Raw genomic sequence first — 57671 nt, forward strand, 5'->3', positions numbered from 1 at the left:
TAACGGAGATGGCTTTGACCCAAATGATTCTAAATTGAATCATTATGGGGTAAGCATTATGCAAGAACGCGCGGCAAGGCTTAATGGTGACCTAACTATCGATGCGGCTAAAGGTAAGGGCTGTAAGGTAATTCTAGAATATAAAAGTTTTAAGGAAGTCTAAAGTTGACGATTTGTAAAGTAATGCTGGTGGACGATCACCCATTAATGCGCCGAGGCATTAGCCAATTATTGAGTTTTGAAGATGAATTTGATGTGATTGCTGAAGCTAGCAATGGCACTGAAGCCGTCGCGATTGCGCATGAAGAAGATCCTGATTTGATCTTGCTTGATCTGAATATGAAAGGGATGTCTGGTCTTGATACGTTGAAAGCATTACGTACGGATGGCTCACAAGCAAATATCGTTATTTTAACCGTATCAGATAGCCCTGCGGATATTGAAGCGATTGTGAAAGCTGGTGCTGATGGTTATCTATTAAAAGATACTGAACCAGATGAACTGATTGAGTTGTTAAAGAAAGCCCATAGTGGTGATAAGGCCTACAGTAGCGTTGTTTCTAATTACCTTGAAAATGCGGACAGTCGTGAAGATATTTTCGGTCAACTAACCGAGCGTGAAATGCAGATTCTTCAAGAAGTCGCAAAGGGTTACCGAAACAAGCAAATTGCTGATCATTTGTTTATCTCAGAATCGACGGTTAAAGTTCACATGAAGAGCTTATTGAAAAAATTACAAGTTCCGTCGCGTACAGCGGCAACCGTTTTATACCTTGAGCGCTATGGTGAAATGAAATAGCGTTTCTCTATTGAGCAAATATTTATTCATTACTTAAATGCCGTGTAATCTACCGATAACACGGCATTTTTTGTATTTATCCGTGCAAATAGTACGTGAATATACGTCTGATTATTATTAAGTTTTTATTTTATAAATCGTTTTATGCTGATCCTTGTGTCATGCTTACTTTACAAATTTTGTCAAAACTCAAGCAAATAATAAATTATTACTATGATGGACAATACCCGTTTTATTTTGATTTTGTCACTTAGTACACTGACAGGCTCGGATGCATTTACACAAGAAGAACCTAATCCAAAAACCCATAAGCCTAGTGCATCTATGGCAAAACCGGGGACACAGGAAAATAAGGTTATAAGGCTTGCGTCAGGTGATTGGTTTCCTTATACCTCCAGTAAAGAGGAAGGGGGTATTCTTGAGGATGTCATTGATCACGCATTCGAGACACAAGGATATAGCATTCAAATTGACTACTTTCCGTGGATACGAAGTGCCAAACTTGTCGAACATTCAAAATACGATGCTACTTTTCCTTGGTATCCGAATGCCGAAAGGGAAGAGTTGTTTACCATATCTTCTACACCACTTATCCATGTAGAAACAGTGATGTTTTATCACGAAAAAGTTGAGTTTGAATGGGACGAGATTGCGGATCTATCACAGTACGAAGTGGGTGGTGTACTAGGATATGCTTCAACTGAATTGCTTATTAAACATGGTATCGACATCATTAGTGCAACAAGTATGGAAGAGAATGTCTACAAATTGTACCGACACCGTATTGATGCATTACCTATGGAACGGCAAGTTGGCTTATCCATGATCAAAGAAATTACCCAAGATGATTCAGGCAGGATTCAAGTGAGTGATAAACCACTTATCAGTAAACCAATGTACATGTTTTTCCCCAAGACAGATAAAGGAGAGGAGCTATGCGAGATATTTGATAAAGGGTTGAATACTATTATTCAGAATGGCTGTTACGACTTATTACTTTCGAATAAGCCTTGTCACTAAGTCTGCTTTAGAACTGCGTAGCTATGTATCTATCTATGTAGCTACGTATCTATATAGTTAAGTTAGTAAAGCCCGTTTTCCGTTATCCCCCCTCCTCGACTCCTTGATTCCACAAGTATTCAAACGCGCAGTTAATGATAATTCTTGAGCTCCAGATCCTTAAAGGAACACCTGCCCATCAGTTAACGCTTAGTGACTCATGAGCGCTTATTCACTCTTTAAACAAGCTTCTTAAATTCTCAATGCTTCTTTTTGTTCTTTATTAATTGCAAATCAAGGTCACATATTCGGCAAGTTAGGTCTATTCTTATTTATAAAACACTCACTAAGTCACGTTTCTGGTGATGATAGTTACGAATTAACAAAAGTGTAATATTCATTTGAGAGCTTTAAGTTAATCTTTTATTCAATATATCAATGACTTTTATTTTTATATTGGTAAGTAATAGTAATTAAGTATGAGTGGTGGGGTATAAGTAAAAGCTAATATTTTGAGTAAAACAGCTTGAATAGCAAGGACAGCTTTGTTTAGTGCTGGTGAATGCAGCAGTATTCGAGTCATCAATAAGAATAATAGGTAGACACGATTATGAAACAGTTTGGGTTTAAAAATTTACTCCTTTTTTCAATCATCGCTTTGGTAGCGGTATCCGTTTCGGTTTCAAGTTATGTTTCATACATCAAGCAGGAGGAAACGTTAGTTGAAATTATTACTTCTGCCAATGAAGATTATGTAACTAAACAAGCTCAATTGATTGAAAATCAATTAGGTGAGAAAGTTTCTGGGCTAAGTAAATTAGCGGCAAAATTTCAAGTGGAAGAAGTGACAGGAACGCCAGAAGAGTTAATTGAACTGACCAAAATTATGGCAGGAGCGATGAACTTAAACAGTTCAGTCATTGGTTTTGAAAATGGTGATGGGTACTGGAATCAAACTGCAAAGAGTTGGCCAAACCATAAGCTTGACGGCGATATCACGGAGAGATCTTGGTATCAACTGGCGAGGAATAGCCAAGGTACAGCGATGACAGATCCGTACTTGGGAGCCGGCTCAGACATTTATTGGATCAGCATCGTTGAAAAAATTAAAAATGGAATGATATCTGTCGACATGCAGTTGGACTTCTTAAATGAATTAGTAAAAAGTGCAACCGAAATTCCAGGTGCTGTCGCTATCATAATTAGCCAAGACACCACCATTCTTGCATCTTCTACACCGTTGTTTAAAGCAAGCGAGAAAGCGTCTAAGTATCCATGGTTTAGGGATGTGGCAAATGAAGCCGTATCAAAAGTGAGTAGCGTAAAACACTATGATCTAGATGGAAGTGACAAGCTGCTATTTTCACATCAAATCAAGATAGCAGGTAAAAATTGGTACTTTGCTATTGGGGTGGATAATGATGTGGCGTACGCGAGCTTAGCTGAGGCTAAATACTCTGCCATTATTAGTGCCGTTACCGCCACGCTGATTAGCGTTATTGTTGCTTTCTTTGTATTACAGATCTTATATCGTCCTATTTTGGCATTAAGAACCACGATCGATGGCTTATCGCAAGGTAACGGGGATTTAACACAACGCCTTGAAGTGAATACAAAAGATGACTTGGGCGAAATTGCCAATGGCGTGAATAAGTTCATTGAAAGCCTACAACAGATGATGTTGGAAATTAAAGGTGTCACAGGAGACCTAAACGAAAATGTTGATAAGCTGAAAGATCAATCACAGCGCAATTCAATTATCCTCCAAAATCATGTTTCAGAAACTGAGCAAGTAGTTACAGCAATAGAAGAGATGAATGCAACGGCTGAATCGATGGCTGTTGATGCAGCAAATACAGCTCAATTAACAAATAAGGCGAATGAAGCTGGTAATAGTTCAAAGCAAACGGCAACACAAGCACAGTCGAATGTTTCAGAGTTGGTGTCAGATGTTGAAGTTGCTGCTGAAAATGTACAGAAGATGAGTAGTGAAACGGATGGTATTAATACAATTCTTGGAGTGATTGGAGCTATTGCAGAGCAAACGAATTTGTTAGCACTGAATGCGGCAATTGAGGCGGCACGAGCTGGTGAACAAGGTCGTGGTTTTGCTGTTGTGGCTGATGAAGTTCGTAACCTAGCCAGTCGAACTAAAACCAGTACTGAAGAAATTGAAGGCGCTTTGGGCAGTTTATTGAAAGGCAGCCAGTCTGTTGTTGAGTCTATGGATGTCACAAAAGATAGATGTGAACATACGGCAGAAGGCGCAGGAGAAGTGGTTGAAAGCCTTGAAACCATGACTCAATTTGTAATTGAAATTAATGACTTGAGTGCGCAAATTGCAACCGCTGCTGAAGAGCAGAGTAGCGTGACTCAAGAGTTAAGCCGAAATATGTCAGCGATTAATGACATTGTTGGAGAGCTCGATAGCAATGGTAAACAAGCATTAGATGGTGCTAGCAATATAGACAATGTGAATAGCCAATTGATAGAAATTGTAGGGCGATTCAAGTTGTAGAAGTTTATCATTGGTAATTAATTATCAATGGCTACTAAAAAAGGGACTCTCGATGAGTCCCTTTTTAGTCTAGCTTAGGTAAGCTTCGTTTAGATCAATTAGTTACTTTGCCAATGTAACGATTACGCGTACATTGGAACTAATACTAGAGTACCGAAAATCACAGTAATCAGACCACAAATAACAGGTACTGAAGTACGTTTTACAACTTCAAATGGGCTGATTTTACCCATACCAGAAGTGGCAACAATTACGCCCGATACTGGTGAAATAGTACGACCTAAGTTAGACGCTTGAAGCATTGGGATAATCAAGAATGCAGGGTTTAAACCCATTTTAGCTGCAAGTGAAGGTGCTAACTCTACGAATGCATAGAAAGGCGCATTACCAGAACCTGTTGCGATAGCAGCTGCAACCGTTAGCCCTGTTAGAATCAGCATCAATGCGATACCACCAGCGCCAGCCGCTTCCGCTAAGCCGATTAGGTTATCAATTGCACCGATAGACATAAGACCTTGAGCAAATACACCAGCCGCAACCAATAGCATTACCACGCCTTTGAATGCTTCAGCCATACCTTGGTAGCAAGAATCTAAATCTTCTAGCGTTTTCTCGCCGTCAAACTTTTTAACAACATAATCGATAACCGCACCCACGAAGATGGAGCCAACAACGATAGTGTAGATATCAAGTGAAAGCCCCGGGATCGTTCGGCCGTTGAATAGGAAAACACCGATAATAGGCAGGAATGGCAGTGCAGCATAAAAAGCGGGTGCTGTCGTTTCGATTTCTGAAACGTCTACTTTTTCCATTGGCGTATTTTCTTTCTTATCTAGATATTTGTTCCAGAAGAAAGCTGCGCCAGCCATCACGATGATTGCGCAGATAGAAACAGGTAATACCGTTTGAACGGCAAACACGTCAAGAGACATTCCTGATTTTTCTGCTGCGATAACCACGTCACCAGACGTTGGCGAAAGAATGATAGCCGCCGGTGAAGCACATACTGCAACAGCTGCTGGACGAGAAATACCCATCGCCGTCATCATTGGGAACAAAGTCGCCATTAATAGTACACCAAGACCTGTTGCAGAGCTTACTGCTAAGGACATTAGACACGCTACGATGTAGGCAGCAACAAGAAGTACATATGGAGATTTGATAGCAGCAAGCGGTTTAGAGAATTGTTTTACTACTACGTTGTTTGCGCCAATGTGAGTCATGTATGAAGCAAAACCACATAACAGCATGATTTGCATACCTAAGCCTCCACCACGGTATTGAAGCATGTATTTAACAAACTCTAAAGAGTCAGTAACCATGTTACCTGTAGAAGCTACTTTGGCAGGAAGAACAGTATGACCAATTAAGCCAGTGATAAGTAGTAACGCAATACCAGCAGTCAGTAAAACACCAGCAGCTTTATAGCCCTTCACAATGAAGTAACCTACCGCAATAGTAATAACTAATCCGATTAAGAGTTCTAACATAGAAATCTCCACTAAGTTTTAAAAAATATAAGAAACTGTTTCAAGATATGTCTATGAATGTACAGAAAAGTAGCCTGTGGCACGAGGGATAGTTGGGGTTGGTATGATCTAAAACAATGAATTTCTTCCATGTTAAAACTACTGATAAATCGTGTTTTCTCAGTGTTATATAGATGCTAATTCGAGTATTAGTTGTATTTTAAGAATATCGAACGGATCTCTTTTATGCAGTTTATAGGTGTGATAAACGTGAAAATGGGATTTATGAGGATGTGTCAGTTTGAGACCTGTATGTAGGGGTTAATACCATTAATGGATCTCGGCTCCTGAAATTGAGCTTGGTTTTTAACACTAACCTTAGCTCATAATGAAGTAGCTTGAATGGATGGACGAGAGGGCTCGTCAATTTGTACTTGGTTACGTCCATTATTTTTTGCCACATAGAGCGCTATATCGGCTCGCTTCATCCAAGTGTCAATTTCTTCGTTTGCAACGAGTTCTGCAATACCAATACTAAGGTTTATTTGAAATGGAGCAGATCTGCGACCTGCAGAAATCAGGCTAGAGAAGTGTTTTACGATATCATTTGCTTCATCCTTTGAAGTTTCAACCAATAAGAGCAAAAACTCATCCCCACCAAGACGGAATAAGATGTCAGTTTTTCGAGTATTTACCTGGATGGTATTAACGACCTCTTTGATTATTTGATCACCTACATCATGACCATACAAATCATTCACTTGCTTAAAATAATCTATATCTAGAATCGCGATAGAAGCGTTGATTGTTGATTGTTGATTTTGCATTTTTTCATCTGCTGCGTTTTGTAAAAATGTCTCGAGCTGATATCGGTTTAATGCACCGGTTAGAGAGTCCTTGGTAGAAAGGTTACGAAGTTCATGTTGTAACTTTCGAATAGATTGTATTGCGAAGTGTGAAATGAAAGCACAGCAAAGTAGAGCTAGAAAAAAGCGGAGGGTAATAGCGGGAATTTGATGCTGCATAGCTGCTACCGTAGTACCCAAAATAATAATACCATTAATCATAACGGCGAAGCGCTGAGGGATAATAAATACAACTGCTGTGATAATTGGGAATACCCAGTAGGTTGCCAGAGTACCAAATATATCCACACTTAAAATAATGGAAAATGAAATAAGAGCTAACGGGACTGAATAACCAAAGATCCTTTTATGGAGATATAGAACGCCATAAACTTCAATAAGTAAGCTAGCTAAAAAAGAAGATAGAACGAAAGCAAGGAATGTTTCACCAATAAAAAAGTTTTTGATGATCAATGGCAAAAATGTGAGAAGCACGACTAGCACGATGAACTTCAATACTCTTCTACGATTATGTAAGTCGAAAAGGGTATCAGTGTTGTTGTCAAACATGAACTTACGTCTATTCATACCAGAACACCTTGCATTATTATTCGTTGGTATAGAAAGAGCTTGTATGCATGTAAAAGTGAACATGAAATTACAACAATCATTGTTTGAGCATTGATTGAACTCGTTAGAGTAGCGTGCTTACTATGTCACTTTAGTTAAGCGTATTACGAGTCATATCACAATATTTAAGTTGTATTAGGTCGAAAGTTGAGAAGTTAAACAGAGTTGATTATGGGCTAACTTGTGAGAGGGGAATGGTACTTTTATTAGTGCAACAAAAAGCCCAACACGTTGCTGGGCTTTGATTGATAATTTATCTAGTTATCTAGTTATCTAGTTATCTAGTTATTTAGTAGCAGCTAAATTAGTTAGCGATATCTGCTTTGATCCAAACCATGCGGTGGTCTGAAGAAATATCTTTACCATTACCGTAGTTACCTACACGCTCATCATTCATAAGAAGACGACCAGATTCAAATGTAGCTGGCCAGTAAACACCAGTTTCAGTAAGAGTTAGGTTCGCAGAAGGAATAACATGGTCAAGACGCAAGCCACTTGTGCTTGTTACTTGATCTGGGTTTGGAGTATCCCAGTTAGCTGATTTACATTCGCCTAGTGCTAGGCACTCAGGTGCCCCAAGGCTTGCTGGAGCTAAAGGACCAAACGTTGCTAAACGGTTTACTTTATCGTGATCCATCAGTGCGTTGATCGCAGTCAGGTCGCCATCGCCTTTAAGTGGGTCAGCGTTCAGGTCACCCATAACAACGAATTTAGCGTCAGCTGCTAGTGCACCAGTTGTGCCTTGGTCATCAGTAAATACAGTACTTGAAGTGCCTTCGATGTATTGGATCCAGAAGTTAACTTCATCAGCATTTTGAGCTTTGTTTTTACCTGTATCAAAAATTGGTGGAGTAGGGTGAGACATCAATAAGTGAATAGTTTCAGTACTGCCATCTGATTGAGGTATCAGGATCGGTGCATCTACGTGGTTCTTAGAAGAAAGGCGCATATCAGCCCATTCAGCCGCTGTGTACCACTCGTCACCACAGCTCATGCCATCAGGAATTGGGTTCCAAGAATCATCACAGTTAGTAATGGTTGGAATTACCGCCCCTTCAAGATCTTTCCATTTGAATTCTTGGAAAGTACGCATGTTATCTTTATCAATTTCATACTGAGACATCAGTGCAAATGCGTATTGACCGTGGTAGTTACCAAAGCCCCACGCATCGCCTGGTAGTTGACCAGGAGTACCATCATTGTCAAGATCGTGTGGGCTAACTAAACCTGTATTAGTTGCGAAGTTTGCAAAATATTGAAATGCAATTGGCTCAAGCACGGTACCATCTTGGTCGATGCTGTTTGAGTTTTGAGGAACAGCAAGGTAGTTCAAACGAAAAGCAATTAGCGCATCGTTATTTGTGCCTGTGCCGTCATTGTTGAACTCAGACATCATGATAACAGCAGGTCTTTCAGTTTGAATGATAGCTGCAACGTTACGAATTTGAATTACTTTAAGAGCAGTTGCGGTATCTTCTTCAGACAAAGTACCTGCTTTCCAGCCATCAACAAGAGCGGTTTGCTCTACTGTTGTTAGTTTCATTTCAGCCACTAGATCTTCATAAGTATAGCGGTCAAATGAAAGGTTAAATGCAGCAATACGACCTTCACTATCAACAGGAGCCGGTGCTGGGACCTCAGGCACTTCTGGTAGATAGTTGTTCGTTGTTGTCTCGTCATTACAACCCATTAACATAGTTGCAGAGATAGCTAGAGCAAGAGTACTTTTTAATATTTTCATAGTGTTACACTCAATAAGATGATGAAGAACAGAAGTTCGCGCATCTTACGGTATAGGATACACCAGATAAAGTGACTTCAGTCACGATAATGCAATGTAGGATTAATCGATTGCATTAAATTTTGTGATTTGGTGACATCATGCGAATTACCACAAAATATCAAGTGTAACCTTATGCATATTGAGTGGTAAAAAATGCACTCATAAAAAGTGCATTTACTGTGTTACATAGCTGCTATTCGCTTCGCTGATTGCCTAGCCTTTAACATCTCTTGTGAGCTTTCGATTTCTAACATTTTATCTTCAGCATCTTCATCGCTCATTTTAATAAGTGTTTTAGCTGCATGGTAGGGAGTTGTTTGTTCAAGTTGAGTGATATCGTAACCTAATTCATCAAGCAGCCATGTTGCAGCCCCTCCGGTGGAATAAAAGATCCCCCATCGGAAGAACATCTTTGCAGTTTTAGCATCGAAGTTATCAACGTGTGGATCAATACCAGAAACAAAATTATCATCATTATTTTTATGGGCATATTTACCAATCATGGTCTCTACATACTGTGCTGTTCCTTCCCCCCTTTCTTGGCATAGCCCCATGTTTTTAGCCATTTTTTCAGGAGTATCATCAACACGCATTTCATCATATTTTAAAGCGACATAACGTTTTAGTAATTCAGTTGCTTCGGCTTTGGATAATTTTGTTGGTAAACCTTTAAAAAGATCTAATTGAGCAACTTGTCTAACCAATATATTTTCTTTGAAAGGGTATTTTGAGTTATATTCAGAATCTAGGTATTGAGCGCACCATGGTAAACTCTTGAATTTATTTACTTGATAAGAATGAAATACTTCATGTACGGCAAGTTTACTAAAACTTAGTTGAGAATTAGTTACCATAGTATCTTGAATGCTATAATTTTGAGCGTAATATTTGTCACCATTGATTATATAATCAAAATAATATCCGACAGTTCCTATTTTATCGTTTGCCGTATGCATTTGTGCCTCATATTTATAGATGTTCAAACCTAAGCTTTCGTTTAAACCTAACTTCTGAGCACTATCAATTTTAGATTTTGGATTAATAATAAAGGCTGTTTCAGGGTTACCTTGTGAATCTACTCTGACCATATAATGAGGCTCTGACTTATAGTCAAAGCCTTTCCATATTTGGCTTTTTTCCAGATAATCCATAGACTTTTTGATATCAAGAATCATTCTTTCATCGACTTGATTAGCAAGTTCAGTATCCCCTACGTTAGGAGTGGTAGGAGTGGTAGGAGTGGTAGGAGTGGTAGGAGTGGTAGGAGTTTTTGAGTTGTCAGAGTTGCAACCTAAAATAACGGAACAAGCTAAAGTGACGGTGGTTATATATTTCATAGTAAACTCATTTTGATAATATTTAATTGGTCATTAAGTTTGAGAAGATATTATCAACAAAGTTCGATTAGCTACGTAAGTGAATGTAAGCTGTGTTATTAGTGATGTAAATAATTAAATTAATATATTCATAATATTATAGCTGTTAATAAAAAAGCCTCTTAATAAGAGGCTTTGAATCAAAGTAATAATTATTTAGATAAATCCAAATCTACGCGTATTGCTCCACAGTCATTACCCAATTTTTCTTTTGCTGTTCGAAGTTCATTTTTATTTGTTGGTAACGAACTTTAAGTAATGAGTGTTCATATTTTTTCACGACATCTTCACGCTTACTTTCTAAAAGCTGTTTTTTAACGGCGTAATACTCATTCATATTGGATACTAGAGCATCAAACTCTAACTGAAGTTTTTCTGAAATTTGTTGTTTGTCTGCTCGGTGCATGATTTTTTCTTGAGTCACTTTGAGCAACATGGATGCTTCAGCTTTCTCGATTCTAGCTTGAGGAGTCACTCGCAATTTTGTCGCAAGCCCAAACCATGAAGATAGTTTGATGACCCATTTTGTTGGATCATATTGCCACCAATAAATACCATTTCGGTAATCGTTCTCGAAGATATGGTGAAAATTATGGTAGCCCTCACCAAAAGTTAAGAATGCAAGAATCCCGTTATCTCTAGCTGTATTTTTATCCGTAAAAGGTTGGCTACCCCAGATATGAGCTAAAGAGTTGATAAAGAAAGTTGTATGGTGGTTTAGTACTAAACGTACAGCGCCAACGATGAGAAGCATGCCAATCACGTCGCCATGAATAATGCCTAAACCAATAGGAACACCAAAGTTCATGATTAGTGCGAGCGGTACATAATATTTATGCTGCCACATTAGAACTTTGTCTTTCTTCAAGTCACGGCAGTTAGCGTAATCATCTGTTGCTGCTGTCTTGTAGTTACGTAACATCCAACCAATGTGTGAATACCAAAACCCACGCTTTGCTGAATAAGGGTCTTTATCATTGTTATCAACATGCTTGTGATGAACTCGGTGATCAGAAGACCAATGCAATGCACTGTTCTGCAGAGCAAATGCGCCTCCTAAGGCAAATAGGAATCGTAAGCTTGAATGTGCTTCAAATGCTTTATGAGACCACAAACGGTGGTAACCCGTGGTGATGGAAAGGTTACAGAAGCTAAAGCATATCGCGAGCCATATCCAGTGCTCCATGCCGTAGCCATTAAAGTAGCCGTAGATAGGCGCAGCAACCACAGCAAGCAACATGCTGAAAGAGAAAATAAAAATGTTAAGCCAAATTAGCGGCGGCCTTTCCGTTGGTTGTGTTTGAGTAGGTTTCATACTAAATTCCATTGAGCTTACAACTGTTCGCTAGAATATCAGCGTACACGTGTAAGTCAATATTGAAATTGTAAACTGTGATTAGTATGTTTTGCTTCAAATACCTGTATAGTTAGTATTAAATGTAGAATGAAGCAATAAATGGAAGTAGTAAGGGCTAATAAATGGAAATTAGAGTAGCTGAATATAAAGATTACGAGCGAATTGCACAGTTACACGCAGACAGTTGGAAAAAGTATTACCGCGGTATTTTGGCTGATGAATACCTAGATAATGATGTATTGGATGATCGATCAGTCATTTGGCAAACACGTTTAATAAACCCACCTTTTAATCAACATGTACTGTTGTTAGAAGAGGGAGGTTTACTGATTGGCTTTGTATGCGCATTTGGAAATCACAGCTTTGAGCGTGGAACGTTTATTGATGCGTTGCATGTTGATAGTAACTTCCGTGGCAGAGGGGCTGGGAAACGCCTTTTAGCTGAATTAACAGATTGGCTACAACATTACTTTAATGATTCAGGTTTGTATTTAGAAGTGATGTCTGCGAATACGCAAGCGGTTGATTTTTACCAATCTATTGGCGGAAAAGAAGAGTTAGAACAAGTTTGGAATGCACCTTGTGGAAGCCAAGTAAATGAGAAAGTGTATTCATGGGCTTCACCGAGTGACTTAGCGGTTAAAACCAAGCAGGTTGAGTTTTCAGAATAAATTAAGTTGCTGAGCTAATACCAACTTACGGAATGGTAATTCACTAAACAGCAACTCATTAAATCACAGTACACAATGATAAAAAGCCCCGCGAAACTGAATAAGTTTGCGGGGCTTTATTATTTGAATCCGGAAAGAACTTAAAAAATTAACTTATCGTTTGTTCTTTAAGTAACGCTTACGACGTTCTTCTTTCTTCTTGATTTGTTGTTCAGCTTTTAGCGCAGCAGCTTTTTCAACTTCAACCAATTCATGAGTAATCATCTCTGGCAGTTCAAGCGTGACTTTGCCTAAAGTACCGTTGCGAAGCTCATGAAGTAGAATTTCAGAACATTTGTGAATATCTATATGACCACCAGCACGAAGTGCGCCACGTTTACGGCCAATAGCTTCCATTAATTCAATGTCAGATTCTGGCAGATCTTCAATTTGGTAGCGTTCTTGAAGTAGGTGAGGGTATTGTTTTGCTAAATACTCGACTGTGTAAAATGCTACTTCATCGTACTCCATTGCCGTGTCTTTAACCGCGCCTGTTGCAGCTAAACGGAAGCCACTGTGCGGGTTTTCCACTTTAGGCCAAAGGATTCCTGGAGTATCGGAAAGGATTACGCCGTTCTGCAAATTGATACGTTGTTGGCGACGAGTTACCGCAGGTTGGTTACCAGTTACCGCAATCGTACGTCCAGCCAAACAGTTGATGATGGTCGATTTACCCACGTTAGGGATCCCCATAATCATTGTGCGAATGTTCTTGCCCATCTGTTCACGGTGTGGTGCTAGCTTACGAACTAGCTCCATAACGTGGTTGACTTCGTCTTTGTTGCTGGTGGTAATCGCAATCGCTTTAACGCCTTGCTCTTTCTCAAAGTGCTCAATCCACATTTGTGTTAATTCAGGATCAGCAAGATCGCGCTTATTCAGCACCTTAACAACAGGCTTATCGGCTTTGATATCCGCAATCATCGGGTTTTCAGAACTAAACGGAATACGCGCATCTAGTACTTCAATGATGACATCAATTTTTGGGATAACTTCTTCGATTTCTTTACGGGCTTTGTGCATGTGGCCCGGAAACCATTGAATAGACATAGAGATAAACCTTGATAAACATATTTGCTGCACATTGTAAGGCTTCAATAGAAGCTGTAAAGGCATATATCTTCGAGAGCTTCACTTTAGGGCAGAATGTTTAAAGCAGTGCAGGTGTTTGTTTATGCACCTGCACTTGTTGCTATGGGCAATTCTCAGCATTAGCTCAACGATTATAAGGATACACAATGATTATAAATATATAGAACTCAAATAAGCTGCAATATCGACCGCAGCAGCATTCATGGGTGCCAGTGATGGCGATATTCTTTATTGTGATTACTTCAGAGAGTGCAGGTTCATTGATGTCTTAAATCTATGATAATTTTCAGGCGTTCAAGACGGCATCATCGAGTTAATTGGGTATAAACTCCACTTGGTGGGGGAAACTTAAGAGATGGTATTGGGCTTATTATCCTAAAGTTTGTTGCTAGACAATGCCATTATTTCCTGTTGATCCGACTTACTGCTAGGCTAACTGACTTCGATAGTTAATGAATCTCGTAGTGAGCCTAATGACCATGTACAACAGGATAAATGCTGTCACTATACCAGTCAAAATTCAGGTCAATTGCTGTAACGTTTCTATATGAGACACCAATTTACCACATCTTTAGCACCTTAAAGCACAATGTGTGCCTGATGCCCAATAGCTCCCCCTATAGTATTAAATCAAAATACATACTTTCTAAGAGTACGTTTATCAATTTGTAATTCTTGTAGTGATTGAATTGTTCCGTCCAGTGATGTTTGTTGTATTTTAATGAGAATAATATTCATTTAATATTTCGCTAATTTTTATGAACTAAGCGATAGAGATTTATCTAATGAATAACTTCACAGTAGTAGTAGCCGCAATTGCTGGGCTCTTTGGTACTTTACCTGCTATTGCAATCGAAAATGTTGATGAGACGATGATTGTGCAGGCAGCCAGAGTAGATAAAGATATTAAAGATATTCCACAGAGTATGGATTTTCTGACGTCGGAAGATATGGAGACGCAGCGATATCGGACGGTTGCTGATGCTATAAAGTCGATTCCTAACATGTCGATGTCTGATATCGCCGGGGACTACAATTATGTTCAAGTACGCGGATTACCAAGAAATTTAGAGCAAGCCAATGTACCTATTTACGTTGATGGAGTGCCACAAACTAGCTTATATGGTCTGAACTTATCACTGGTCGATGTGGAGTCAATAGAGTTCCTAAGAGGACCTCAAGGAAACATATATGGTAGTAATGCCCGAGACGGTATTATCGTTATTACGACTAAAAAACCAGATAATGAATCCACTGCCCGAGTAAAGCTTAGCGTTGCTAATTATAATGAAAAGAGCGCTCAGGTTTTGGCATCGAGTGCACTCATTGAAGATCAACTTAGTGCGAAAATCGCAGTGAATCATCTAGAACGCGATGGCTTTGTCAAAAACACTCATTTAGGGAAGTCGGTGGATGACAAAAAACAAAATAATATCGCGATAAGTTTATATTGGACTCCAAGCGAAGATTGGTCCGCAACCTTGTATATGGACTACGGTGAAATTGACGGTGGCGCTTACCCATATGTGCCTGAGTCTTCAAAACCAAACCGCGGGGATGATCTTAAGACAGCGTTTGATGTAGAAGGTGTATTTGACCAAACATCAAAAGGGATGGCGTTAAACGTAGACTGGAATCTTACCCCTGAGTGGACACTAAGCTCTGTATCTGGGTATCGAAAGATTGATACGTTCGGTCGCTTTGACGCTGATTTAGCCGTTACAGCTGATGCCGCTTCAACCTTGGTTGACACTTGGATAAGAGAAAAAGATTACTTTCAAGAGGTGAGACTTGCCTCGACACCTAATGAACTGCCTATCGATTGGATTGTTGGCGCTGCATATTACAAAGTAACAGAAGACAACAACAATCAAGCGGCAATGAAAGAGTCTAATATGGCGTTGACAAAAACGGCCGGTGATTTTGAACGAGATACTTATACTGCTTACGTTGATGCGATTTGGCGTTTTACACCTACATGGTCATTAAACTTAGGTGCTCGTTATACAAAAGAGAATTATGAGATAGATTCCTCTTTCTACAATATGTTTCTAAATCCAGCTCAAACTCAAGATGATTACAAAACGGATTACTCAGAGTTCATGCCAAAAGTTGCGTTATCAAAAGATTTTGGACGGGATCACACGATCTATGCAAGCTACGGGGAAGGGCTTTTAAGTGGTGGTGGTAGTTGGATGGCTGAAGAAACCACTGCTGCTGGAGAGCGTTTGGGTTACGGAAAAACATACGCTCCGGAAACAAGCAAAGTCGTCGAAGTGGGTTATAAAAGTTATTGGCTTGATCGCACAGTAATGACCAATATAAACCTATTTGATGCCCGAGTGGAAAACTTCCAATACGCGTACCCTGATGCTGGTGGCAATACACGCATCGCAAGCATACAAGAAGTGCGTTCTCAAGGTATTGAAGGCTCTATTTCAGCCTTGTTAACGGATGCTTGGCAAGCGGCACTAAGATTTGGCTTTAATGACGCTAAGATTACCCAAGTGGATGGTTACACTGGCGCAAGTATGGCCGAAGGCAATCGAGTGCCGTATGCCCCTGAACATAATGTCCATTTTGAAACGACATATTTTGCTGATATTAACGATGATTGGAGTTTTACACCTTCTATGAGTATGGGGTACTTCGGAGAAGTGGCTCAAGATGGACGAGGTGAGAAGTTCCAGAAACCTTACTTGGTCGTGAATGCCAACCTTGATTTTTCATATCGAGATGATTATTCAATCCGACTGTGGGGGGCGAATTTAACCGATGAGCGCTATCAAACTTACTCTGTGAAATGGGGTAGCAGTAACTACAGTACCTATGGAGAGCCGTTAAGGTTTGGAGTGGATTTAGAAGCAAAATTCTAACCAAGTAAATTAATGAGTGTGCATACGCTTACTTGATTTCAGGCAGCATGTCATGTGCTGCCTTTCTCGTGTTAAAAAGGAATTATTATGCAGCAAGCCGATTCGCATCCCCTAAAATGGTTATTCAACCAATGTAAAGCTCAACAATGGATGCTTTGGTTGGCGATTCTATTTTCGTTGACCGCAGCTGTCCTTGCCCTCGGACCTTATTATGTTGTCTATTTAATTGTTGATAAATTGATAGCGGGCATAGGATGGGACCAGCTTTGGTCGTTATCGATTATTGCGCTTTCTATCATGGTTGCACGTTACTTATCTTTATTGATGTCAGTGTACTTGTCTCACCACTGTGCTTTTCAGATTCAATATAATATTAGGCGCTCGGCAATAAGTCGTCTTTCAAAAACAAGACTCGGTTTTTTTAGTCAAAAAAATAGCGGAGAGTTGAAAAAGAATCTGACGGAAGATATTGACCGTATCGAGGTATTCATTGCACATCAACTCCCTGATTTGGTGTCTTCTTTTATTATTCCGTTGGCGACGTTCATTTTGTTAATGGTGATTGACACCAGAATGGCGCTAATAGCATTAGTACCCATTCCCCTCGCTATCATATGTCAGGCTGTGTTGTTTAAAGACTATAAATCGAAGGCTGAGCAATATCATGAGTCCGTCGAAAAACTAAACAGTTCTGTGACAGAGTTTATTAGAGCCATGCCCGTTGTTCGTTTATTTGGTATTGGAGATCGTTCTTACAATCAGCTAGATAATGACATACAGAACCATAAGAAATACATCGAATCATGGACCAAAAGCGCGGGTTGGCCTTTCGCTTTATTCAAAATCGTTCTGAGTTCTGGACTTGTATTTCTTGTGCCTTCCGGCTTGTATTTTTGGTTTCAGGGTTCGCTGAGTGTTTCAAGCTTTTTGCTGTGCATTCTGCTCGGTGTAGGTATGTTAGAGCCGCTGTTTAATCTCACGTTATTGAGTACGTATCTTGGGCAAGTGTTTGAAGGTGTGGCGCGTTTAATCAAAATAGTAAATTTGCCTGAATTGGAGGGCATCGCGAGTCAACCCGAAATACGTCACCATGACATAGAATTTAACAGTGTCGACTTTTGTTATGAAGAGCAGCAACGAAAGGCGATCAGTAATGTGAGTTTCACGTTACCTTCAGGGAGTCTTACTGCCATCGTTGGTCCTTCTGGGGCGGGGAAAACCACCTTGGCTTCTCTGCTAGCGGGTTTCTGGCCTTTGACTGGTGGCGATATTTTGATTGGCGGACTTCTATTATCAAAGATGTCTGAAGCGAAGCGTATGGATACCATGGCTATGGTTTACCAAGACTCCTTTGTATTTACTCAGTCTGTATCTAGTAACCTTTCCATGGGTAAACATTATTCAATGGAGGCCATTGTTGCGGCGGCAAAAGCGGCGAATGCTCATGATTTTATCTGCCAGCTTCCAAATGGGTATGACACTGTGATTGGCCAAGATACACGACTCAGTGGTGGTCAAAAGCAAAGGTTATCGATTGCTCGTGCGATATTGAAAGATGCGCCAATCATCATTTTGGATGAGCCGACCTCTAATTCCGACGCCACCAATCAAAAGCTTATTCAAAACGCCTTGAACAAACTGATTGTAGGGAAAACAGTGATCATCATTGCTCACCGTCTTGTCACGATTCAGAGGGCGGATCAGATACTCGTTATGGATGATGGGAAGCTTATTGAGCAAGGGACACATGGTCAATTGATCGAACTTGATGGCTTGTATGGCTCAATGTGGCATAAGAGTCAAAATGCGCAAAAGTGGTCAATGACTAATAAAGCAAAGAATGAGGAGATGGATTGTGCTTAATCAAATAATGCGTTTATCTGGTTGCTCGATGGCAACGATTGGGAAAAATATAGCCGTCGCGATAGCAGATGCGGTCACTATGATTGTGCCAAATTTTTGTGTGTTCTTTATTCTTGCCGAAATGTTGGATCCAACGCCATCTAAAAATCACCTTATTTTTTACAGTTTTCTCATTGTGGGTTGCTTGTTTGTTCGATTGATTGCAGTGAAATTGACTTTCACTACACACAGTGAATTTAGTAGCCGTTCGGGTTATGAAATGCGGAAAGATATGATGAAAAAACTCACCCGCATTCCTTTAGGTTCATTACTCTCTATGGATTTAGGAACCCTTAATAATACCTTATTAAAAGACGTTGAATTTACAGAGCATACATTATCACACGTTATTAGCTATGTGCTTGGTATTGCCTGTGTGCTTGTTTTGTTAATGATGGGTCTATTCATGTTTGATTGGCGTTTGGCGTTGAGCATGCTTATTGGTTTTCCTGTCGCAATAGCCATGTTTGTGTTCTTGTCTCGTTTAAGTCAAGAGGGCAAAGGCAAACTGTTTCGAACCGCAGATAAATTGAGCAGTGCAATATTCGAGTACATTATGGGAATACGAGTACTTAGAGCGTACGGACAAGCTGATGGAGAGTTTCTAGAACTTGATGAAAAAATGAAAAGTGCGCGAGATGCTCACTTAAAATACGAAATGAGAGCCAGTTTGGCCCCAGCCACGTTCATTATTTTTTCTGAGGCAGGCTTTGCCAGTTTGATCATGTTTGGGCTTTATTCCATATGGACAGAAACGCTCTCTATTACTGTTTTTTTGTTGTTCTTACTTGTCTCAATGCAATTCTATCGTCCACTTACTCAACTCGCGATTTTACTGACTCAGTTTCAGTACTTTAAGGTGTCGATGTCTCGTATTGAAGGGGTATTGGAACAAGACGAACTGATCGAAGAGACTAAGACAGTACCGGAAAATGTAGGGCATGAAGTGAGTTTCAGTAATGTACATTTTCGTTATAAAGATACACTGCTTTTCAATCGTATGAACATTACTTTTCCTGAGCGCTCGGTAACAGCGATAGTGGGACCGTCGGGATCCGGAAAATCAACAATGATGAGTTTGATCGCTCGTTTTTGGGACACGGAGGAAGGCGCGATCACGATTGGAGGAAAGAACGTAAAAAGCATGAGTCAAACCGAGATTTCTGAACATATTAGTATGGTTTTTCAAGAGGTCTACCTATTCGACGATACTATCTATAACAACGTGGTGATGGGGCAGGAAGTTTCACCAACAAAATTAGAGCAGGTTTGTCGTCAAGCGCAATGCTGGGAGTTCATTCATCGTTTTTCTGATGGGTTACAAACGGTTGTCGGAGAGGGAGGAATGAGACTCTCCGGAGGTGAAAAACAACGAATCTCCATTGCAAGAGCACTGTTAAAAGATGCACCTATTGTGCTGCTTGATGAAGCGACTGCGGCGTTGGACGTAGAGAATGAGGCGCTTATACAACGCGCTATTTCCTCTTTGGTCAAAGACAAAACAGTTATACTGGTTGCGCATAATTTATTGAATGTGATCCATGCCGATCAGATTGTTGTCTTGGAGAATGGCGAGATAGGAACGGTTGGAAACCATGATCAGTTGATAAAATCATCAGATGCATATCAAACATTGTGGAATGACCAGTTGGAATCACAAGGATGGAAAGCTTAATGTTCTGTTTTTTTTGATTTATGTAGGTCTGTGTAAACTTCAATCTAATTGATAATAATTATCATTTATTGTATTTTAAAGGGCTACTCAATAGAGAATAAAAGCTAAGAGATGTAATCATGGGCTATGTAAAAAGTAACGTTCAGTCTGCTTTTAAAATGTGTGAAGGATTTGAAGGGGGCGGCGAAAATCGACTCGCGGATTACGCAACAACAAAAGTCGAGCTCGATGAAAGTGTATGTTTAGGTCACGGTTACATTGTTGAATTAGCTCCTGGCCTAAATATCACCTACAGCGATGTTACTTTTAATAGCCCTACTAGCTTTAAAGAGGTTGCGCAGGACTACTTTGGAGCATGCCTCGCAATTGAAGGAGAGGTTGAGGTATTAGTATCAGGTGAGAAAGAATCGATAATCATAGATAAAGATAAGGCGCTGTTTTTTGTTTGTCACGAAGGGGAATTGGAGTTTCGTTACGATACATCTCGAGTGAAGTTTATAAACTTCTGTGTTCCCAAGGCAATGATGGAGTCGTTATTTGAAGATGGTTCGGGTGCACATTTTGAAATTAATCGATTTGAGTCTGTTCAAGTGACTTCTGACATTGTAAAAAACGTAGAAGAAATCTTTCGTTCTAAATTAGGAAAAACCGCTAATATTCTTTATTTGCAAGGTAAAGTGCTGGAACTGCTTGCCCTTATCTATCACAACATGCACCGAGAGGTAAATATATGTTGTGGAATGACGCCGCGAGATATGGATTGCATTCAGCTAGCGGCTCGAATTATGGAAGAGCGTATGGAATTTCCTCCGTCATTAATCGAGTTGTCTCGCCAAGTTGGTATTAACGATAACAAACTTAAGAAAAACTTTAAGATGGTCTTTGGCGAAACAGTTTATGGATTTTTGTCTAATAAACGCATGGCTAAGGCTGGAGAGCTCCTAGCGGTTGGGGAGCTTTCAGTTCAGGAAGTGGCGAATAGTGTTGGGTTTAAACATGTCGGCCACTTTTCGAAAAAATTCAAAGAACAGTATATGTGCAGCCCGAAACATTACCGACGAAAATCGATTCACGTAGGTTCTTCCCTAAATTAATAACCAATAGATTGGTGAATTAAGTTATAACTTAGGGCTATTTTTATCGCATTAACTGTGAGGTGAATGTGTTTCTTAACTCTAGCCCTGAATAAATTCTTGAGCTTAGACCTCAAAATAAACTTAGTAAAATGAACGATAAACCCTCGCTTGTTTCATTCGAAACTTAGCTAAAATACTACCTTGAGTGACAAACCCTCTCCCCGCTATGAATAGTAATCATTATCAATTTAGGTGATGATTTTGATAGAAAGTTGATTATCAATAAACAATGAATATCAGCACAACAAACTTACTATCGGCAAAAATAGGCGAGGGCGCACATCTATGAGTTCGCAATGGAAATTGGATGATCCATTGAATCAATCCAAACTTAATCTCCACTTCCAAAAGTGGGTTCGTTTTATTATCCGTTTTCGCTATTGGGTTATTTTGGCGACCGTGTTACTTGTTGTCGGTCTCTTTACCCGGTTAGAGACACTAGAGTTTGACAATAGCAACGAGAGCTTTCTACCGGTCAGCTCATCACTCATTTCTGACATGGAACGCTTCAAAGCGACCTTCGGAAATGAAGACACCTTAGTTTTTGCTATGCCTATCTCTCAGGAAGACCCTGAGAAAACGATTTCGCAACTCAATCAACTGACACGTGATCTAGAAACCTCAGTCCCTTATGTTCGAGCTGCTACAGGTATTAATAACCTTGAGAAAATGCGCTCAGTGGGGGAAGGGGCGATCGTTATCGATGCGTACTTGTCAGGTACAGAATCTAAGGAACAACTGTTAGGAAAAATCATTCAGCTGTCAAAAGATGAACTCTATCAAGGGTTGTTTGTTTCAGATGATGCTCGGTACTTAGGGGTGCTTGTTGAGCTATATGCCTATCCAGAAGGCGAAGTGGATCCACGTAAGAAGATCGCGCCAGCAGTGAATGATCTGCTAGAAAAAGACCACTACAAAAATCTTGGTATTGTGCCCGTTGGTGACCCAATATTTGACGCCGAAATGGAGCAGATCAGTAATGATGAAACAGGGATATTATGGTTAATAGCCTTGGTGCTTCAAATGTTGGTCATTGCCTATTTTACTCGATCAGTAAGATTGACTTGGGTGCCTATTTTAGTCATGGCTTTGGCGAATGTGGCCGTATTTGGTCTGATTAGCTTTATCGGCTGGAAATTGACCTTTTTTGTCACCATCGTACCCAGCCTTATTATGTGCATCGGGATGGCCGATTGTATTCATATCGGTTGTGCTTACCAAGACGAGCTGGCTTCTGGAAAGTCGAAAAATGAAGCGCTCGTATCTGGTAGTGCGAAAGTTGCCTTGCCTTGTTTCCTGACGACACTCACGACCGCGATTGGCTTTTTATCGTTTCAGGGCACCGAGATCATCCCTATTGGTCAACTTGGGGTGTATTGCGCCATTGGTGTGTTCGTCGCGTTAATCTTCAGTTATTGCTTAGTGCCATCACTGCTCTCGTTTGGTACCAAACCTATCTCAGCCATGAATCGTCATAAAACAGACTGGATTGATGTGAGCTTAGATAAACTGGCTGAAAGTGTGATTAAGTCTCCAAAAGCATGGGCTGTTGGCTTTTTAGCTTCGTCATTGGCGATGTCTGCAGGCATCTTTTTCGTGAGTTTAGACACCAGTCCGATAGAAAACTTGTCGACCAGAACAGAATTGCGCCAAAAGGCGGACTTCTTTGATCAGAACATGGGTGGGGCGATGACACTAGATATCGTCTTGAGTAGCAATAACAACACGTCTATTTTGACGGTAGATACATTAAACCGCGTTGAGCAGCTAGTCGCGGAACTGAAAAAGAACCAACATGTAGTTACTGCACGTTCCATCGTCGACATAGTGAAAGAGTTGAATCAAGTTTTGCTACCCGAGCAAGGACCGGCGCTTCCTACTGAACAAGGCACTTTGTCTGATTTCCTTTTCCTCTATGAAATGGACGGGGGAGAGTTATTGGATCAATTTGTCAGCTTCGATTCCAAACAAATTCGTATTGCGGTGCGCACGCGAGCGGTGTCCACAGAGCAAAGTTACGACATTATTAAACAGGTAGAATTGCACGTTGAAAACACGTTCGATAGCCACATTGATGCCTCGGTAACAGGCCCTATCGTGCATATTAAAGAAACCTCTGATTACCTTTCTAAGGGTCAACTTCATAGTTTCGTTTGGGCATTCATCGCTATTTCTCTTGTTTTGGTGGTGGTGCTTAAATCGTGGTCATTAGGTGTGCTTTCTTTATTACCTAACGTATTGCCCATTCTGGTGTCTGTGGGGCTCATGGGGTGGTTAGATATACCACTTAGCCTGTCATTAATTATCTTTTCTCCATTAATTCTTGGAGTTGCGGTTGATGACACGATTCATTTTCTTAGCCGATTCAAAGTGGCGTTTAATCAAGAAGGTAACTACGAGGATGCCATTCGTTACGCTGTCATCAAATCCGGACGTCCATTGGTCTTTACCACGACAATACTCAGCACAGGATTTTCTGTTCTTACTCTATCGGTACTCAATGAAAGCGTGATATTTGGTTACATGTCGGGGATGGCCTTCTCATGGGCACTGCTGGCTGATCTCATTTTACTTCCGGCTCTGCTGCTTATCTTCAAGCCTTTGAAAGCGACACAAACGTTAAACACTGTCCAAGCGAATAGATAAAGGAAAAAAACATGCACTTAAAATTGATTACTTTACTGCTTACCATGTTTGCGCCTCTGGCCGTTGCTGCGCCAAGCGGAGAGGAAGTGATGACTTGGTTGGATACCGCAGAGTCAAGCCGTGATGTCACGCAAGATATGGTCATGTTGATCAAGCGAGACGACCAAATGTTAAAACGCGTACTTAAGAGTGAGTCCATTCGAACTGAAGAGGGACGAAAATCTTTTATGGAGTTTTCGTTGCCTGCTGAAGTTCAGGGAACGCGTTACTTAACGTGGTCCTACGACGATCCTAAATTGGTCGATGACATGTGGCTATATCTGCAAAATGCCAATTTAACGCGAAGAATCTCAGGTTCAGCGAATAAAGGGACCTTTATGAGAAGTGATTTGATTAATGAAGATCTTCAAAGTCGTTCTGTCCAAGATGATGAGCATAGCCTCTTAAGAAAGGAAGCGTGTGGCGAAGTACAGTGCTATGTCGTAGAAAGTGTGCCATATGACGCGAACAGTTCGTCTTATAAAAAGCGTATAACCTGGGTAAGAGAAGACATTCATTTGGTTCACAAGATGGAGCGCTATTCCAAGCAGGGTCAACTTCTGAAAACCACCTGGTATGGAGGGCACAAACAGTTTGGTGACTATTGGATGGCACAAAAAATGGTGACCAAGAGTGCCGTCAGTAACAGTGAAACCCTGATTCAATTCAATAATATTCAAGTGAATGTTGGACTGAGTGAAGCTGATTTTTCTCAAAGCAGGTTATAGTGAATAAGATTTTACTTTTATCGGCAATGAGTTCGTTTGTGTATGCGGAAGACCCTTTCGCTAGCTTTAATGACGTGCCTGTTGAGTCAAGCGCTTCAAGCATAGGTTTGACTGGATACGCCCAATCATCCATGCAGTACCTTTCACGTTCCAGTGAGTGGGGCAGCTTGAGGCAACGACTGTGGGTTGAACCTTATTACCGTCCTGAAAGTCAGAAGTTCGCGATTGAAAGTGCGTTCTCTATAGATTGGGACCCATCGGTGGGCGCAAGAGAGAAGGCGAAAGAGTGGGATGTTCAAATGCGCGAACTCTATGGTTCGATAATGCAGCAAAGTAGGACGATCACGATTGGCAAGCAAATGATGATTTGGGGCTCTGGGAGTGCGTTGTCTCAAGGCAACTATTTTAACCCAACTGACAGTTCTGATCCTCTGGCTTCGGGGCTCGCTATTAACTATCTTGCCACGTCCGCAATACGCTGGCGTGAATTTTCTGGTGATGATGTCTTTGATTTCATTGTCACGGCCGAGCCCAGTATTAAGCGGCTTGCCCAACAAGGTTCAATGTGGGATAGCTCACCACCAGCGTTAAGAAAGGCGTTTGAAAATGAACACCTAGATAACCCCATTGAATTAGGGTTTGGTTATCAAATCAATCGAGCTGGGTTTGATCTTTTTATGGGTGGAGCTTATGTCTATCAAGATGACCCTGCTATTGTTGAAAACGCTCAAGGAATAAGCCTTCAACGTAACAGAACCCCCAGTGCCTTTTTTCAATACAACGTGAATTATTGGGATGGTGTGGCACAATTTCAGGCTCGTTACGATCATAACCTACAGGTTGTGAATGACCGTAAAATAACTGAATCTGGTGAGCAATGGAGCCTATTAGGGGGCTGGATTGGTTATCTTAAAGAAATCAGTACTGAAATTGATTTCTTTCTGACCGAACCGACCAACGGAAAAGTTACCGCTCAGATCAGCCAGAATTACCATTATGAGTGGGGGCAAGGTATATGGGCTGGAGATGTTGGTGGCGTGTATAAATTCAGCGACGACTCTAGTCTGCTAGAAATCAAGCTTAGCTACAAGCCATCAGATACCTTGGAATACTCCCTAGGTTATAATGGCTTTTATGGCGATGAACAGAGTAACTACGGTGCGTTTAAAGCAAATACCATGGTTTCAGCGCATCTTAATGTCTACTTCTAGTATTAACCTTTAATTCGTGAACAAGGTTACCAATGTAAATTAATGCAGAATTAGAGCGCTTTAGATAACACGCTATTCGACTATAAATATGAATATCAATATCAACAAAAGGTCTATGTGGGTATTCAGTGGATAGTAGCAAGATAGAAGTTCTTGAAATCCCGTTGATGTGACATATGAAAAGCAATATTGATGGTCATAATTGCCGTAAATGAATAGCAGTTTTCATTCTATGAGGTTTCACCCATTCAAAGCGAATAACACGATAGTATGATCAATTAGCTCATATCCTCAAATATGCTCACTACCTGATACATAGCTTGGGTAAAGATGCATTTAAGACCGTTACAAGTAACAAAAAGCAATTCTCTTTATTTTCAATTTGGAGCGATAAAGAGACTGTCTGATAAGAAGTTCAATGTTTTAACGGCAGTGAAGAAGGTAGCTATTATTGCCACCTTCATAAGTTACTCACTCAAACATGCATTTTAAGTATTTTACTTGGAAGGGAGAGGCTGCTCTACATGATTTCAATGTCGAAAATTAAAGAGATACAGAACTTAAATAAGCGGCAATATCGACAATGTCTTCATCGCTTAGTGAAGCGACTACCGGTGCCATCATGACCGATTGGCTTGAAGCTCTAGTACCACCTTTAAAACCATGCAGTTGACGAACGGTGTAAATACCAAAATTGCCAGCGATTGCAGGTCCAATAGTAGAGCCTGATAAATCAGCACCATGGCAACTTGCACAAGGTATAGTTTTGCCATTACCTGTTTTCACTAACGCTTCACCGCGCTTAATACTGCCGATAGGTACGTAAATTATGAACTCTCCATAAGGTGCACGTTTGTGAATTTCGCCTTTATCTTGCGGAACTTCAATAATTCTATTTCTAATAGGTTCTTCCGCCTTATTAACCAAATCGATTTGACGCATTCTGGTTTCATCCACATACGTTTTTGGAACCTTAGCCACTTCTTTTACGGTAATGAAGGATGTTGGTGTGAGACTCGCAAACCATTTGGACACTTCTTGCATTTCTTCTTCTGTAAGTAGGGTAGCCATACGGTTCATGTGACCTGAATAATCCACGCGCTGACCAGAAGCAAATGCCTTAAGCTGTTGGACCATATAAGTTTCAGATAATCCTGCCAAAGTGGATGACTCTGGGTGGCCCTGGCCTGAAGCTAAGTGGCAAGAAGCACATGCCCAAACTTTAGGTTTTTTACCAAACTGTACAACGTTAGGCATTGGGTCATGTTTTTCAGGAAACCAATCTGGAGCACTGAATTTATTGTCAATTTCTACTTGTGAATATTGCAGGGAACTGCCCGCTACTGTTTGCTTTAGATTTGGGTCGAAGTTTGGGTTTTCGATTGCCACGCCTCGTGCTGGTGTCGACCATTCAGGCGCGCCTAAAATTGCATTGTCAGCAAGAGTTAACGTGCTGTAAGTCAGTGTCAAAGCGACTAAAATATGTATGAAAATCATGCTCATTCTTATCAGTATTATTATGTTTTATAAATTCTAAGTGAGCTAATGTAGATAAAATGTAAATTATGTTGGTGATCAACAAATGCTTCACTAAATGTAAACACCGTAGATTTTGAAGGTTTTTCGTATAAATTCAGGTAACTCAATCAACTCCCAACCTCTTATCTTACATGGATGATTTTTATCCTTTAATTAACAGTATTGCTGAGTAGCTATTACAATTATTTGCAAAGGAATAATAATAGCTAGAAGGTTAGGTAAAGTATGTTGAGTTGGTTCAGGGCTTTACTCGGAGGATTACTGTATGTGTCCTTAACAATAACAGCAGTCCATGCGCAATGGTTAGACGACCTTTACGGCGGTAATATTCTTAGTGCTGAGAAAGCAATTATCGCAGGCGCTGATGTCAATGCCTATGACCCCACTTTTGAAACCTTCCCCATTTTTGTCGCACTATATTCAGAACGAATTGACTCTATAGAAATGCTTCACTACCACGGGGCAAACTTAGAGCAAGAAGACGAATATGGTCGAACGGCGATGTTCGCAGCATTAGAAAAAGGAGACTTGTTAGCCGCTCAAGTGCTACAAAAATTGGGCGCATCCATTACCCCTAGAGAATCCAATGGAGTGACAGCATTTCATTATGGAGTGCTTTCAGGTCGAGCAGATATTGTTGAATGGGTAATGTCTGAAGGTGTTGATGTTAACCAAGCTGCCAATGACAATTGGAACGTAATTGATAGTATTTTCATGCTGGAAATGGAGGAGGTTGATCCGCAAATAGGGGAACTCATCCATAGGGCAGGGCTATCTTCTAAAACTCGTTCAGAAGAAGGGTATTCACTTTTAGATTGGGCAATTTCTTGTGAGCATGACGATCTCGCTTTAAAATTACTCGTGCAAGGCTATACACCTTATGAAGTGATTGAAGGTACCTCATTAGTTGATTGGGCCGTGGACAGTTCCCCTGCGGTTGCGAATGCAATCCTCCAACTCTTGATTGATGATGCATCAGGCAAACAGCCATATCATGATTTAAATTACACGCGTTATCAGCAATTAAGATACAGTGCGAGGCTCAATAATATTGACGTTTTCAACGATCAGTTTGACCCTCTACTTATTAATGAAGTTGACGCCTTTGGCAATTCGCTGCTTCAGATTGCAACGTCATATCAATCAAAAGAAATTCTCGGAATTTTAATCAACAGCGGAGCTAATCTAAATATTGAATCCGAGCAGTTAGACTCTAGCATCAACCTTGCATTTTACGGTTCTCAACCTTTTGCTGAATTCTTCACAGAGCAGTGTATTGCTAATGATCGTAGCGATGAATATATACATTTGGCGAGAAATGCCATCGCATTCAATTTCCCCAATATTTTTTATGAATTACTTCCCCTAATTAAGCCAGAAGAGCTACGTGAACTCGATCTCGACATGTTCTCATACGAAGAAGATATGCTAGCCATTTGGGTTGAAAGTGCATTGGTTCATAAAAATGCCCAGCAAGGTATTCGCTTACTTCGTCAATATTTACCAAACCTTGAACAAGACAATTTATTTATTGAAGCGTTTAAGAAAACGGACGTTTCAACATTAAATTCGCTAGAACACAATGAATACCTAGCCCGATTATTGGCAATGGATGTTGATTCACTATCAGAAAGTAATCAGGGTTCTTACCAACAAAATATCGCATTTCTGACTGAAAATATTGAACAGAAATTAAGTGTAGAAGAGATTAATAGGTTGGTAGAAAACCTGCTTTATGGTGGTCATTATTCAACGGTTATAGATTTACTTAAGGTGCACCAACCACAAGATCCAACTTATTGGTTGCTTAGTTTATTTGAGAATAAACCGGAAAAGGACAAACAACATTTATATGATGAAATAGCAAATCAGTTAGTGACCTCTGGGGCGAAATTAATAACAGATGTAACCGATGAATCCAGCCCATTGATATTAGGTTTTGGGCATGTTTCTGATGTTATTTGGGAAGGATGGCTTAGCCAGGCTGACCTCACCAAGTTGACAGAAAGTGACAGTGCTTCATTGATACGTACGGCAATAGAGAAAAGTAACACAGTAATCGCCAAGCTTATTGAACAAAAACAGTTGGTATATCAACCGAGTTGGAATGAGCTACTTTGGCGTGCGATTGATAAAAAACAATACCCGCTAGCATTCAGTCTTTGGAGCCAAGGTGCTTATAGTGAATCTTGGGACAGCTTTGGTACCCCGCTTATAAGCAAATTATATTTAAGCTCTAATGACTTTGCTTTCGAGCGTTGGGTGGCAGCAAGCCCTGTCGCTATCAAGGTACTTGCTTTTGTTCCAGATCATCAGGGAAAAACGCTGCTTAGCTATGTGCTGCAAAATAATGATAGTGAATTATATCAAGTACTTGTCGACAATGGATTGCAGATGTCTGTCGAGGTTGTTGGAGAAATTGCACAATATTCATCAGCTAAAATGGTGTTGGAACACCTGCCAAAATTGTCCACGAGTGAACAGCAATTCTTGCTACAGAAAACTATAACTGCCAATAATTTTGAATTGGTTAATGCGTTATTGGAGCACGGAGTCGACCCGCATCAAAAAAATGAAAGTCGTCGAAACTCGTTTGATTTAGCGATTGATCAAGCTAATCCACAGATCATGGCGTTGTTAGATGGTTACTACCAAGTACCAGACGCTAAGTCGACTTCAGGGGAGTTGTTTGATGACCCCCATGTCCGATACTGGTCATGGTTAAATAATTTGGGTGATTACCAAACGCTTATTTCAAGTGTTGAGCGAAATGTACTATCAGGGAATCCTCACCCCTTCGCTCGACATATTTGGTTAACTGTGCACGATAATCAGCGGGTTTTACCTAGCTCTTTCGATGATGTAGACGAGGGCTTAGTTAATGCTATGGGGGTGGGTTTTAAAGCTGAATTCTTTGCCACTGAAGGGAAGTGGACAGAGGCGATTGCCGAATATGAAAACGTTACTCTCACCGAACAAGACTTGTGGTTGGTGAACCGAATCTCAGGTCACTATATCGATCATGGTGTTTTAGAAAAAGCGTGGGATTCATTAGAACAGGGAATAAAAATTAGCCCGAACTTCTGGCAGCTGAATTGGCGTTATTTTGACGGCGATTGGGTGAATAATGAAGCATTCAGAACTCGTCTAAAAACACTGATTTCAGACATTAGATTGGAAGGTTCTATCGCTGTTGATATGGGTGAAAGAATCCTAGCAGACAGAGCTATCGACGACGTAAACTTACGAGAAATGAAGCATAAGTGGCTAGATAAAACTTATGACTCTCGCTTAGCTACCTCTTTAAGCTACTTCTATTCAGGGCGTGATTTTCAAGAGCGTTCATTGTCCTTACTTCAACAAGCGGTATCGAGTTACCCGTTTTATTCAAATGTATCGAAAATGCATAAGAACCTAGCCACACTCGGGCGTCATGAACAACTCGCCGCTAGCGCATTACTTCGTGCTCGATGGTATAGCCAATTATTGGATACTTGGGCGGATAAACAACAACGTTATACTGCTTCAGCTTATCGCCAGAGCGGAGATAAAGGCCGCGCATACGACATATTTTCCTCTATCGAAAACCCTGATTCTGTTTTACTGGCGCTCAATCGCGCGGCGCTTTATATGACAGACAAGCATTACGCTAAAGTTGTCCGTACGCTTGAGCCATTTTTGACGTCTGGTGAGTTAGGAGAATATGAATGGAGGATCTATATTCAGAGCTTGTCCTATATAGGTGAAACCGCTTTAGCGATAGATGCCTTCAAGAATGCAATGTCGTTTATTTCTTATCCAGAAGCTCGTTTATATCTGGAAGGAATCAAGCAATACCACAAAGCTAATATGCCCAAACAAGCCAGTGAATTGCTTGAATTGGCACTGAAATCTCACCCAACAAATGTATCACTTAATCAGGAATACGCTAAGCAACTGATTAAAGAGCACCAAGCTGACAAAGCCGTAGAGCTTCTCAATAAGATCAGTGATGTATACCCAGAAGATAAATCCCTCTTAAGTGCCTTGTTTAACGCCTTGGTGGCTCAAGATACTGAGTTGTCAGCGAAGCGACATTTCTTTGAGAGAGCAATGCAACAGGCTTGGAATGACACCTTGCTTGATTTGGTTGCTGATAAATCAAGTGATGCATCTAAAGTTTGGCTAGCTTTGCTTGAGTCCGATCCTACCAACTTTAATGCAACGTTACAGATGCTAGAAATTGAAGCGTTAAAAAATGATTTTTATGCTGCGTTGAACTGGCTAAATAAAGCCGCCCTCATTATTAATTCTTCCTCAGAGAAAAATGATTGGATATGGAATAAAACTTGGCTAGTGAACCGTCAAAATAAGCGTTTTAAATTGCCTAAAGAGGATTTGCAAAAACATCTGAAAGATTGGGAAAGCTATAAAGATAACTTTGGATATTTAGTGACTTACCATCGAAATGCGGCTGAGATTTATTTTGCGATGGATGATTTCGAAAATGCAGGTAAGCATATCAAGCTCTATAGTGAACTGTACCCTGACAGCACCAATGTATATACCATATTGGTTCAGAACTACCATAACCACTTACCTAACTCTTCTGTTTATGGGTATGGCTACCAAATGGTAAAACGAGATCCTTATAGCGGAGGGAAGATAAATACTTTTGCAAGGAATGCGCTTTATTGGGGGCAAGGGACGGATGCGATAGCACTTAAGTTTTTGAACGATGCAAGAAGTCGTGGCGTAAAAGTAAGCAAGAAGCTAGAACAAAAAGCGTTGAGTGATTTAGGTGACCATTTAGCTGGATTTCTAAGTTACCGATTCGATAGAGGTATCTCTTCTTCTTTGCGATATGTTGGCTGGTTTGATTCGATGCGCGAAGAAGCGTTATCTGGTGAAGGTAATATTGTCCGGCAACGAAATTATAACGGCTTAGCTGAAGTAGAAATCGTTTTGCCAAATGGTGAAGTTTACCTGCAACGCGATGATCCAAAAATTGGCAAACCAGTCTACATGAGCAAGGGCGCTTCTTACCTGGAAATTGCTTACGATGAGCGAGGAAACCTCACGCTAATTAAGAGTGCTAATGGCAATTCAGTTGAATTGATATACGACCTAAATGACAATATCTCCCTAATGATCACTCCAGAAGTTGAGATGTCATTTCAATACAATGCGAATAATAAACCGATTGAAATCACGACGAAGGGACTCGGTTCTTTAATTGTTGAATACGACAGTGCTGGTGACATTATACGCACCTACAGCGAAGAAGGGCACAAACTTGCACTGCGTATTACACAAAGCTTTCAAGCGATGATGTCACTTGTTCAAAGTACTCAAACAGCGCAAAGAGAATACCGATTACCTGAGATCAATAGACAAGATGATCGAATTGAAAAACTCGAATTTGATTATCGTAATGCATTCTATTCTGACGCACCCGAATCAACGCAAGCTATTTTCAATAGTGGGCTAGCCTTGGCGACTCATTTGTCAGAAAACCTGACCCACAACAGTTCGTATGCTTCAGAACTTCTGGAGGTAAGTTACGAGACTTTTGAAAATTACCAAGCGGATGATAAATGGAGTGAATCCGTTGCTCAATTCGTTAGGTTTTGGTTTGAAACTCAAAGTAAAACTCGCCCTTTAGGTTTATTTGAAGAAGAGCTAGCCACTGTGCAGAGTATGCGTGTGTGGTTAAACCGTCATAGTAATAACAGTGCAATTAAAGCGATAAGTGATTCAATTAACCATATTGCCTTTAGAGAAATCCAAGAGCAGAGCTGGCGACAAAATAGCATTCTTTCAAATACTGGTTATTGGTACAGAACCTCATTGCCTGACATTGAAGGATTAGATCTAGATTCTTCTGAAATTACGTCCATGTTAGTGCTTAAAAATGGTGATGTATTAGTAGGTACGCAAGATGGGCTCATTCTCAAACGCGACAACTTTTGGAGTTGGTTTAACTATGATGGCGTAAGTCGGCAGCTTATTAGAAGTGGTGACAAGCCAGATTCTGCAATGCGTATGAATGTAGAGAATATCGTGCAGTCGAATAGTGGGTATATTTACATTGCAACTCAAGGCGGGTTATTTGTTAGCGACAGTGAAGATAAGGTCGTTCGCTGGAATGGTATTGAAGATGACCTAACTTCTGAATTCATTGCTCATGTTGAAAATGATGACAATCAAATATGGGTAGCAATTGATAATAAAATACTTCAGTTGCATGAATCAAAACGCTCGGCATCTATCGTATTAGAACTCGACTTTACTATCGATGAATTCAAACGTCTTGATGATGAGCATTGGCTCGTGCTTTCAGGGGAGAATCTACACTTAGTAGCAGAAAGTGACCAACCAATACTGATAACGGCGGGCGTAGAATTTTATTTGTGGCGAACCGATGAAAGTACATTGTGGTGGTGGGATGGAAAAGTTCTCCAATCTCGTGAGTATTATGCAGGTGAGCTTGATAACGTAAACATAATTGCAGACACAAGCACTTTACCCATGAGCCAGCGTGTTATTGGATTTACCGAATTAAATGTTCCTGAATTAGGGCGTTCACCGGTCGTATTAACGGATAAAGGGCTTGGGGTTTGGCATAAGCAACGTTTTCATTTGATTGAACTGCCATATGAGGAATTACGTGGTGGGCTGAGTGTCGGACCTATTGCGGCTGCCAGTAATTCAGCTGGAGACTGGACTTTGCTTACTCAAGAAGGGGTTTATGATTTTGCACTAAGCCGCAGTAGCCGCTTTGATAGCTTAGGTAAAACAACCGACTTGAGATACATCGAAGAATTTGGGATGACATTTGCCGCCACAGGCAGAGAGATCTATGCCTTCTTCGAAGAGGAAGAAAGTATTGAGCCTATAAGATTCAGTGGTGTCAACGCGAGAGTACTTCGTCAAACGTCATCAGGTGATTTGATTACTCACGATGGTCGAACGGTGGTTAAGATTGAAGTAGGTTCTTCAGATACTATTGAATTATTTGATGCAACCAGTGAACATGAAAACCGAAAAATTGAAGACATATTTGTAGATACGGATGATTCAATTTGGGTCGTTGCAGGCGCCGACTTATTCCATTGGAATGAAGGAGAGCTTGAACATTTCAATTACTACATTGACCCTAAACGTTTCCCTTCTCGCAGTAACATGCTGGTTAAAGTCTTTAGAGATTTACAAGGAGACTTGTATGTAGTGGCTTCAGATGAAGGGCATTTGGATCACCAAGGCGTTTACTTAGACGGCGGGCTATTAAAGCTAGGTGAATTTGGCTTTGAACGAGTAAAAACAAGTGAGAAGCCTAATTGGTTTACGCTGGGTTACACACCAATATCTAATGATAAAGCGATTGTTTCAACGGGAAGAAGTTTCTTACTTGATAACAAAGGCAAATGGCGTTCATTCGAGACGGCAGGAGATGTCAGTTACAAAGAACTTCATGATCGTACACAGATGCTATTTCTTGGTCGACAAGGCGTAAAAATGGGTAGTGATGATGCATGGCTATTCCCTTCGGCTGCAGGGGTAGTTATGTACCAAAAATCAGGATGGCTTTACCCAGATAGGCTCAATCAGCTCTTGATCGAAGATCAATCATTTGGTCAATATGGTGCTCGTGTTGTTCATGCGGTGAGTGTGGACGGGCAAGGTCGAGTCTTTGTGGCCACCGACCTCGGTGTAACCTTGTATAACGCTGGTGGATTAGCTTCATTGCTCAGTGACCATGATATGGGAACACAGGTTTTCTTAGCTTCTAATACCGACATTCAAAATGAAATCTCTTCTGTATTTTTAGATAATATCCCTAAAGATTCGGAGCAAGGAAAGCTGATCTCAAAGTACCACTCCGTAGAAGATGAAATTGAGTTGTTGGAGGTTGAGCTAGACAGCGAAACCGACAGAGAAAATTCGGTAATGACCGAGATCGGCAAGACAGAAAACCCAAATAACAAAACGGCTAAGCAGTTACAAAAAGAACTTAAGCGTAAAGAGCGGTCAAGACAAAGGTTACTTTCGAATTTAGAACGCGACCATACCGCTTTGTACCAGATGCTGCGTGTTGACCCACGTGAAATCAGTGCTCTGAATGATAAGCTCAATTCGGAACAATTACTGGTCCAGTTCATCCCAACGCCAGATAAATTACTGACTCAAGTGGTTTCCAAGGATGGGGCTAATGTGTTCGAAATCGCTGTTAAACAGAGCGAACTGAATCGTCACATTTCGATAGTAAATTATGGGCTTCGTCAACAAGCGCTGACATTAAATGTAGAAGTCGAAAATGCACCATTTGAACAAGTTCGAGGGTTTATAAAGTCTGGTCCTACGGGGAGTAAAGGGGAAGTGATACAAAGCTTATCATGGCTTTACGATAAGCTGCTTCGTCCGATAGAAGGGCTGTTAGATGATAAACAAGAGATCTACATTACTCCTGCCGGTCCACTGAATTATGTGCCGTTTTCTGCGCTCATTCGTTCAAATGAGCCTAGCCTTGAGTACGCAATTGAGCGTTACCCACTCGGTATATTGCCTTCTCTTTACCATTTTAATCTAATAGCTGATGGGGAAGAGTCTTTAAATGATATGGCATTGTTTGTGTCTGATCCTGATGGATCGTTACCGGGAGCAAGACATGAGGTACAAGCCATTGAAAGTATTTATTCCGATGAATCAATTGTGCTGGAAGGCGAAGATGCATCCATTGAGGAGCTTGAAAGTTACGCATTTGATAGCCAAGTAATTCACTTTGCTACACATGGGATTTTAGACTCACAGGATCCGGCAGATAGCTTCTTGTTAATGGCTAATAATCAACGCCTCGGTGTTATTGATATATCGATGATGGATCTACAAGAAACCGACCTTGTTGTGTTGTCCGCTTGTGAATCGGGAATTGGGGTAAAAGGCTTAGAATATGCGTCTATGGCAAGAGCATTTGCCCACGCTAAAGTGCCTACGGTGGTGGCGAGTTATTGGCAAGTGAATGACGCCGCAACATCAGAGCTAATGCGCATTTTTTATAATGAACTTAAAACGCCTAATCAAAATAAATTTGTCGCATTAGCTAAAGCGCAAAGAGCGATGATAGCTAAACAGGGAGATCTTGCAGATCCTGCCGCTTGGTCAAGTTTCGCTGTGTTTGGTAAGCCTTAACATATATTCGATAAGCCTTAAAATATAGATGAAAAGACTGAGAACGTCGTTTCATCTATCGCTACAAGGTAATATCTGGTCAATTATTGTTCAGAAGTGTGATGCTTCACTCACTGAATTATTCAAAGTGTTTCATTATTAAGTAGACATCATCGAGGCTACATCTCGATTTTGATTCTTTATTGAAGTACTTATTTAGGGAAGGACCTCTATATGAAACTGAAAGCGCTTACGTTACTTATCACCTCAAGCTTTGCCTGCATGGTTACAGCCGCCGATATGAATGTGAATCAAGAAGTAAAAGCTGCGAAAGACCCGCACATTGCAAATTTGTCTCTTGTCCAACAATTAGTGGATGTTGGTCTTGAACAAAAAGATCCATTGATACTGATGACTGCCGCGAAAATTTATGCAATGACACCGACTAAGGACATGAAGCGAACTAAAGAGTCTGAAGGTGGTGTCGATTCTAAAAAAACTACGGATATGACCGTTGATTTTGATAGCTTGCTTGATTATGCCAAAGAATATTCTGGGGATAATGAATCTTACTTAGCAATGATCTCAGAAATTGAGAGTGTGAAGACGAGAGGTAGAACGAGTGGTCCTGCGATTTCTACTGACAGAATTGAAGCGGGAGCGACAGATACTTATTATATTCGATATAGAGGTGACCGACTCGCTGAATTAATGATAATTGGTGACGGTGATACTGACCTCGATGTGTATGTCTATGATGAGAGAGGCAATAGCATCTGTAAGGATGATGATTACTCAGATCAAATGTATTGTAGCTGGGTGCCGGCATGGACTGGCGAGTTTGAAGTCAAAATAAAGAACCGTGGTAATGTTTACAACGTGTACGATATCTTGACCAATTAAGATAGCTTATAGCTTAACCCCACCAATTCTGATTATGTTGGTGGGGATCCCCTAATTTTACGGGTATCTTGGTTCATTTAATGGTTGAATATTATAGTATCCACATACTGTTTCGACTCAGTATGCCTGTCTTTCGGTTTTCCAATCTACCTTTCTGCTTATTGCTTATTGCTTATTGCTTATTGCTTATTGTGCTTCGCTATCAAGGAGCATCCAAAAGTGACCCGTTTGATTTTCTATAAGTTGCAGATCTCTTTCTTCTGGAGAAATGCCGCGTAAATGAGAAACAAGATCTTCTATGACCGGTAGCTTATTTGCATAGTAAGAGTGTGATTCAGGTATGCTCCAAGGAGCAGCATTTAATTCACTCGTGTCAATGATATCAAAACCATCCACTAGGCTAACGGGCATTCCAAGTCTTTGAACTTGATTGACTTTTTCTGAAGCAAGTAAGGCTCCATCATTTTCAGAAGTGTAAATCGCCCAGTTATCAGCCAATGACATAATTCTTGGGGCTATCTGGTGCGTGAACCACTCGCTATCGACATCAGGCGCTGCAAGAATGACACTCTTAAAAATCGACGGTTTCATTGTTGAGTCATTTACAGATTGCAAAGCCAGTTCATTCAAACCATTTAGAAGCACTTGATTACCCATACTGTGAGCAACAATGTGAATGTTTGCATCACCGTGTTTAGACTTTAGCTCTGTCATAAATTGAGCAAAGTGGGTGGCACTCCACATTGCATCTTCTCTGTCTGAGGCGTAGTCGAGAAGCGATGCATTCGACGGCCATGAAAATAATATAGGGACTCCAGAAAACTTGAAATCATAAGCCATTTGAGCCGTTCGCTTTATTGCAGACTGAAAGGCAACGTTATAGCCATGTATGTAGACAATAATACTCTTCTCCCACTCACCAGTTGCAAGTTCGACAGGGAGTTCAGACCAAAATTGGTCTGGGCTATATTCTGTAATGTCTTGAATAAGAATATGAGAGTCAGCTTGCTTAAGCCATTTTAGTGTGAGGAATGGCTGTTCAATTTCACCTTTCTTGTGGTCTCGAGGAATGGACACATCTGCTTTACCGACATGTAACGGCTTTTCTAGGTCACGCTTGCCATTGTAATACACGCTCTCATCTGTGAGTTCTGGCTGGCGAGTAGTCGCGTAGTAAACGGTTTGAATGTGAAATTGATTGTCATTAATACTACGAGATGTAAATTTTGGTGATGACTCTAAATGATGGGCTAGCTCACCTATCGTTTCATACAGCTCTTCTGGTTGAGCCTTTTGAGCCGATTCAAAGGCCGTATGGTGTATTTGAGCAATTTGGTCAAATGATAGCCCAAGATCATTTACATAATGCGTTCTGGGGGAAAGATATATTGAAGAACCAACAAGGTCTCGGCTTGATTTTAGAGCAACCAACAGCGACTCAGTTAATTGCCTGCACTTTATAGCTATGACTGTGAATGGCAGACCTCCCTGCTCATCTATCTTGAAATTACCTTCAGTATGCTCTGTTATCCATAAGACTGGATGATTACGACTATTTTGATTGTTTGCTGTGAAGGGGCTTGCGGAGCTTGCAATGGTAATTGGCTTTAACTGAGTGACGCCGAACATAGGTTGCAAGAAATCATGGCTTTGTGGACAAGTTTCATAAGCCGCTGCTAACACCAAGCTTGGTAACAAAAGAAGAGGAATAACGATAACTCTTAGGCTTAACCTTAGCGCATTAAAACTTAAACTTTTCTCTCTCGTGATAAGCATAATAAGTCATTCCTTTGATTAGATAGCACAACTGTCGTGATGAATGATGTGTTTTCATAATTATAATAAGTGACGATCTACACTATGACTATACTGGTATTGAGTTATAAGAACCTAATTCGATGATTCAAAAATGGAAGTCATTGGAAATGAATATAGTTGGCATGGAGTCGAGCTAACTTTAAAGGCTTAAAAAGGAAGTGTTTATGCGTCAGTTGTTCATTATATTTATCTCGTTGTTTTCACAAACAATAGCGGCGGCAACGAATCATGCTTTGATTGTTGGGGTGTCTGAATACCCTAATTTAGAACCTAGTTTATCTTTGAATGGACCTAAGTATGATGCGCTGAGAGTGCAAAGTATGCTCCTGCAGCAAGGAGTGGCAGAGAATAATATTGAACTGTTAGCCGATGGTGTTGAAGGTTCAATACTACCAACTAAGCAGAATATCATTGATGCGATTTTTGCCATTGAGAAAGACCTATCAGAAGGGGACTTTGTCTACTTACACTTTTCTGGGCACGGTAGCCAGCAACCGGTAAAAGATTTGCAAGATAGTAATGATGCAATAGACGGTCTTGACGAGATTTTTCTACCTAGGGATGTGGCGAGTTGGTCGAAGGAAAGAGGAGAAGTGCCTAACAGTATCACTGATGATGAAATAAATATCTTAACGACTCGGCTTCGTAACAAAGGGGCGAATGTTTGGGTTGTCTTTGACTCGTGTCACTCTGGTACTATGACTAGAAGTATTACTGGTCAGAATGTTAGGTCGAGAAATGTGAGCCTCGATCAGTTAAAAGGCAGTGGATCAACTGAAAAACAAAGTATTACAAAAGTCGGCAATGATTTTAATCTTTCTCCAGTGACTCTTACGACTAATGCGGGGGCATTGATAAGCTTTGGAGCCGCACAAAGTAATGAAGAAGCGCCAGAAATGGACTTGTCATTTGGCGAGTCTAAATCACCACAAGGTCTGTTCACTTACACCTTAACCTCTCTAATCAGCCAAAACCCCAATTTGAGCTACAGGCAGCTTGCCCAAAGTGTTTTATCTGCTTACAACGGTTTCCCTTGGTACCGCACTACACCATTGTTCGAAGGGAAAGAGCTAGATACCCCAATCTTTCATCGATCTGGTGAAGTTCATGTTCGTTACCCCATGAAAAAAGCGAAAGGACAGTATTTTATTCAAGCTGGTCAAATTAATGGTTTCGAAAAAGGCGCGGTTGTCGAAGTGTTTGCAGATGTATCTGCCCGGGAACCATTAGCTGTGATGGAAATAACAAAGAGTGAATTAGCAACCAGTGAAGCGGTTTTACGCACTGGAGATGTCAATAAAAAGCGCGTCTTTGCACAGTTACAAAGTCCTGCCTATCCACCTGCAATAACGTTTAAATGGCAAGAAAACCCGAATGAAGCATGGCAGAGTGCTTTGTCGAATCACCTGAAGAAAAATGACTTCCTAAATAGAACCATCGAATGGGTTGAGGAAGATAAAAGCGCAGATGTTTCAATCTATGTGGCTGATGATAGAGTTTACTTCTTTACCCTTGCGAATATTGAGCTTCCTTGTGAGCTAGAGAGTACTAAAGAAAAAGCGTGTCAGGCTTCTAATCCAGAGTCACAAGAAAGCTACCTTTCATTACCAATAGCAGAAAGTACCCCCTCAGATATATTGAATAATGGGTTAATTCGATTGGTTCGTGCGCATAATTTGAAACGTTTATCGGCACAGTTGACTGGGAAGTCCAGTATTTTATCTGAAGTGTATCTTAATGAGGAGCCTGTCGAACTTGATAACGTGGTGGTTGCTGGTGATGGGGATGAGCTACAAATGAGCTTTGTTAATCAAACTCGCAAACCCGTTGATCTAACCGTTATGTTTATCGACAGTGGTTTAGGCATAACACAGGTTTTTCCTGAACCTGGTTACAGTGGTCGACTGTTTGCCGGTGAATTTGCAGAATTCGAAGGTGTAGTAAGTAGTGAAGAGACAACAGGAGAGGAGCAATTCATAGTCATTGCCGTTCCAGCAAGTAGAGAAGCGCCGACAGTCTCATTAGCACATTTACAGCAAGATCCTTTAGATAGCAGTACATTTGAGAAACGAGTAGAGACAAAAACACGTGCTATAGGCAGTCCTGAAGATTTATTTGCTCAAGCTTTGGGCGATCTTCCCCAGCAAAGGGCATTCAAGAAACGAGAAAAATCATCAGATAAAGCAGCTATCAGTGTTATTCGCTTGCAGACTCGTTAAGAAGTAAGAAGTAAGAAGTAAGAAGTAAGAAGTAAGAAGTAAGAAGTAAGAAGTAAGAAGTAGAACAAGAGATGAAAAGTAGAAATAGGAAGGTTCAAACGTGAATAAGTGGCGTCACCAGCTTAAGATTTTAATTAGTAAGCTTTATAGTCGATTTGCTTTTTCTATGCAGTGGCTGTTTTTGGCTCTGATGGGGGCATGGCTTATCTATGGAGACCCATATGGTTTGGGTAGTGCGAGTGAACGTGCTGCAGAAAAAGCAATTTATCGTGTTGTGTCAGGTCATTACGATGCTTCTGAAAGCGAGCCTAGAATATTAGTTGTCCTTTTTAACGATCGAGCAATTAACAATCTTTACCCTTACTTATGGGAGTCGAATGATTGGCCGTTATCATACAGCGATCAAGTTAACTTACTTTCTACAATAATGGTTAATCAACCACTTGCCGTATTTTATGACGTGATGTGGATGAAAAAACGATCGTTAGATACCAGTTATGACCGAGCTTTAAAAAAAATACAAGCGATCCAAACTGAAACCAGTGTCCCTCTGTATTTTGCAAAAGGAACAGCTAACTCTAATATGGACGACAATATTAAGACAGACATTTCTTCGTTTGCACAGTTGGCCGTGAACGGTTGGGAAGGGGAAGGAGAGTTATATCCTCTTTATGTAGGTGATGGGACACCAACAACCGCTACTGCCCTTTATGATGAATATTGCCGAGATAAAAAATGCCTACCTATTTCAGATAAAGAGGCTTCTGCGATGAGTGTACGTTGGAACTCGAATGCAGCTCAGGTTCTTTTGCCACACAGAAATACTCAGTGCCGTGAGCGTGGCACATTAATGGATGTGTCGACTCGTGTGGTGTCTTCTGTTGTACATAATATTGTGCCTTGGTTAACAAAAGAAGTTTACTTACAACTCTGCCCTCCACAAAGGGTGCTCTATGCTGATGAGTTAATGGCAATGGTCCGCTCATCAAATTCTCAAGAACGAGAGCAAGCTAGGAGAATAGTACAAGATTCAATTGTATTAGTTGGAGGTCAAATAGAAGGGATACATGACTATGTAGTTTCTCCTGTCCATGGTGCATTACCTGGCGTTTTTTTCCACGCAATGGCGCTTGATAACCTGATTACCTTTGGTCATTCGTATACAAAAGAAGATGACAATGTTGATCACGTTAACTTTATGATTTGGCTTGTGTATATCACCTTATTGGTTGCTATTAAAACATTCGCCGAAACATCAACAGTATTACAGTGGTTACATACAAGATTATGGTTAATGAGTAGTGTCTTTGTCATTCTTGTTTTAACCGTCGTTTTCGGTTGGTTTAATTATGCGCCTTCTAGCTGGTTGGCTATTTTGGCTCTAGGTTGGGTAGGTAATGAATTACTTGATCGGTTAGACAGCCGTTATGGAGAAAATATTGAGGGAGGTAACTGATGAAGATATTACTTCAGAAACCCCTGTTTTTTTGTTGGTTGGTATTGCTCACTATTACGTCGTTTTTTGCAAGTTCGTCGGTAATGATTGAAGAGTGGTTAGAGCCTGTTATTGAGTATAAGAATTTGGAAGGTGAATGGTCGCTGAAGTCAGCTAAGAAGCTGCCAAAACCGCCATTGATAGTAAAAGACGAAAAAGGGAATATGGTCTTAGTTAATATAAGGAGAGTCGGCATGGTGTGGGTTCCTCGCACGTCTGTCCGATTGAATGAGGAAGCTTTGCATTTAGCTTGTCAGGAAACCAGCACAGTAAAAGCCAAGGATTATCAAAATTTTGGTATGCGTGGCGAAGAAGATAATCAGTTTACTTGTCTAGCAATAACGACAGAGTAATCATTAGTGTAAGGATACGTGATAAAGATGAATCGATACGGAATGTTGAAGCATAGACTTACTATTCACTATAAAGCTCTAATGCATGAACAGTTGTCGAGTAAGATTCAGATGTGTAAAGATTTTACATCTAAGGGACTTGTATATAAGGGGCTTGTATGTAAGGAGTTTCTATATAAGGAGATTACGTATAAATCATTAATGTGCAGCCTGTTATTCCTTTCATCCTTTCCTGCATTTTCTGAACAAGGCGTTACCATTCCAAAGTTCCAACTAGAGGTTGGAGATTCCATGCTTACCATGCACAGTCGAAAGACGACATTAAGAGAACGCGATGGCAGTCATAAGCGATATCATGATGTCCGAGAGGAAGGATTCGTTCGTTTTGTGCTACGTCAAAAACCACAAGCAAATGAGCAGCAACGTTGGAAGATTAACTATTTAGAGAACTTCAAAGGTAGTGGTCAATACCTTAATATGAGTTATGAAAACCGTCGTTTGATGGGCTCTTCAGCAGTAGCATTACTGCAAGATGACCATTGGCAGCTTATTGAAGAAGATCCTGGTGGTGAAATCTATGATGGCTACACAGGTGATGATAGGCAACACTTCATTAAAGCGGTAAATGCTGGTAATTTTTATGACGTAATGTCGACAATTATATCTAGTCACAGTTACACACTGGATAAAACTTACCCTGTAAATGAAAAATATACTGGAGGTCTAGGAGGGAAATCCACGATTAGGTTAGCCGATGTGACTGAAAAGTGGGGCAAGCCAGTTGCAGAATTTGTCATCGATATTGAAACCTTTAAAGGTAAAGAAACATTAACGCCATGCCGCTATCAACTTACTGTTTTGAAAGATGATGGAAGAATTACGGACATTACCTTTTCCTGCGACCTTACGCTTGTTCAAGAACCAAACTGGGTAAGCGGGTTTATTGTTGAAAGGTTAAGTTACTCTTATGGGAATCGCTCTATCAGTGAGTTTTCACCTGAACCTGTGCTTAATGTTCACCCTCAGGGCGAAGTCACCGCCATTCAATTTATTCCAGAGACCAACTTACTCGCATATTTAAGTAAAGGGAGAGACAGCAATAGCTCAAACTGGCTCACTTTTTGGGATTTAACTCAACGCAAGACGCTCTATTCAAGCCCTGCCAGTGGTGATCAGCTTAAGTTCGACGCTGAAGGCAGTACGCTTTCCGTGGTTAGCGATGACCGGTTTATTGAAAACTATGTATCCATTGCCGATAAGTTTAGACCATTTGGGCAGGTTGTTGATTTCGATCTTGAAAGGGGAATTAAATCTGCAGCTTCATTTGGTCATTACACATTAACCCTTAATGAAAAAGACGAAATTGAACTCTTTAACCCAGGTTATAACTCTAAACTGACGCTGCTAGAACTTAAAAAAAACGCGAGTCAATTAACGGCGAGAAATGATGGTCGAGTTCTTGTGGTCTCAGATGATGGGAGCACCAGTTTATACAAATTGAACGTTAGTCACGAAAGCTGTAAAGGGGATTTGGATTTTACTCAATCATGGTGCTCCAAACCTGATGTAACGTTTGAGCTAGTGCAAGAAGCAATAGCATTAGGGCAGCTGTTCGCTGGCGACTCACAATCAAACCCTAGATTAGACTATCTGGAACTTCATCCGAATTTACCTAAAGCAATTTATTGTTCTTCAGAATCTGAAAGGTGCGGATTACTGGACTATGAGCAAAAGTCGATAGTTGAAATCAACACAGAACGCCTCAGTTTTAGTCGTGATCATGATTTGCTAATCAGCCGGAATGGTCAATATAACTATCAAGGTGAGTGGGTGTTTGGTTACGAATCGCCATGGTCTTTGGTAGAAAGGAAAGCTCAAGCACTCGATGATGTTAAAAAAATACTTTTTGCTGGTGGTGAAAAAGTCATAGGTAATAATTTTGAACCAGTGATTGAACTGATCGATAAAGATGAGGGGATAGTGCTTGACCAAATTCACTCTCAAGTCGATCCCATCGCCGATATTTTTCATTATGGTTCATCGCTTTACTTAGTCAGTCATGATTACCTTGCCGGTAAAACTGAAATAAAAGAGGTCAACTTAGACACTCTGGAAGTGATCAGCGAAAAATTGCCATTTATTGCAAACGAGATTTCAATAGACAATAACGTCATGCTGATTCGATCACAGGCAGTGAACCTACTCATTAGTATGGAAGGTAACTTTTCACCAGTCCATTTGCCCAGAAAAATAGTCGATTCGCATTGGATTGAAAATGGTCTCCTGTATTTAAGTGATGATAATGCATTATATAACTACTCTTTACTGGATGGTATTGAGCACTTAGTGTATCAGTTTAGTGAAGCCGCGTATGAGGTTATATCCCTGAATAAAAATGGGACGGATTACGTTGTACGAGCCGCTGGAGGGCGGTTACTTTTGCCTAATCACGAAAAAGAGTTGAAGGCTGGTTATGTAAATGCGCCATATTCAGCATTAATCAGTAACGGAATTGAAGACGGCTTTATCGCGACAGGTTTGATTGAAATGGATGACTTCTATAATGCCTCAATCCCGCTGATTAGCCGATTTACTGCAAAAGGTGAGAGAGTCGATACCTTTGAAGCCAATTGGGGAACGACTACCGCTCAACTCGCCACTGGCAACAAGCAGCTTTGGTTAGGGGACGAAAAAGGATCGATTACAATAAGAAATATGGCGTCTGGGACCATTACAGAAAGCTTTAGCGCCCACAACGGACAAGTGACCGCGATACTTGAACTTGATAATAACTTGATAGTATCTGCATCGGCGATGGGAGAAATTAAGTTCTGGCGATCCGATAGAGTTGGGTTATTACCAATTCATCAGAAGATGTCTACATCCTTCCCTTTACTTGAACATGATATTGCAAATAGGCAGGGTAAACTTGCGCTGACAATGGTCGTTGATAGTTCCGGCGAGATCGTACTGAGTACACCAGAAGGTTATTATTGGGGAACTCCCAAAGGAATTCACAGAGCCAGTTTTGTTAATAAAAAACAGCTATTTGATTACCGTCGCTATGATCTTTGGCTAAATCGACCTGATATTATTTTAGAACGATTGGGCTATTCAGATAAAAGCCAAATCAAAATGTGGCGGAGTATAGTGGAAGCTCGTCAAAACAGAAGCCCCAGTTTTAAACCTGAATTGAATTTTAAAGACACCAAAGATTTTCAATTTACAGTTACAGGTGAAGCGAGTTTTAAACAACAAGATGATGTGACATTAGATTGGACGATGTTAGAAGACTTTACTGGGCAATTACACGTTCTAGTCAATGAAACGCCTGTCTTTGGCACAAAAGGGCAACCCATTTCAGGAGAGCTAGGAAGTCTACAGATTGAACTCTCTTCAGGATTGAATACGATACGACTTTTTGCCGAGGATGAAGCGGGCAATAAAACAAGAAGCCAAACAGTAAGCTATTTCCGGCCTCAAATAAAACGTAAGCCTGACCTTTATATAGTAAGCGTTGGTGTTTCTAAATATCAATACCCTGAACTGAATTTAAGTTATGCTCGCAAAGACGCAGAAGACATGCTGTCACTATTCCAAAACAGCGAAGCTTTCAACAAAGTGATTAATTTGTCACTTCATGATGAAAACGTAACTCGTGAATCAATGGAACAAGTTAAACAATTTGTTAGTCAGGCGAAAGCAGATGACCGCTTAGTGGTTTTCTTCGCAGGTCATGGGTTTCTCGATAAGCAGGAAAAGTACTATTTTGCAGCACATGATATTACCCCAGATAATCCAGAGATTAGGGGGATAAGTTATCAGACTATTAGTGATGTTATTGATGCCTCTCCATCTCGTTATAAGTTATTGATGCTGGATACTTGCCATTCAGGTGAGGTGAATGAATTTGCTTCTAACAACAATTCAAAACTTGCAGAGGGAGTTGTAAGTCGAGGTTTTAAAGTTAAATCAAGAAAGCCTACCGAACAGGATGGATTGAATAAATCATACCAAAAACTTCAAACGGCATTTGTGGATTTACGAGCCTCAACGGGAGCGGTAGTCATTAGTGCTTCTGGCGGTTACGAATTTGCCCTTGAAAAAAGCAATATTGGCAATGGAGTGTTTACTTCTGCAGTTATTAAAGGGTTATCTGAACAAGCTGCAGATTTAAATCAAGATGGAATCGTTCAGATATCTGAACTTCGTGAGTATACTTATGCAGAAGTAAAAAGGTTAACTGATGGGCAGCAGCAACCCACGACAAGAAGCTATAATTTGGATACAGACTTTGTACTTTATTAGCGTCAAACTGTGTAACTAGAACTAGAACTAGAAACGAAAGACCTCATCACAATAAGTCTCTAGGTATCGCAATTATTTGAGTTCACTTTATACTAAGCGACTTAATGGCATATTCTGTCATTTGTATGTCACATACTGTTACATTGCTTGAAGCCTTAGGGCTTTACATCTTGGACTGGGCAAAGAACAATCCCAGAGAATTACCTCTACAACAAATGTACTTGGAACTATGACTAATACTGGTAACAAAAAATCGAACCCATTGTTCGAGATTCTTTTTAACGTATTTCTGCCTTCATTTATTCTAATGAAGTTCAGCGGTGATGAGCACCTAGGAACGGGCTTAGCACTAATTGTCGCGTTAGCATTTCCAATCGCTTATGGTGGTATGGAATTAATTAAAAATAAGAAGTTTAATTTTATTGCTGCTCTTGGCTTTGTTAGCGTGTTATTGACGGGAGGTATTGGTTTATTTGAGCTAGACACTCGTTGGTTAGCGTTAAAAGAAGCATTAATTCCTGGTTTGATAGGTTTAGCGGTTCTTGGATCTACCTTCACTCGTTACCCATTTATCCAGAAAGTTATCTTTACACCTGCTTTGCTAAACATTTCTCTTATCCAAGAAAAATTGAAGCAGTCAGGCTCAACAGAACGCTTCGAACGTTGTTTAATGACATCAAACTATCTATTCGCAAGTACTTTTGCATTTTCCTCAGCAATGAACTATTTCCTTGCGACTTGGATTGTAACCAGCCCATCAGGTACGGCTGCTTTTAATGAAGAGTTAGGTAAGTTAACCCTTTACAGTTACCCTGCGATCGCTATTCCAAGCATGTTGATGATGTTGGGAATTTTCTACTATATTTGGCGCCAAGTACGTGCCATGACATCGCTAGAAACAGAACAAATATTTATTACAAAGTAATATTTATATTATTCATAAAAAAGCCCAGCAGAAATGCTGGGCTTTTTTGTTTTGTCAGAATAGGCAATAAATTGTTTTTAAAAATACCTTAGGGGGAGGTGAAGGTATTTTCGTATACAAATTACTTGTTTGGCTCTTGTAAAACTTCAAGTGCCAAGCTTACTGCTTTATCGATATTTTCACCGCCAGATAGTTTCCCTGAACTAAATGGACCTAATACGCTGGCGTACAAGGTTAGCTGCTTATCGAATGGTAAGCTTAATTGTTCATACAAAGCTTGGCGAATTTGGGCATGCTGTTCAGGAGCGTGAAGAGATAGCCCTTTTAAAGTGTCATGAATCAAAGTACTGGTTGCGTTCATGTTACCGTAATCGTTTGCTTGGAGATGGGTGATTTTATAATTACTTTTGATCATTTTTCTGAGACTGAGGTCATACAATGTGATTAATAAGAATTATTTACAAATTTTATTCTAAATACAGCACTGCTAACAGGCTTTGTTGCGTAATTCAGTTTAGAGACAGAGCAGCCCCATTTCGTGCATTTCTTAGTCAATACGGCAAGTTTCAGGCATACCTAACCCAGTGAGCTTGTTCAACGCTTTTATCATCGCGTAAGTTTCTCCACTTGTGCATTGTAATGTCTTAAACTTAAACGACCACCAAGTAACTGTTTAACTCGATACATCGCTGTTTCTGAGAGGGAGCGTTTGTGGTAACCATACCGCTCTTTCCAATACTTATTTGAGCCATATAACTTCTGGCAACCTACTGCGAGATTTCGGGGATGACCCCGCTCCCAGAAGGCAGCCCCTTCTCTTGGAGGAATAAGCGCAACGGCTCGCTTAATCTTAATTGCATCGTGACATGCTCTCGTATCATAAGCGCCATCACCAGACACCTCGTGGATACTTCGGCGAGTTTGTTTCAGTAAATTCGGGAGTACTTCTCCATCTGTAACTGTCGATAGACTTAGCTCGGCTGCAATAATTTCATGAGTGTTTGTATCCACGGCAATATGAAGTTTTCGCCAGACTCTACGTTTGCCATCTGTCCCGTGTTTTTTGACTTTCCATTCACCTTCGCCATAAACCTTAAGGCCAGTCGCATCAATAGCTAGATGTTGTATCGTACCTCTCGTTTTTGTCTTAAGTGAGACCTCAACTTGCTTGGCTCTACGACTGATGCAGGTGTAATGCGGACAACTTAACGGTACATGGGCTAACCTAAATATCGAGTTGATAAAACCTTGCAGCGCTCTTAATGGCATAGAAAAAACTCGTTTCACCATGAGGGCTGTCGTGATAGCTAAATCACTGAACCGACGAGGCCTCCCGCGCTTATTCTGTTTGCTTTGCGTCCAGCCACTTATCGCTTCTTCATCAATCCAAAAGGTCAAAGAACTGCGGTTAATGAGTGATTGGTTGTATTGCTTCCAGTTGGTTGTTTTGTAACGAGGTTTAGGCATAGGGCTACGAGAGGGAGTGAATGTAGCTGATCAGATCGTAGGTTTTAGGTTTAGTTCCAATGAATTACGCAACAAAGCCGTTTTACTAGGTCCGTTTGGTGGTGTATTACCTTTAGCCATTATTTTCTCCTTTTAATTAATTGTGTAAATAAGACAACTACACTGTACTTGATATGCTAGGGACATTTGGGGACATGATGGATAGAAATGATTTACAGCAGGAAATAAGAAACTTACTTAAACTTGTGGGTTGGTCTCAGAAAAATTAGCTCGCGAGCTTTATATGGATGAATTTGAAGATGATGATGAAGTTGAAATTAAGAGATATGAGGAAAGGGTAAAAAAGGAGTTATCTAGATCAACGACTCAAGTTGAACTTCTTTCTGGTTACTTGTGTTTTATAAAAAGTCACAATGTCTTTATAAAAACTCGTCTTATATCAAATGCATATTATCCATCAGATATTTTAAATGATGAGCAATTAGCAGTAATGAAAAATTTTTCTGAAATAATAGATATGAAATTAGAGTAGGTGCTTATAACAAAGCCTTTAAGACAGATTCGCAACACTCGGCGTTTTCAATTCAAGCGAGTTTGTGGTTACGGTGCAATGGTTTTGCTTAGGTGGTAGCGTTGTTTACTACTTAACGCGGCGTTAGGTAATACATATGAACTTATCAGACATAAATCTTAGACCAAGAGATATCAGGCGAGCAGTTGAACCTGACTTGTATCGAATTGAATGGGATTCCGGAACACATCGAACCAGTGAGTGGGTTACGGTTTCAACAGAGACTGAGTTCGATATTTCTAAGCTTGATACATGGCTACTAAATGAAAGGACCACGTTCAGTAGTGTATTAGCAGAGTTGGGTAAATATTTTGCGGATGAATCATTTTATTTGGTTTCTGCGCAGAAAAAGTGGCTAATCAATTATGATTGCATTGGTATTGTACGGTTCGCTACTTCCCGCACGACAATATTACTTAGTATCAAGTTTGAAGTGCGACACTTTCTACAGATGCGCATGAATATACTCCAGTGGTGTTCTATACCCAAGTCTTTTATGTGGGCGCGTGTTTAATTTCTCTGCAATTTCATTGCAGAGATTCTGTGTCACATGTGACATAGAGGTTCGCTTTGGTAAATATTGTCGTATTAACCCGTTAGTGTTTTCATTGGTGCCTCTTCCCCATGAATGGTATGGGTTTGCAAAGTAAAACAAACAGTTATGGAACCTTTCTAGTTGTGCGTAGCTGTGAAATTCTGTGCCATTATCGGCTGTAATTGTCTTAAACGGTAAATCTGAACGGGTCATGATTTTACTCATTTTGACATTGAGTGATTCGCTTGTTCTGTCGTCCATTTGACCTATAAAAGTGTAGCCAGTCATTCTATCGACCAAAGTGACAATGCAGTGCTTGGTTCCGCGACCTACGACTGTATCAATTTCCCAATGCCCAGGCTCTTTTCTAAGCTCAGCAGCTTCCGACCTTTCGGTAATGTGGCGCTTGTTAGCCAGCCGCCCTCGACTGTCTTTTGAATTGTATCTTTTACGTCTTTTTTTAGTTGATTGTCGCAGATGTTTCCATAGCGTTCCCCCTAGTGCTTTGTCGTTCCAAACGTGCTGATAAATGAGCTCGTGGCTCATGGTTGGATAGCCTCTAATTTTTAGGTAACCGACGGTTTGGTCGGGGCTCCAATCCAGCCGTAGCAAGACTTCAGCGAGTCTGAAGTCTTGCTTACTGTAGCGTTTGTTTCTACGTGAACGACTCAGCCGGTTACGAGCCATCTGTTGGGCTCGTTCGGGTTGGTATGAGTATCTATTGAAGAACTTGTTGTGACGAATATTACGTTCGATTTCTCGGTATATGGTTGCTTTGTGACGACCCAGTTGTTTGGTTATTTTAGCGGTAGTAATTCCTTGCTTTCTGAGTGCAGAAATCATATACCTTTCATTCTCAGTGAGGTGTGTATTTCATGTTTTTTACTTCTTGGCGGGAGCAAACTTCATGATTCTCGCACCTTACTGTTTTTATGTTCAGAGGTGTCGCACTTCGTACTTGAATCCAAGCCCCCTAATAAGGCAATTAAAGGGATGCATTACACTCTGTGTTTATGGTGTAGAGTTTGGTGTGCTGTGCTGGTTCAGTGGGTCACACCTTATTGCAGTGTTAGGAGGAAATAATACGTGCAAGAACCACAGAGTATGGAAGATAAAGTGATAACAGCAGTGAAGGGCTTTGCTTATTCGATAAATTCGGAGAGTAAAGTTGTCGCTGATATGTCCGCGCTTATAGATGCGACATCCCAACTACCACTTACTAGTTTTGATTATTGGGAGCGATTGATTCGATCAGAGTTCACTCTAGCATTAAGGAATTCGATGCCGCCAAAATGGAAGCTTTGGTCTAAACCTGATGAATTGTTAACTTGGTTAGACTTGATTAGCTGGGATGGTTATAAGCGGGAAAAAACTTTACGGACGTTGTCTGGCTCTGCACCAAATGTTTTCTTCTTTTCACTTGCTGTTCGTCGCCTCAATGACTGGGTGCCACAAGTACGTGAGGCTGCTAGAGAGATGTTACCAGAGTTAGCAAAAGCCACTGTCCCAGAATACGTTGTAGAAGCCTTGTGTATTGCACTTTCCAATTGGAACTCTTGGGGCAGGATTGAAAAAGCTGATAAAAAAATTCTCTTACAAATAATATCTGAAGAAGATATAGCTCAATTATTAAGGTTCAAGCTGATTTCATCGACTACTGGACCTATGCCATCGCTCCTTTCTCAGCTTGGTCGCACACCAATGCTTGATGGAAATCTTAAAAAAATTGCAAATCTAGCTGCACAACCTTCAGTTCGAGCTAAGGCATACCGAAGTCTATTCGAAGGTCGAATAACCTGGATAGAAGGTCGTAAATGGGAATGGACTGATATTCGCTATTGTGAGGGAAGAATTAAGGCAGTCGTCTCTGAACGAAAACTAGATGTTCAAACCCAAAATCTCGACTTATTAAAATGTTCTGCAGAAGACAGTTCATCTATTGTTAGGCGCGTTTCTGCAGAAATGTTGATTAGAGACCTAGAGGTTTTGGGAGACAACGCTAAAGGATTCGCTGAAAAATTTGCATTAGATAAGTCGAGTCCAGTATCTGAAAGAGGACTATTTGCATTAAAAAAACTAGAGGAAGCGGAGCGCGCTAACTCCTCTTAATAAGCAATTTATGCAGACTGTCAACACTTGGCATTTTCAACTCAATTTAACTTCAGTGATTTTTTACGGTAAGTTTGAGTGTATTAGCTTCGTTGTCAGTTACTTAATGCGATGTTATGTGTACGGTCCCCCAGCATTATATATAGAAATAAACTAAGTTAACTTTAAGAGTAAGTATGAGGTGAATGATGGTTATTTCGTTGCTAGCAGATAGTCCAAGTGACTCACATAAAATTGCTCAATGGTATTATGATGAGTGGGCTAATCATGCCAATACAACTCTAGAAATGGTGGTATTGGATGTTATGACTAAATCGATAAACCGAGACGATTTCCCCATGACATTCATCTGCAAATTAAATAATGACCTTATTGGTGTGGCTGAACTAAAACTTCAAGAAAATACCAGACTCCCAGAATACAAGCATTGGCTCGGTGGTGTCTTTGTTGATCCCTCTCACCGCCTTATGGGTGTTGCAAGTCAATTAATTTTCGCAGCTTTAGATAAAGCAAAGGCTTTGGGAGTAGGAACTCTGTATTTAGAGTGTGAACCGCACAATACTAGTTTGTATCATCGCCATGGTTTTAATGTCGATCATTCATCAAGTGAAACTGGTGGAATGACTGTGATCATGAGTAAAACATTTAATACATAATAAGCAATTTAAGCGAACTGCCACGCTTGGCATTTTCAACAAGAGCCATACTTACAAAATATCATCTATTTATCGTAGATAAATGATGTGCAAGTCGCGTTATCCGCTAATAGGCATCTTGGTTTTAAATATACCTCTTATGTACATAAGGTTAGCCAGAACCCCCTCGGGAAAGCCGAGTTGAATTAGGGGAAACTGAAAGTAATGTAGATTTAGGTGTGCGAATACAAGGCTTATCTTTAGGAACTAGATACTTACTGCCTAGGTATCGTGTTGATATAAACCCTAAACAGTATGTTGAAGATAACATTGAAGAAGTTTTAGCAAGTAATGAAACGCTGACATTTCAGCATGTTTCTTTAAACAAACATGATAATTATTTTTATACGATTGAAAAGTCGAAGAAAAATAGGGAATTGAGTCTCTAAGTTCTATTTTGATTTAGTTGTAGTTACTTAGGCATAAATTTGAGTGAGTGATCAGCGTATCAAATAATTATTTTGGCGTTCTATGCTATTCTTCGTTTTTGACTTTATTAGGTGATTTAAATGTCTGAACTGTATACAAAGCATGCGATTAAGTATGATGAGGTAATAAAAGATAACATTTATAATGCTCTTTTAGAGCGCCCATCGACAATAGCCTTACTCGACAATGTTAGTGGTATGGATGTTATTGATATGGGATGTGGTTCAGGTGTTTATGCCGAATGGTTTATTAACCATAAAGTGAATCATTTAACTTGTTTAGATATTTCTGAAGAAATGGTGTCTTTGGTTTCTGAAAAATTCGGGAGTCGAGTAAAAACTTACTCTCAAGACGTATCTAAGGGATTACCTTTAGAGCCTGATGATAGTGCAGACGTCATTATATGTCCGTTAGTACTGCACTATATTGAAGATCTACATGCTGTTTTTAGGGATGTGCAACGTGTCCTTAAGCCTGGTGGGTATATGGTATTTTCTACTCATCATCCTTTTGCAGACTTTGAATGTTCTAAAAGTGGGAACTATTTTGAACGTGAATATGTTGAAGAAGAGTGGAATACTATTGGTGAACCAGTGAAAGTAGCATTTTATCGACGTTCGTTAACTGAAATATGCGATGCAGTTTGCTCATCTGGACTCTTTATTTCAGCGATTAATGAAGGAACGGTGGATATCAAAGCAAAATCAATTTCAGAGTCGACATATAACCGATTACGGAATAACCCTAACTTTATCTTCATGAGATGCAACAAAAATAGTATATAACTAACCGTTTAACTCTGATTTCCAACACTCTTAGGGCTTTGTTGCGTAATTCAGTTTAGAGACAGAGCAGCCCCATGTCGTGCGTTTCTTAGTCAATACGGCAAGTTTCAGGCATACCTAACCCAGTGAGCTTGTTCAACGCTTTTATCATCGCGTAAGTTTCTCCCACTTGTGCATTGTAATGTCTTAAACTTAAACGACCACCAAGTAACTGTTTAACTCGATACATCGCTGTTTCTAAGAGGGAGCGTTTGTGGTAACCATACCGCTCTTTCCAATACTTATTTGAGCCATATAACTTCTGGCAACCTACTGCGAGATTTCGGGGATGACCCCGCTCCCAGAAGGCAGCCCCTTCTCTTGGAGGAATAAGCGCAACGGCTCGCTTAATCTTAATTGCATCGTGACATGCTCTCGTATCATAAGCGCCATCACCAGACACCTCGTGGATACTTCGGCGAGTTTGTTTCAGTAAATTCGGGAGTACTTCTCCATTTGTAACTGTCGATAGACTTAGCTCGGCTGCAATAATTTCATGAGTGTTTGTATCCACGGCAATATGAAGTTTTCGCCAGACTCTACGTTTGCCATCTGTCCCGTGTTTTTTGACTTTCCATTCACCTTCGCCATAAACCTTAAGGCCAGTCGCATCAATAGCTAGATGTTGTATCGTATCTCTCGTTTTTGTCTTAAGTGAGACCTCAACTTGCTTGGCTCTACGACTGATGCAGGTGTAATGCGGACAACTTAACGGTACATGGGCTAACCTAAATATCGAGTTGATAAAACCTTGCAGCGCTCTTAATGGCATAGAAAAAACTCGTTTCACCATGAGGGCTGTCGTGATAGCTAAATCACTGAACCGACGAGGCCTCCCGCGCTTATTCTGTTTGCTTTGCGTCCAGCCACTTATCGCTTCTTCATCAATCCAAAAGGTCAAAGAACCGCGGTTAATGAGTGATTGGTTGTATTGCTTCCAGTTGGTTGTTTTGTAACGAGGTTTAGGCATAGGGCTACGAGAGGGAGTGAATGTAGCTGATCAGATCGTAGGTTTTAGGTTTAGTTCCAATGAATTACGCAACAAAGCCCTGCTAACAGCGTGCGACTGACTGGTTTTAGAGAAACTATAAAAATAGAATTAACAATTGAATTGTGAATTGACAGAGGTAGAGCGCATATTCTACTATGAGGGTAGAATATATGTTCTACTTCGTTTTGGTTAATAACCAGAAGTAATAAAAAAGGGAAATTTATGCTTAAAGAGCAACTTGCAGCAAGCCTTGAAGAAGCTTTCAGCCGATGTGGATTTGCAGAACCAAGCGTAGCGCAGCTTAAAACGGCTTGTAATGTTAGCTTGCGAACTCTGTATAAATATTATCCGTCGAAAGAAGCGATGATCGTAGGCGCATTAGAGTTTAGGCATCAACGTTATCTAAAATTTTTACGCGAGGACGCGCCTAAAAAACCTGAAGACGCGACTTTGTTCATATTTGAACAGCTTGAAGTCTGGATGAAAGAATTTGCTCCACATGGATGCTTATCGATGAATGCTATTGCGGCTTTTCCAGATAATGAGCTCATTAATCGAGCGGTCAAAGAACATAAAAAAGAAGTTCAGCAATTACTGGGAGAACTGAGCCAACGACCAGATTTATCGGTTGAATTATTTCTATTGCATGAAGGTGTGTCTAGCGCATGGTCGCTTGTCGGTAAAACTGCCGTTATATCGGCTAAATCTGTCGCATTACGAATGCTCAGTGCGCCTCTGTAGTGTTAAGAATATATTTAAGGAAACAGTGATGGGTACAATACCAAATACAATGAAAGGTCTACAGTTGGTAGGGCATGGCGGGTCGGACATGTTGGAATTTAACGAATTAATTCCAGTTCCTCAGCTCAGTGGAAATGATGTATTGGTACGAGTTATGGCTGCAGGTGTAAACAATACAGACATTAACACCCGCATAGGCTGGTACTCAAAAGGTGACGACAGTGATGACGCGAGTTGGTCTGGTGAGGCTATAAAATTTCCACGTATTCAAGGCGCAGATGTTTGTGGAATAATCGCAGCTGTTGGAGATAATATTAGCCAAGAGCGCATTGGCGAAAGGGTATTAATTGAACCTTGTTTAAGAGAAGTGAATAGCAAAGAGCTAGAATCCCCTTGGTATTACGGTTCAGAATGTGATGGTGGATTCGCAGAGTATACCGTAATAGCTATCCAGCATGCGCTTGCAATTGATAGTGATTTAACTGACTCAGAACTCGCTTCATTTCCTTGCTCTTATTCCACAGCGGAAAACATGTTAACAAGGGCTGCGGTGACTTCAAAAGATACGGTTTTGATTTCTGGAGCTTCTGGTGGTGTTGGCTCTGCAGCAATTCAGCTTGCGAAGGCCCGCGGTGCATATGTCATTGCGATCACTAGCCCAAATAAGAACCAACAAATTTTGGATCTAGGGGCGGATAAAGTGATCCCTCGCAATGTAAACCTAGTGGATGCATTAGGGGGGAATAGCGTTAACGTTGTGATTGACCTTGTCGCGGGTGACCAATGGTCACAATTTTTACAAGTGCTCAAGC

At 40.5% G+C, this 57671-nt stretch carries 34 protein-coding genes and 3 pseudogenes (2 of these 37 cut by a window edge); 25 read left to right on the forward strand and 12 right to left on the reverse strand.

The features are described from left to right. From narQ to OCU78_RS16820, 4 genes and pseudogenes are all read left to right on the forward strand, one after another. Positions 1 to 179 (forward strand): annotated as a pseudogene (gene narQ, locus OCU78_RS16805) (nitrate/nitrite two-component system sensor histidine kinase NarQ) (it extends 1553 nt beyond the left edge of the window). Beyond that, a complete protein-coding gene (locus tag OCU78_RS16810; RefSeq protein ID WP_137375252.1) occupies positions 166 to 798 on the forward strand; it encodes a response regulator in 633 nt (210 codons plus the stop codon). The pseudogene narQ and the gene OCU78_RS16810 overlap by 14 nt, the downstream one beginning before the upstream one ends. A 213-nt stretch (positions 799 to 1011) precedes the next feature. Then, positions 1012 to 1818, forward strand: a complete 807-nt coding sequence (locus OCU78_RS16815) for a substrate-binding periplasmic protein (protein WP_137375251.1) — start codon at positions 1012 to 1014, stop codon at positions 1816 to 1818. 589 nt (positions 1819 to 2407) lie between these two features. Continuing rightward, on the forward strand, positions 2408 to 4315 hold the full coding sequence (locus OCU78_RS16820) for a methyl-accepting chemotaxis protein (RefSeq protein ID WP_137375250.1): 1908 nt from the start codon (positions 2408 to 2410) through the stop codon (positions 4313 to 4315). A gap of 122 nt (positions 4316 to 4437) precedes the next feature. Here OCU78_RS16820 and dcuC read toward each other — a convergent pair whose 3' ends face one another. The 5 genes from dcuC to OCU78_RS16845 all read right to left on the reverse strand — a co-directional run bounded on the left by dcuC (position 4438) and on the right by OCU78_RS16845 (position 11733). Then, on the reverse strand, positions 4438 to 5805 hold the full coding sequence (gene dcuC / locus OCU78_RS16825) for an anaerobic C4-dicarboxylate transporter DcuC (RefSeq protein WP_137375249.1): 1368 nt from the start codon (positions 5803 to 5805) through the stop codon (positions 4438 to 4440). A 362-nt stretch (positions 5806 to 6167) separates the two neighbouring features. Next, positions 6168 to 7217, reverse strand: a complete 1050-nt coding sequence (locus OCU78_RS16830; RefSeq protein ID WP_137375248.1) for a GGDEF domain-containing protein — start codon at positions 7215 to 7217, stop codon at positions 6168 to 6170. Between the two features lie 346 nt (positions 7218 to 7563). Beyond that, the gene (locus tag OCU78_RS16835) at positions 7564 to 9000 is read right to left on the reverse strand and encodes an endonuclease/exonuclease/phosphatase family protein (RefSeq protein WP_137375247.1); all 1437 of its coding nucleotides are present in this window, start codon (positions 8998 to 9000) and stop codon (positions 7564 to 7566) included. 224 nt (positions 9001 to 9224) lie between these two features. After that, positions 9225 to 10379 carry a hypothetical protein gene (locus OCU78_RS16840; RefSeq protein WP_137375246.1) on the reverse strand — a complete coding sequence of 385 codons (1155 nt, stop codon included), beginning with the start codon at positions 10377 to 10379 and terminating at the stop codon, positions 9225 to 9227. Between the two features lie 211 nt (positions 10380 to 10590). Beyond that, positions 10591 to 11733 (reverse strand): acyl-CoA desaturase, encoded by a 1143-nt coding sequence (locus OCU78_RS16845; protein WP_137375245.1) that lies wholly within the window; start codon positions 11731 to 11733, stop codon positions 10591 to 10593. Positions 11734 to 11897: 164 nt separating this feature from the next. On the opposite strand from OCU78_RS16845, the gene OCU78_RS16850 reads away from it, so the two are divergent. Beyond that, positions 11898 to 12446 (forward strand): GNAT family N-acetyltransferase, encoded by a 549-nt coding sequence (locus tag OCU78_RS16850; protein ID WP_137375244.1) that lies wholly within the window; start codon positions 11898 to 11900, stop codon positions 12444 to 12446. Between the two features lie 153 nt (positions 12447 to 12599). Here the strand turns inward: OCU78_RS16850 and ylqF are convergent, their stop codons facing one another. Beyond that, complete coding sequence (ylqF, locus tag OCU78_RS16855) at positions 12600 to 13535, reverse strand: ribosome biogenesis GTPase YlqF (RefSeq protein WP_137375243.1); 936 nt, start codon at positions 13533 to 13535, stop codon at positions 12600 to 12602. A gap of 827 nt (positions 13536 to 14362) precedes the next feature. On the opposite strand from ylqF, the gene OCU78_RS16860 reads away from it, so the two are divergent. The 7 genes from OCU78_RS16860 (at position 14363) to OCU78_RS16890 (ending at position 25790) form a co-directional block, all read left to right on the forward strand. Next, positions 14363 to 16453: a TonB-dependent receptor gene (locus tag OCU78_RS16860; RefSeq protein ID WP_137375242.1), complete on the forward strand. Its 2091-nt coding sequence runs from the start codon at positions 14363 to 14365 to the stop codon at positions 16451 to 16453. A gap of 87 nt (positions 16454 to 16540) precedes the next feature. Next, a complete protein-coding gene (locus tag OCU78_RS16865; protein WP_137375241.1) occupies positions 16541 to 18316 on the forward strand; it encodes an ABC transporter ATP-binding protein in 1776 nt (591 codons plus the stop codon). Continuing rightward, entirely contained in the window at positions 18309 to 20030 is a 1722-nt protein-coding gene (locus tag OCU78_RS16870) for an ABC transporter ATP-binding protein (RefSeq protein WP_167494074.1), read from the forward strand. The genes OCU78_RS16865 and OCU78_RS16870 overlap by 8 nt, the downstream gene beginning before the upstream one ends. 119 nt (positions 20031 to 20149) lie before the next feature. Further along, positions 20150 to 21124 (forward strand): helix-turn-helix domain-containing protein, encoded by a 975-nt coding sequence (locus tag OCU78_RS16875; protein WP_137375239.1) that lies wholly within the window; start codon positions 20150 to 20152, stop codon positions 21122 to 21124. 327 nt (positions 21125 to 21451) lie between these two features. After that, the gene (locus OCU78_RS16880; protein WP_137375238.1) at positions 21452 to 23812 is read left to right on the forward strand and encodes an efflux RND transporter permease subunit; all 2361 of its coding nucleotides are present in this window, start codon (positions 21452 to 21454) and stop codon (positions 23810 to 23812) included. Between the two features lie 11 nt (positions 23813 to 23823). Further along, positions 23824 to 24579, forward strand: a complete 756-nt coding sequence (locus tag OCU78_RS16885; protein WP_137375237.1) for an outer membrane lipoprotein-sorting protein — start codon at positions 23824 to 23826, stop codon at positions 24577 to 24579. After that, a complete protein-coding gene (locus OCU78_RS16890) occupies positions 24579 to 25790 on the forward strand; it encodes a hypothetical protein (RefSeq protein WP_137375236.1) in 1212 nt (403 codons plus the stop codon). The genes OCU78_RS16885 and OCU78_RS16890 overlap by 1 nt, the downstream gene beginning before the upstream one ends. 543 nt (positions 25791 to 26333) lie before the next feature. Here the strand turns inward: OCU78_RS16890 and OCU78_RS16895 are convergent. Further along, positions 26334 to 27287: a c-type cytochrome gene (locus OCU78_RS16895; RefSeq protein WP_137375235.1), complete on the reverse strand. Its 954-nt coding sequence runs from the start codon at positions 27285 to 27287 to the stop codon at positions 26334 to 26336. A gap of 309 nt (positions 27288 to 27596) precedes the next feature. Between OCU78_RS16895 and OCU78_RS16900 the strand changes: the two genes are divergently transcribed. Next, positions 27597 to 36497 (forward strand): CHAT domain-containing protein, encoded by an 8901-nt coding sequence (locus tag OCU78_RS16900; protein ID WP_137375234.1) that lies wholly within the window; start codon positions 27597 to 27599, stop codon positions 36495 to 36497. Positions 36498 to 36710: 213 nt separating this feature from the next. Further along, positions 36711 to 37379: a hypothetical protein gene (locus OCU78_RS16905; RefSeq protein WP_137375233.1), complete on the forward strand. Its 669-nt coding sequence runs from the start codon at positions 36711 to 36713 to the stop codon at positions 37377 to 37379. Between the two features lie 186 nt (positions 37380 to 37565). Here the strand turns inward: OCU78_RS16905 and OCU78_RS16910 are convergent, their stop codons facing one another. Continuing rightward, a complete protein-coding gene (locus OCU78_RS16910) occupies positions 37566 to 39155 on the reverse strand; it encodes an alpha/beta hydrolase (RefSeq protein WP_137375232.1) in 1590 nt (529 codons plus the stop codon). A 206-nt stretch (positions 39156 to 39361) separates the two neighbouring features. Here OCU78_RS16910 and OCU78_RS16915 point away from each other — a divergent pair, with 206 nt between their 5' ends. From OCU78_RS16915 to OCU78_RS16935, 5 genes are all read left to right on the forward strand, one after another. After that, the gene (locus OCU78_RS16915) at positions 39362 to 41416 is read left to right on the forward strand and encodes a caspase family protein (RefSeq protein ID WP_137375231.1); all 2055 of its coding nucleotides are present in this window, start codon (positions 39362 to 39364) and stop codon (positions 41414 to 41416) included. A 100-nt stretch (positions 41417 to 41516) separates the two neighbouring features. After that, positions 41517 to 42872, forward strand: a complete 1356-nt coding sequence (locus OCU78_RS16920; protein ID WP_137375230.1) for a CHASE2 domain-containing protein — start codon at positions 41517 to 41519, stop codon at positions 42870 to 42872. Then, complete coding sequence (locus OCU78_RS16925; RefSeq protein WP_137375229.1) at positions 42872 to 43264, forward strand: hypothetical protein; 393 nt, start codon at positions 42872 to 42874, stop codon at positions 43262 to 43264. The genes OCU78_RS16920 and OCU78_RS16925 overlap by 1 nt, the downstream gene beginning before the upstream one ends. Before the next feature lie 291 nt (positions 43265 to 43555). Then, entirely contained in the window at positions 43556 to 47572 is a 4017-nt protein-coding gene (locus OCU78_RS16930; protein WP_167494073.1) for a caspase family protein, read from the forward strand. Positions 47573 to 47801: 229 nt separating this feature from the next. Then, a complete protein-coding gene (locus OCU78_RS16935; RefSeq protein ID WP_137375227.1) occupies positions 47802 to 48497 on the forward strand; it encodes a VC0807 family protein in 696 nt (231 codons plus the stop codon). Between the two features lie 121 nt (positions 48498 to 48618). On the opposite strand, the gene OCU78_RS16940 is transcribed toward OCU78_RS16935, so the two are convergent. Then, the gene (locus OCU78_RS16940; protein ID WP_137375226.1) at positions 48619 to 48858 is read right to left on the reverse strand and encodes a PAS factor family protein; all 240 of its coding nucleotides are present in this window, start codon (positions 48856 to 48858) and stop codon (positions 48619 to 48621) included. Positions 48859 to 49044: 186 nt separating this feature from the next. Next, positions 49045 to 49964 (reverse strand): annotated as a pseudogene (locus OCU78_RS16945) (IS5-like element ISVba2 family transposase). A 283-nt stretch (positions 49965 to 50247) separates the two neighbouring features. Between OCU78_RS16945 and OCU78_RS16950 the strand changes: the two are divergent. Next, the gene (locus tag OCU78_RS16950; RefSeq protein WP_137375734.1) at positions 50248 to 50496 is read left to right on the forward strand and encodes a hypothetical protein; all 249 of its coding nucleotides are present in this window, start codon (positions 50248 to 50250) and stop codon (positions 50494 to 50496) included. A 484-nt stretch (positions 50497 to 50980) separates the two neighbouring features. Here OCU78_RS16950 and OCU78_RS16955 read toward each other — a convergent pair. Continuing rightward, positions 50981 to 51940: pseudogene (locus tag OCU78_RS16955) on the reverse strand (IS30 family transposase); the annotation flags it as partial. Between the two features lie 216 nt (positions 51941 to 52156). Here OCU78_RS16955 and OCU78_RS16960 point away from each other — a divergent pair. The 3 genes from OCU78_RS16960 (at position 52157) to OCU78_RS16970 (ending at position 55088) form a co-directional block, all read left to right on the forward strand. Beyond that, positions 52157 to 53179: a hypothetical protein gene (locus OCU78_RS16960; protein ID WP_137375732.1), complete on the forward strand. Its 1023-nt coding sequence runs from the start codon at positions 52157 to 52159 to the stop codon at positions 53177 to 53179. Between the two features lie 185 nt (positions 53180 to 53364). Further along, positions 53365 to 53835, forward strand: a complete 471-nt coding sequence (locus tag OCU78_RS16965; protein ID WP_206383718.1) for a GNAT family N-acetyltransferase — start codon at positions 53365 to 53367, stop codon at positions 53833 to 53835. 548 nt (positions 53836 to 54383) lie between these two features. After that, positions 54384 to 55088, forward strand: coding sequence for a class I SAM-dependent methyltransferase (locus OCU78_RS16970; protein ID WP_137375731.1), 705 nt, complete (start codon positions 54384 to 54386; stop codon positions 55086 to 55088). 88 nt (positions 55089 to 55176) lie between these two features. Here OCU78_RS16970 and OCU78_RS16975 read toward each other — a convergent pair whose 3' ends face one another. Continuing rightward, positions 55177 to 56097, reverse strand: a complete 921-nt coding sequence (locus OCU78_RS16975) for an IS5-like element ISVba2 family transposase (protein WP_261856050.1) — start codon at positions 56095 to 56097, stop codon at positions 55177 to 55179. Positions 56098 to 56340: 243 nt separating this feature from the next. On the opposite strand from OCU78_RS16975, the gene OCU78_RS16980 reads away from it, so the two are divergent. Together OCU78_RS16980 and OCU78_RS16985 are read left to right on the forward strand one after the other, a co-directional pair. After that, on the forward strand, positions 56341 to 56859 hold the full coding sequence (locus tag OCU78_RS16980; protein ID WP_137374368.1) for a TetR/AcrR family transcriptional regulator: 519 nt from the start codon (positions 56341 to 56343) through the stop codon (positions 56857 to 56859). A gap of 28 nt (positions 56860 to 56887) precedes the next feature. Next, positions 56888 to 57671 carry the 5' portion of an alcohol dehydrogenase family protein gene (locus OCU78_RS16985; RefSeq protein WP_218941060.1) on the forward strand. The gene runs 266 nt beyond the window's last position, so only the first 784 of its 1050 coding nucleotides appear in the window; it begins with the start codon at positions 56888 to 56890; the stop codon falls past the right edge of the window.

Source organism: Vibrio gallaecicus (assembly GCF_024347495.1).
GTDB classification, from domain to species: domain Bacteria; phylum Pseudomonadota; class Gammaproteobacteria; order Enterobacterales; family Vibrionaceae; genus Vibrio; species Vibrio gallaecicus.

What these genes read in the sequence shown, in the direction of transcription:
- OCU78_RS16980 (WP_137374368.1), top strand. Translation starts at nt 56,341, where the DNA reads ATGCTTAAAGAGCAACTTGCAGCAAGCCTTGAAGAAGCTTTCAGCCGA.
- OCU78_RS16925 (WP_137375229.1), top strand. Translation starts at nt 42,872, where the DNA reads ATGAAGATATTACTTCAGAAACCCCTGTTTTTTTGTTGGTTGGTATTG.
- OCU78_RS16965 (WP_206383718.1), top strand. Translation starts at nt 53,365, where the DNA reads ATGATGGTTATTTCGTTGCTAGCAGATAGTCCAAGTGACTCACATAAA.
- dcuC (WP_137375249.1), bottom strand. Translation starts at nt 5,805, where the DNA reads ATGTTAGAACTCTTAATCGGATTAGTTATTACTATTGCGGTAGGTTAC.
- OCU78_RS16835 (WP_137375247.1), bottom strand. Translation starts at nt 9,000, where the DNA reads ATGAAAATATTAAAAAGTACTCTTGCTCTAGCTATCTCTGCAACTATG.
- OCU78_RS16905 (WP_137375233.1), top strand. Translation starts at nt 36,711, where the DNA reads ATGAAACTGAAAGCGCTTACGTTACTTATCACCTCAAGCTTTGCCTGC.
- OCU78_RS16915 (WP_137375231.1), top strand. Translation starts at nt 39,362, where the DNA reads ATGCGTCAGTTGTTCATTATATTTATCTCGTTGTTTTCACAAACAATA.
- OCU78_RS16975 (WP_261856050.1), bottom strand. Translation starts at nt 56,097, where the DNA reads ATGCCTAAACCTCGTTACAAAACAACCAACTGGAAGCAATACAACCAA.
- OCU78_RS16930 (WP_167494073.1), top strand. Translation starts at nt 43,556, where the DNA reads ATGCTTACCATGCACAGTCGAAAGACGACATTAAGAGAACGCGATGGC.
- OCU78_RS16935 (WP_137375227.1), top strand. Translation starts at nt 47,802, where the DNA reads ATGACTAATACTGGTAACAAAAAATCGAACCCATTGTTCGAGATTCTT.
- OCU78_RS16970 (WP_137375731.1), top strand. Translation starts at nt 54,384, where the DNA reads ATGTCTGAACTGTATACAAAGCATGCGATTAAGTATGATGAGGTAATA.
- OCU78_RS16875 (WP_137375239.1), top strand. Translation starts at nt 20,150, where the DNA reads ATGGGCTATGTAAAAAGTAACGTTCAGTCTGCTTTTAAAATGTGTGAA.
- OCU78_RS16830 (WP_137375248.1), bottom strand. Translation starts at nt 7,217, where the DNA reads ATGAATAGACGTAAGTTCATGTTTGACAACAACACTGATACCCTTTTC.
- OCU78_RS16880 (WP_137375238.1), top strand. Translation starts at nt 21,452, where the DNA reads ATGAGTTCGCAATGGAAATTGGATGATCCATTGAATCAATCCAAACTT.
- OCU78_RS16940 (WP_137375226.1), bottom strand. Translation starts at nt 48,858, where the DNA reads ATGAACGCAACCAGTACTTTGATTCATGACACTTTAAAAGGGCTATCT.
- OCU78_RS16840 (WP_137375246.1), bottom strand. Translation starts at nt 10,379, where the DNA reads ATGAAATATATAACCACCGTCACTTTAGCTTGTTCCGTTATTTTAGGT.
- OCU78_RS16845 (WP_137375245.1), bottom strand. Translation starts at nt 11,733, where the DNA reads ATGAAACCTACTCAAACACAACCAACGGAAAGGCCGCCGCTAATTTGG.
- OCU78_RS16865 (WP_137375241.1), top strand. Translation starts at nt 16,541, where the DNA reads ATGCAGCAAGCCGATTCGCATCCCCTAAAATGGTTATTCAACCAATGT.
- OCU78_RS16815 (WP_137375251.1), top strand. Translation starts at nt 1,012, where the DNA reads ATGATGGACAATACCCGTTTTATTTTGATTTTGTCACTTAGTACACTG.
- OCU78_RS16820 (WP_137375250.1), top strand. Translation starts at nt 2,408, where the DNA reads ATGAAACAGTTTGGGTTTAAAAATTTACTCCTTTTTTCAATCATCGCT.
- OCU78_RS16860 (WP_137375242.1), top strand. Translation starts at nt 14,363, where the DNA reads ATGAATAACTTCACAGTAGTAGTAGCCGCAATTGCTGGGCTCTTTGGT.
- OCU78_RS16895 (WP_137375235.1), bottom strand. Translation starts at nt 27,287, where the DNA reads ATGATTTTCATACATATTTTAGTCGCTTTGACACTGACTTACAGCACG.
- OCU78_RS16950 (WP_137375734.1), top strand. Translation starts at nt 50,248, where the DNA reads ATGGATGAATTTGAAGATGATGATGAAGTTGAAATTAAGAGATATGAG.
- OCU78_RS16885 (WP_137375237.1), top strand. Translation starts at nt 23,824, where the DNA reads ATGCACTTAAAATTGATTACTTTACTGCTTACCATGTTTGCGCCTCTG.
- OCU78_RS16910 (WP_137375232.1), bottom strand. Translation starts at nt 39,155, where the DNA reads ATGCTTATCACGAGAGAGAAAAGTTTAAGTTTTAATGCGCTAAGGTTA.
- ylqF (WP_137375243.1), bottom strand. Translation starts at nt 13,535, where the DNA reads ATGTCTATTCAATGGTTTCCGGGCCACATGCACAAAGCCCGTAAAGAA.
- OCU78_RS16850 (WP_137375244.1), top strand. Translation starts at nt 11,898, where the DNA reads ATGGAAATTAGAGTAGCTGAATATAAAGATTACGAGCGAATTGCACAG.